The organism is Blastocatellia bacterium (assembly GCA_016713405.1).
In the GTDB taxonomy this organism is placed as follows: Bacteria; Acidobacteriota; Blastocatellia; order Chloracidobacteriales; family JADJPF01; genus JADJPF01.
In genome coordinates, this window is sequence record JADJPF010000029.1 from 1 (window position 1) to 57,671 (window position 57,671).

Here is a 57,671-nt window from a genome sequence, read left to right on the forward strand (position 1 = left end):
AGTCTAAAAGTACCAAAGGAGCAAAATCATCCCCTCCAACAGGTTCAAAGCTTTTTAGAGTAGAGAAATTTGTTCCACCATCAGTTGAATTACAGTAAAAAATTTTAGTTGAGAAATCCATATCAGAAAGTTGGCCTAAACTACCTTCAAACGCTACTAAAACATTACCTTCATCATCGGCAGCAAGACTGCCAGAAAGGACTGTTTTAACATTACCGCTAATAGCTTTAGGGGTTGTAAATTGTCCATCTTTATTGGAATTAGTATAAAAAAGTTGAAATTGCTCAGTTAAAAAGCTACCACGATTTAAGATAAAGTGGGTTTTATCTGTAGTAAAAAATAAAGTAGCAGAAATTAAATCATCAATCTTATCTGTAACCTTTGTTGGAGGATCATAACTTAGCCCTCCATTATTTGATTGAGTAATTAATAGTCCACCTTGTTGACGGCTAAAATCTATAAGAATTGACCTTACAGTTTTTCCATCGCCTTCTATAACTAAAATTGGATTAGAAACAGGTGCAGTGCTTTCAAAAATCTTACTAGGAGTAAAAGTTTTTCCTCCATCTGTTGAGCGTAAATCAATTGCAGCAAAAGTTGGGCTTGCTGGGTTTTCTGGATTAAGTGTAGATGCTGCTATATGAATAGTTCCATCTATATCTATTTGTGCAGTTTCTGAAGCAATAAAAATATCTGGCTCATTTAGAGAATTTATTAGCGTAAAAGATTTTCCTTGGTCAGTTGAGCGCAAAATTTGAGTCATAAAAATAAAATTAGGATTATCTATTAACTCTAAATGAACAATATAAATATCTTGTTTATTAGCTAAAACAATAGGTTGTCCAATAAAAGTTTCTCGACGTGGAATCATAACAGGAGTAGAAAAAGTTTTTCCATTGTCTGTTGAACGAGTAAAGAAAATAGCAAAAATTCCAGGTGAGTCGTCTAGCCAAGCTACATTGATATTTCCCTGCTCATCAATAAAAGACGCTGGCAAAATTGAACCGCTAGCATTATTAGTAATGTTTTGTTGTTCTTTAACAAGTGGATTATTTTCTAAAACTGTTAGCCTTACAGCCGTGCTACGCACTAAATCCCCACGTTGAGCATTGACAGTTATAAAATATGGCCCTGGTGCAATGCTTGCAGTGGCACGAACCTGCAATTCAAAGCCTTCTAAGGAATCATTACTAAAATCAAAACTTAAGTTTGGTGTGTTAGATGTAGCTGTAAAAGTAAAATTGCTATCACCTGAAAGTATTTTGTTATCAATAAAGAAACTTGTTAAGCCACCTGGTTTAGTTACTTTAGAGGAATCCTTTGCACTAATAATAAAACCTGCTTTTGTAGGGTCAGCTATTTCACTAGCTGATTTAATTGCTAAGTAAACATCTGTATCTGTTCCATTACGGTCATCACCCCAGTTAAATAAAAACTTATCGCCAATAGTTGAAAGTTGGCTATAATCGCCGTGATAACCTGCTCTTAGCTCAAGTGGTGTAGGAATTAGCGGCCAATTAGCATTGGTAATTCGTTGGTTAGCAGAAAAACTATTGCCGCCATCGGTAGAAACTGTAGCATAAACATCTAGTAAGGATAAATTAGTCAAATCATTTCGCCTATCATACCAGCTAGCCGCCACTGCTCCATCATCAGCAACAGCAATTGAAGGAAGAATTTGATCAGCTAATGAGTTGTCATCATTAAGTTTAGTGAGATTGCTCCAAGTTGCGCCACCATCTTTAGAGGTGACTAGAAGAACTTCTGCCCGGTCTTCTCTATTATCTAAGCGACCAGAAAAAACCACATAAATATTACCTTGGTTTGCTGAATTGCTTATATCAACGGCAATTGAAGGAAACGCATTTCCGCTAAAAACTCCATTTGAAGGAAATGCAGGATTAGTAAAACTAGCAATTGTTGTTGGCTCAGAAAAAGTTTTTCCGCCATCTGTAGACTTAGATAGTCTAATTAGTACTGTGCTAAATACACCTACTAAAGATCTATCACTCCAAACAACATAAACTTCGCCATTTGGCCCAGTAGCAATCATTGAGCCTTGAATAGCACTGTCATTGCTAATACTTTCGGCAATCACAATTGGCTTTTGGAATTTCTTTCCTCGTTTATTTGAAGCAGCAAACATAATCTTAGGAACACCGCTAAAAGGGAATTTTGTCCAACTCACATAAACATTATCCTTAAAACGTGATTTAGCTGAACGGTCTACAGCCAACCATTCTTTATCTTGAAAGTCATCAATTCCACCTGCTGTAGTTGAAGCATCAACAGGACGTAACCAAGTTTTCCCACCATTAGTTGAACGACTTACAGCTATTAAACTTCGATTATTAAAGTCTAGGCCAATCATTGCATAATAAAAATTGCCCTTAGTATCAACACCTAAAACACCATCTCCAAGGTTAAAGCCTCCAACACTAGGAAGAAAAGACTGTTTCCAGCTAGTTCCACCATCTTGAGAAACGGCTACACCTGCTACATTTCTTCTTTCAATACCAGCAGCATCATTAAAACTTACTGCAATTGTGTTACCAAAAGCTGCTACAGATGTTTCATTTTGTGTTTTAGTGTTGCCTAAGTCTTGACTAGGAATATTTACTAATATATTTTCATTATTAGCTTATTAGCTGCTTGTTGTTGATTAGTAAAAATATCTTGTATAGCTTTAGTTGTATTAGGCTTAGGCAATTTAGCCAAGCGTTTAGCTCTATATTTAAAGTATTGTTTAGCTGAATAAGAAAGCTGACTAAAGCGTTCAGGTTCAAGTAATCGGTTGTCGCGTCTGACTCTTTGGCTACCACTTTCTTTAATTTTTTTTCTTCTTACATTGATAAAATCTAGAAATTCCTTTGGATAGCCTAAAGCATTAGCCCTCATACTATTTTTAATTTTTGTAGGATTAAATGCTTCTTGAGGGTTCATTGATTTAACAGGTATCTTATAGGCTCGATTAGGCTTAAGTATCCTTTTAGTTGTAGTGTCAGCTTCTGTTATAGGAGAATAATTACAGATTGCTAGAAAAACTACAGCCCCAATAATAAGAAAAATATAAGTATAAAAATTAAATGATATTAAGGATTTTTTCATAATAAAAAAATTCTCCAAACTAATAAAAATGCGATGAATTTTTTTATTTAAGCACAGCCAAGCAAGATAAAACAGCGTTGATTAGTTGTTTTCCTGATTTTTCCCGTAATCTTTGCTTGTTTAGCAAAACTTATTGAGCTTAGATGCGTCTACCTAACCAAGCTTATAAAATGCAAATTTCTGGAGGAAAGCGACATGTCATATTTAACTAATGTTCTTATTTTATTAAGTATATTAACTTTTAATTTTCTACCTATTACTCAACAAAAGCCTATTTCTTATAAAACAAATATTCAAAAACAATCAGTTTTACTAAAAATAGATGTTCGAGGTGGAAGATGTCGAACAGGAGAATGTTTTACTAAAATTGTGATTGATAAAGAGGGCAATTATAAAGTTGATGCAAATTTTGGAAAAAAATCAGGTAAATTAGAGGTTACTGATTTAACTGAGCTAGAAAGTTTACTAACTCAAGCTGATTTTAAGGTAATTAAAGCTAAAAAATTTACTGGAGATTGTCCAACATCCTTTGATGGGCAAGAATTTATTTATAGCTTTCGACATTCAGGCAAAACAGAAGTAATTTCTAGCTGCAAAGTAGAAATTGATTATGAAACCCCTCTTTTTCGCCTAGTCCAAAAAATTTATAGCAACTGCATAGAAGGAATGTGATCTAAAAAATAAATTTTCCAAGTTAAATTGGAAATATTTCTCACAAAATATGAAAATTTTTCCTTACCAATTAATTAAGCTTTTTATGGATTAAGCTTCTCAAATAAGTAATTTATTATCAACAAATTATAAATAGCTAGTTCTAATTAACTCTTGGCAAACAATTTGCTTTAGTTATGAACTGAACTAGCTTTTTTATTTTTATTATTAGAGATTTTAAGAAAATAAAAATTTTAATTTCAAGGAGGAAAAATTATGAAAAGCATAGTTAGAAACAAAGGTTTACCAAGATTTATTTTTCTACAAAAACTAACTACCTTAAAATTAATTGATATACTCTCTAGAGTATTAACACTATTTTTAGTCTTAATGCTTTTTATTAATGGTTGCCAATTGATTTCAGCCAATGTTTTTCAAGCCTCTGGAACATTTCCCAATGAGCCTTTTAATGGACTTCAAATTACTTATAGCGTGTCCGGTGCAAGAATAAGTAGCCCGCCAGAAGATATTCATGACTTTACTACCGTGAGAAGATACAAAGGAGCGTTAGGAGATGGTCAATTAAGTATTTCTGGTTCTGTTAAAGCATTAAATGGTTATTTTGCTGATGTGACAATGGAAGTTTGGGCAGGAGATCAAAAGCAAACTAAAACCGTCCGTATTGAAAGATCTTCTACGGATTTTAACTTAAGCGTTAGAATACCAACTACAGCAGCTAGCGGAGGTTTTTCTATTAGTTGTGTTGGTCACTATAATGCTGGGACTAGAGGACTGCAAGTAGTAGGATATTTTTCTATGATGGCACCACCTCAAGACACTAGCAAACATGAAGAAGCTCCCTTAAGCGATGCCGTAATTTTCAAAAGAATTTTGGACAGCTATATGAGCAAAATTCCTAAAGGTATGGTGACAGGAGGTTTTACTAATAACGTCTTAAGTTTTCTTGATAGCAGATTTAAGGAATATACTTGCGGAGGTTATCAAGGAAAAGTTTTAGCCTTTTTAGATGCAATTAAATGGAGTAAAGACCCTAAAGAGCGGGCATTGCTTGATAAATTTGATTATGGGCCAATTCAAGCATATTACGGGGGGCATCAAGCCGTAGTAATTTATCCAAAAGGAACAAATTGGATTGAGACAGGCACAATTTTAGATCCTTGGCCTACGCAATCACCAAAGACTTATACAATTCAAGAATGGGCAGTTAGATTTGGTATGGGAAGCTATCATGGTATTGGGGCAAGTAGTCCTTATGAAAAATTTCCTGAGTATCCAACTGTAGGAGGAGTCTATCAAGACCCATCTAATAGAAGACTTGCTCCAAATGAAAGAGATTGGTATAAAAACCAACCAAGTAGTTTTCGAGATAGAATTGACCGTTATGCTACAAAAGATCCTAACCTTTGGCGGCATTTAATCCGCAATGCTTATAACAGCCGCAACCGTACAGGGCAAATATCAATACATTGTCCAGTAGATGTTAGGTTAAGAGATAGCTCAGGACGTGTAACAGGTTTTAATGCTAAAGATTTTCGTGCCGAAATACCTGATGTTTTAGCTGCTCGTATGCCTGATGGAAAGGGGGGTTGGATTACTTGGTTTGAATATCCAGAAAATATTGATTGTGAGTTAGTAATTAAAGCAAATGACAATGGAAAAGTAGAAGCATTTTTTGGTCATGGTGCTGGCCCGGTTAATACTACAACAGCTTTTCGCTACAACTTTAATGCTGTTAAAGGACAAAAATTTAATGCTAGCGCAAATAGACCAGGTGTAAGTTTACAAACAGAAACGGGAACTATTTCTCCTACTAGAGTAGAAAACTTAGCTCAATTAAATGCTGGCAATTCATCAAATACCCCAACAAATCCAGCAACACCACCCGCTATAGATAATCCACCAACAAGAAATAGGACAGAAAGTATTTTTGATAATGGGAATATTTATGGGGTAGAAAACGGCCCATTATCACCTACTAGATTTACTTTGACAAATGAATCCTTGATTACAGAAATTACTACCTATCATTGGAATAATGCACAAGGAATGCGTCCAGGTACTATTGCCCTAGTAGAAAAAGGAACAAAACGCACTTTTGGCCCTTGGCAAGCTATTGGAATGCCAGGTTATAAAAACGCTCCTAATGTTTATTGGGTTGTTAAACCTAATATTACTTTGCCAGCAGGTACTTACAGAGTAGTAGTATCTTCACCAGAAACTTGGTCACATAACCAACAATCAAATAATTCAGGGTTTGTTAAAGTCGTTGGACAAATAGTTAGATAACTTCAGTTAAATTAATTAAAGGGAACAACCTTTTGTTCCCTTTTAGCTTTTTTAACTTCCTGTTAATTCTAATTTTCCTTTTGGAGAATCTAACCAAGCAACAAAGCGATTTTCCTCGCCTTTTTCTAGATTTACAGGAATTTGTAGATTAGAAAAAATTTCCTCTAATGGTGTAGGGTTAATAGCTTCAATTGTAAAAGAAAGAAGTTTTAGCCCTGTTGGAGCATCCAAAGAAGGGTGTGGGCAGTTTTGCCAGTCAATTACTAAAGGCACAAAATTAGCACCTGAATGACCTGTTATTTTTAACAGTCTCCATTCAAGCTTTTCTCCACTAGGTCTAAGTCGGCTCATTTCCTCCACTTGGGCTTGATAGCCTGCTTTTTTAGCTCGCTCGGCCATTTCATTAATTTTACTAGTACGTACTACCCAAGTAACTAGATTAGGTTTAGTTAAGCCAGTACAAAACTTTGCTAATTCTCCTGCTGGCAAACTTAGATCACGTGCAAGCAGTTCAAAGTATTCACCTTCGCCTAAAGAAGTTAGTGCATTACAAGTGCCGTGTTTAGGATGTCGTCCGCCAAAAATTGCTTGAACACCTGTTTTTTCTTTTAGTTCTTCGATGGCTAAATTTAAGTCTGGTACGGCCCAAACTAAGTGGTCTAAAACTATATCATTACTCATAAGTTACTCTTTTATTAAAACTGTTGGTGCAAAAGTGCTATTTGTTTCTTCTTTTACTGTTCCTGGGATTGGAGGAATTTCCAAATCAGGATGTTTAACAGTGAGGTTTTCAAAGTCTTGCAAGAATTCCATTGCTTTTTGATAACGTAAGACAGGGTCACGAGATAAAACTTTTTGAAAAAGACGGTCAAAAGATTCTGGTAAAAAGCTAAATTTGCTGGATATAGGCGGTAATTCTTGTGTCACCTTAAAAATAGTTCCTGTTTTACCTTCAAATTCCATAGGGGTGACACCAACTAACATTCGGTAAGCAATTAGTCCTAGACTATAAATATCAGAAGTTTGTTTAATAGCAATACCTAATAATTGTTCCGGGGACATATACTTAGGAGTGCCAACTATTTCCCCTGTTTTTGTTAGCACAGTATTATGACTAGAAGTTTTATCAGAAGATAAAATTTTAGCAATCCCAAAATCTGTTAGCTTTGTTGTTAACTCACCTTGTTCATCTTTGTCTAACAAAATATTTTCTGGTTTTAAGTCTCTATGTAAAACTTTGTGGTTATGAGCCTCTTCTAATGCTCCACATAACTGAGTTAAAAACTTTAGGCATTTTTTTAAGCTTAATCGTCCCATTTCTTCTAAATGTTTTTGCAGAGTTTCTCCATTAATATATTCCATTACAATAAACAGCAACCCTTCTGAAGAGCGACTGCATTTGTAGGTTTTAACAATATTTGGATGTGATAGAAGTAGCCCTGTCCGTGCTTCTCTAAGAAAACGTTGAACTAAGGTAGCATCTTGCATTTTTTCTGGCAAAATAACTTTTATTGCTACAGTTCGAGCAATAGAGATTTGTTTTGCCCTAAAAACTGCTCCCATTCCACCTAAGCCTAATTTTTCTTCTATTTGGTAATCATCCCCAATTACTGTTCCTAGTAATTTGTCATGTTCACACAGATTTTTAGACATATTTTTTATAGATTGGACAAAAAGAAATAAGCTAACACTTCTTTGAAAATTATTTATAAAATAACACAACTATTTTTTGTTTATCTAGTGATTTACTTTTTTATAGAATCTTAATAAAACTAATTATCTTAAAAAGTTTTATAGGAATAAAAACTTTATTTTAAGTATCTGTAAGTTACTCAAAAAACATCGTCTATCACATCTAGGGATAATACTTATTGCAAAACTTGACTAAACTAAGGTATTAAATAAAAACTTAAACTCTTTAGCTACCATACCAACAAAAGTTACTTCAATAATTTAAGAACTTAAGGAGTAATGGCTTACCCTAACTTCTATCTGTAGTTAGGAAAGATAAGTCTTGCATTTTATGATAAAAGTAACAGAGCAATTAGCCGGGTCAATTGTTATGCTTAATGTTAATGGAAAATTATCTGGAGGGGAAAATTATAATTTATTATCTAGTAAAGTCGTAGATTTACTTAGTCAGGGCTACATACTTTTTATACTTAATTTAGCTGAAGTTACTAATGCTGACAGTACAGGGATAGGAGAATTAATTGTTTGCTTAAAACGAGTAAAAGAAAGAGGTGGAGAGATAAAGCTTGCTGCACCTACACAAAAAGTAAGTAGCCTAATACATATGACTAATTTAGATAGAATTTTTGAAATTCACCCTTCAGAACGTTCTGCATTAAATAGTTTTGGTCACTAGCTTGATCAAATGCTCAATTGTCCTGATCACTTTTGAGCATTTGATCAAGTTTATTTATTAATTTGATCAAAAAATAAAAAATATACATTATAACTTTGGTAAATTAAACAAAGGCTAATATTATGTTTAGTTTACCAACTTTTTAATTATCAAAGTTATGTTTTGACCCTTTGCTATTTAGAATAATTGATCTTGCTTGATCGCATTTGATCACATAAAAAAATTAAGCATAACTAGTCGAGTTTACTAGATCAATTATTGTCACTAATCCCATATATTGTAGAACTTGACTAGCCAAGCCACAAAATAAGGTTCTCTGATCTAAAGCAAATCTCTTGACACTACTAATGTTGATATGTCACTTTCTTTTGGGTTGTAGTGCTGTAGCCGTTCAAGAGAGTGAAGGGGTTTTATGGGTCAAAGGATCCCGCATGGAATATCAATCACTATTTGTAATCATAAAGGTGGTAGTGGAAAAACAACAACAGCTTGTAACTTGGCTGCTGGACTAGCCAGGCTAGACTTTAAGACTTTATTAATTGATGTCGATCCTCAAGCAAATGCCACCATTACTTTTTTAGACCGTAGCATTATAGATATTCACTTAGGACATGCATTTTTAGGTTTTCAATCGCAAAATGGTCAATTTATGCGTCATCCTTTTGAGAATGCTGTTTATGAAACAGCTATTCCAAACCTAGACCTTGCTGCTTCTAACCTATCGCTTTCTAAACTTAATCGCATCATCGATTCTAGCGACATTATTGAGCTATATTATGCTGTTAAAGACGCTCGCCTAGAGTATGATTTTATTATTATTGATACACCTCCAAATCTAGGCCCGCTACTAGATATGGCTCTGCTAGCTTCAAATCACTATATCATCCCTATAGAAGCAGCCTTTTATCCATTAGAAGGCGTAAGCGATTTAGATGAGACTATAGGCAAAATTCGTCGCATTCATAAGGAAAATATTCAACTTCTAGGGGCTTTAGTTACTCGGTTTGACCAGCGGACTAAGATTTGTGGACAAGCTTATTCTACTGTAACAGATACATTTAAGGATGCAGCTTTTGAAACCGTCATTCGTAATAACACTAAATTAGTTACAGCCCCTGCACTTAATCAATCTATCTATGATCATGCACCTACAAGTTATGGTGCAGAAGACTATACACAGTTTGTTAAAGAGACTTTAGGACGCTTAAAAATTTCTGTTGAAGGAAAAAGTTTAGTTGCTGTTCCTAGCAATTACTAGTTAAAAATCAATAGTTTATGAGTAAACAAAGTAGCCAAAAACTAAAAGATGAAAAGCGCGTTCCTGCACCTAAGCGGCGGCGTGACCCGCTTCCTATAGCTATTAGCGTTAAACATCATTTACCTGTTAGTGCTGAAGGAACGGCTACAGACTTGACTATTGCACAACTGGAAACTAATAGTAAAAAACAAGAAACCTCAAAACTTGACTATTCAACTAATCAAGCCAAAGCTACTAATCAAGTTAATTCTGTTAAACCAACTAATGTTATTAACCAACAGGTTAAACTGGGTTATTCAACTAAACCTGTAAACCCTGCTATTAGTGCAATTAACCCTAGTTTACCAACTAATGCTACAACTTACTCTCTAATTAACCCTACTACAACTTTTGTTAGTCCAATAGCTACCAGGTCTTATGAGCAAAAGTTGATATTTGGCGTGATCAAGATGATCCGCTTGATCACAATGATCGAGATGAAGATCGGTTTTAGATCAACTTGATCACTTCGATGATCAGTACCAAGAAAATGATCAAGTTGATCAGTTCGATCAGTTTGCAGATTTTGACGACGATCAAGAAGACTTTAAAGAAGAAAAACTTCCTCTATTTGATAGTTTTGTTAATAAAAAACAGAAACAAAAAAAGATAAAAGATAATTCATTAAGTACACTAGATTTAAGCGTACAATCTCGCTTTGTACGCGTGCCAAATGCCGTTGCAGACAAGTTAGCAAGGCAACTTTCACCTGCTGAAGAAAAAATCTTTGATCAAATCTGGCGGCTAACCATAGGGTTTAATCGTGAACTCTGGCGAGGAAAAATTGCAGATTTAATGATTAGAACTGGTTATAGTTCCCGCGCTACTGTGACTAAAGCTATTGCAGGACTATCTGCACTTGGACTGATTGCGGTTGAAGGCCGAGATACTAATCCAAGAGGTCGAAGCTATAGAATTATTGATCGTCAGCAACTTTTAGCTGAAGAAAAGCTATCTGCACTATCTAAAGATCAACGATCAAGTAAACGATCAAGCTTAGGATCAAATCAATCATTACGTGATCAAACCTATAACCAATCCAATGATCGTCCTAGAGTTGATCAGTCTAAACTAGTTAAGTCAACAACTAGTCAAGTAAAAGCTTCTGACTTGATTAAAAAATCTTCGACTACTCAACTTAATTCTAGTCAAGTAGCTAAGACTAAAGCTAAATTATTGGAGTCGGATCTAGTTGAAAATAAAGCTTCTAAAACTCTAACACAGTCAAGTAGCCAAGCTCTTAAAAACAACCTTAGAAAGAAAGATGACGATTTCATAACTTCATCGTCATCTTATGATAGAAAAGATGACGACGAAACTTTTTTTCAAGCAAGATTAATTTACCAAGACCTTACAGCTAATGGATGGACGGTAAAAGACCAAATTAATTACCAAGAAATAGCAAATATTCCTCTTGCTTATATAATTTTGGGAATCTGCTATTCCATCACAAAAGCTCTTGATCATAAGGTTGGAAGCTTAAAATATTGTATTCCTTCAATTCGGGAACATTATGAGCTAATGCGAACCTTCCCACAAAAAGATTTATTAGAAATTGCCTACCGACATCTGCTTTTGGTTAAAGAAGCCCAAAGATCTGGAAAATGGATTAAGTAAAATATTTTATTTCTAACCTGTTTAAGCAAAATTACTTATCCTAATAAATAAGCTTAACACATCAATAAGGTTGCTATTAGGCTTATAAGCGCGATAGAATAACCGTCTATTTCTATAAATTACCAAAATTACGAAAATATACTAAAAACACTTGCTTTTGTTAGCAAAATCTTCCTCATACAAGATCTGCTAAATAAAAAAGAAAGTTAGATTAGCTAAGGGAGAAAACTCTTGTCTGAAGAACTAAATTCTAAAAGAATATCTCTTTTTCCTGCCTTACCTGCGATTGTAAACCAAGTGTTGGAAAGCCTATCTAGTCGTAGTGTTAATGATTATGAAATTATTGGAATAATAGAAAGTGAGCCTGGGATGTCTACGGCTTTACTAGGTATGATTAACCATGCACTGTTTGGAAAGATTACACTTAATAGCTTAAGTGAATTAATTGATATGCTTGGACTTCCTAGACTGCGTTTTGCTGTTTTGGCTTATGGATTTAGTCGATTTTGTAATGAAAACTATGCCAATTTTGGACATACTAGCGGACTTTCAGCAAAAATCACTTGGGAACATGCAATTAGTGTTGCTTACTTTGGTGTTGAAATTGCTAAAATCGTCAAATATCCTCGTTTAGAAGAAGTTTTATTAGCTGGCTTAATTCATGATGTGGGCCGTCAAGTAATAATGATCAATCGACCAGAAGAATATAGTGAACTTTTAGGTAGTGTTTATGGGATAGTTGTAGATATTGTTGCTCAAGAACGTACTAAAATAGGGCTTTCTCATGACCAAGTAGGTGCAATGTTAGTAGGTCATTGGCAATTACCAGAATCTATTGCTTCAGTTATTGAGTACCATCATAACTGTGAAGCAGCAGAAGACCATCAAATTTTAGTTCATATAATTACGTTAGCAAATCAATTAGCTGTTTCTCAAGGAACTTCTTTTGAACTATGTGATAAGGTAGACAAAGATAGCAATGTTTCAGTTCATTTATTAGAACTTTCTGGGGATGATATAGATGAGCTAGTAAAAAACTTTCATCAAAATGCAATCGCTTTCCGAAAAGCTTTTAACTTTTAATTAAATTATGCGTGAAGGAAGTAGACCTCAAACTAAGGGTTGGTTAGGAACAATTATTGATAGAAAATACCGTCTAATTTCACCTTTAGGGCATGGTGGGATGGCTAGCGTATTTTTGGCAGAACGGCTTCATTTACGTGATAGTGTTGCAATTAAGGTTTTACAAACGCGTAGCGATGAAGATGCGCTTAAACGCTTTCAAGTAGAAGCAGCAGCAGCGGCAAAAGTAAAACATCCCAATGTAGTAACTATTTATGATTTTGGTCTTACAGAAGATGGAACAGTTTATATTGTAATGGAATTTTTAGAAGGGCCAGGACTTGATCAAGAAATGCACAAACTTGGCCGTATGTCTGTAGAAAGAGCCTTAGAAATTATTAAACCTGTATGCTCTGCTATAAATGCTGCTCATTCCGTAGGACTGCTTCATAGAGATATTAAACCACCTAATATTATTTTACACCGCAGTAAACATGAAGGAGAAATAGTTAAGGTTGTTGATTTTGGTATAGCTAAATTTTTTGAATCTACAGATCTAGTTGTAAAGACTTCTGAAGGCATAGTCTTAGGTACAGCCGAATATATGTCACCTGAACAGTGCCAGGGGCTAGATTTAGATGCACAAACAGACATTTATAGTCTGGCAGTTGTTTGTTATCAAATGCTAACAGGAAAATTACCTTATGATGCTGCTAGTACAGGAGAATATTTAATTAAACATGTTAGAGAAAATCCTTTACCTCTTCATAGACGATGGAGCGGAGTTGATCCTAAAGTTGAAGCAGTAATAATGCGGGCATTAGATAAAAATCCTCAAACTAGGCCTAAAGGAGCATTAGAATTTTGTTATCTTTTAGAACAAGCTGTATTAGAAAAGAAAAATAAAAAAACAACAGGTAGTAGCAAAACAGAAAAAATTGATAAAACGTCTGATAAACAAATAAACTCAACTAGTCGTGAAAAGGGTGTAATAGTTTTTAACTGTTTTGTAGGCCGTAATCAGGAACTTAACCAGCTAATGCAGTGTTGGCAACAAACTTGTCAAGGGCAAAATCGTCCGGTTATTGTACTAGGTAATGCTGGAGTTGGTAAAACAGAGCTTTTAGTTGAGTTTTCACGCCAAATAAAACAACAAGAAGCATTTCTTTTTCAAACACGCTGTTATCGTAGCCCAGGGATTAAGTCTTTTTATGCTTTTATTGGAGACTTAAAAAATTTGTTTACTCGTTTGCAGGTAAATACCGCTGCTTTAGGAGAAGCATTTGGTAACAAGGTTGCTCCAATAATGGATCTTTTAGGTAAAATTTGGCAAACAGGAAAACTTGTTGATCCAAATAATGTTAATTTAGAAACACAGCAATACTACTTTAGCTTACTTGCACAGGCTTTTGTTATGATGAGCAGGCAACGCCCAGTTTTAATTGTACTTGATGATTTAAATTGGGCAGATGAAACAGCTAGAGATCTTTTAGATTATCTTGGTCGCGCTTTAAGCCGAGAACGTGTTTTAATTGTTGCTGGTGCTAGATTTACAGGAGAAACAGAAGGCTTTTCACAATGGCTAAAAAATTGTCAGCGAGATTATGAAGTTTTAAGCTTAGCTCCATTTAAGAAACAACAAGTTTATGAAGTTTTAACAGCAATTTTTGGACAACCTGCATTTACTGAACAACAATTTAACCAACTTTTAGCCGATAGCGGCGGAAATGCTTATTTTCTTACAGAACACTTACGCTTGTTGGTCTCTAATAGCAAAATTAAATTTGATGGTGGACGTTGGAATTGCCAAGATTTTAAGGATCAAATTCCACAAACATTAATTGACTTAGTAGACTTAACGCTAGATAGATTACCTTCTGAAACACAACAGGCTTTAAGCATTGCTTCAGTAATTGGAGAAGATTTTGAGCTTAACACCTTACAATCTGTAGCAAATCTATCAGAAGAAACATTGCCTATAATTACCCAGCAAGCCATAGAAAATGGACTAATTACCGAATTAATAGAACTTGAAAGATACCAGTTTAGCAATGCTACTATTCGTCGAATCCTTTACGAAAAATTAAATAAACGTAATCGCCGCCGCATTCACCGTTTCATTGCTGAGTGGTTTACACTTAATGATGTTGATTTAGAGAAACGTTTGTTTAAGACAGCTTATCATTACTATGAAGCTGGTGAATGGTCACAAGCCTTTAACCAAGCTGTAAAATCTGCTCAAATTGCTGCTATAAGCTTAAATATTAATGAGCTACATAAATATCTAATCTGGGCAGAAAAAAGTCTAGTAGCAGATGAAAAACTAAATAAATTAGAAAATTTAGTTGCATCTGATAAAATTATTGATTTTGAATTACCTGAACAATTAGCAAATATTAAGCAATTAGCAACTTATTACTGGTTATGTGGGGTAAGCTTAATTTATCGAAACCGAGGTTTATCTGCTGAACAGTTACTACAAAAAGCCTTAAAATTTGTTCAAATTTGCCAAGACAAGTATTTGTTAGGGGAAACTTACTTTGCTTTAGCTACAATTAAGGCGAGTAATGGCGTAAAAGTGGAAGCAATAGATTTATATAAACGAGCTTTAACGGCTTATCATCAAGTAGATTATTTGCTTGGACAAGGGCAAATCCTTCGTCAAATGAGTACACTTTATGAACTACGCGGTGATTATAGTTTAGCTCTTGACTCAGCAAGAGCAGCAGTTGATATAGCGCGTTTGTCTGATAATCAAAAATTAGAAAGTTTTGCTCTTTCTAGTGAAGCCTGGATTTTATGTAAATTAAATAGGTTTGAAGAGTCAGCCATTGTTGCAAAACGTGCTTTAGCCCTAGCTAGACAGAGCGATGACCCTGCAACACGTTGTTCTTGTTATAACACAATTGCACAAATTTACTTACAGCAAGGACTTTATCAGGAAGCTATTGACCCTCAAAAAGAATCGCTACGCCTAGCACGTACTTTGGGAAATCGTCGTTTTGAAGCTATTGTTTGTGATAATTTAGGAGAACTTTATTTTCGATCTAATAAGTATGCTGAGTCGGAACATTATTTTCTTAAAGTCTTAAAACTAGTAGAAGCAAATGGAAATCAATATTTTGAACAAACTACACTACAAAACTTAGCCAAAGTTTATATCAAGCTAGGAAAGATTCAGCAAGCTAGAGCTTATTTAACTAGAGTAGAAACTTTAGTAGCAACCGTAGATTTACTAGAAGCACGTTGTGAATTTCGCTCAACTATGGCGGAACTTCTTTTAGCGGAAGGAAAACATAAAGAAGCTATTACAGAAGCAGATCAAGCAATTACTCAAGCAAGAATTATGGGAAGTTTAGAACATGAATGGCTTCCCTGGCTTATTAAAACCCAAGCCCTACTTGAGTTAGAAAGAATTCGTGCTGCTAGTGATGCAATAGGAAAAACTCTTTCCATAATTGAAAATGTATCAGAAAAAATTTCTGATACATTGGTAAAAGAAAAATATTTAGCTTATACAGAAAGACAGCTAGCTTTTAAGCTATATAAACAAATTCAATCACAAGAAAAATAGTAGAGGTAAATTTATGTCACAATGTGAATTATCTAAAAAACAATGTGTTCCTTGCCAAGGAGGTGTCCCTCCACTTACTGAAAAAGAAACAGCAGAGTTTTTACTGCAATTAGGAGATGATTGGCAAGTGGTAATGAATCATCATTTAATGAAAGAATTTAATTTCTCAGATTTTCGCGCTGCACTAGATTTTACTAATAAGGTGGGCCAACTTGCAGAAACAGAAGGACATCATCCAGATATTTACCTAGCCTGGGGACGGGTTCAAATTACTATTTGGACTCATAAAATAGACGGTTTAACAGAAAGTGACTTTGTTTTAGCTGCAAAAATTAGTGAATTGACTAGATAAGAAAAAACAATAATGCCCTCTAACTATAGGGCATTATTGTTTAACCATTTGTTTTCAAGCATTTAGCTTAAAAGGATATTCTTAAACCTAACTGAAATTGTCGAGAAGAAAAAGCACTGCGAAAACGATCTGGAGTAATTGTAAAACGCCCTCCATCCTTGGGCGGCAACTGAAAATTACCATTAGCATCAGGCGGAAATACTCGGTTTAAGTCATTTATGTTAGTGCGATTAAATAAATTAAATACTTCTATAAGTCCCTGAATCTGATAACGTTCATTAAATTTAACCTTACGAGAAACTCTTAAATCAACATTAGCAAAACCTGGGGTGATGCCAACATTACGACCTATGCTTACACCTCCTATTAGAGGTCTATCACCTGGAAGAATACCACCGTTACCATCTAAGTCCGTACCAGCTAATAAGTTATAAGGACGACCGCTATTAAGACTAATAATTGTAGAAAGTTGAAAACCGTTAGTAAGACGATTTTTATAACTTAAATCCCAAGTACCAGATAAAACCAATCGGTTACGAGCATCTTGTAGTGAGAGTCCTCGCTCATCACCAATTTTCAAAGGATTAACTACTTCTGCTGCAATGTCTGCACGAAAGTCTGAGCTAATATCTATTGCTTTGGAAAATGTGTAGTGAGCTAGAAAATTAAAGTTTTTAGCAAAACGGCGATTGAAAGCTAAGGTTAAAGCATGATAATAGCTATCAAAACTTGTTTCAAGTTGTAAAATGTCTCCTTGACTAGGATCAACTCGACCTGTTAACGCGCTTTCTATGGGGTTGGCTGTAGGTCTAATTATAGGGTTAATATTACGAGAACCAAAAAGCTTGATTCCACGAATAAAAACATAGTCTGCTGATATGGCAGTAGTTGAATTGAAAGAATAATTTAAACCAAAAGAAGTTTGTTGAGAGTAGCTGTTGCGAAAATTTGTATCATATATGGATGACTGATTAAATTGAGGTATTACAGTTACTCCAGGTGGTAACTCATTAGTTTGAGGAAATTTGCGTCCTGGTAAAGAAAAAGGCAAGACAGAAAAAGGAAAAAGCATAGTTGGAACTTTTAGAGCTTCTGAGTTAATTAATTGATTAAGAAGAGCTTGGCCTACTAAAGCACCTCCAAAGTAAAGCCCATAAGAGCCGTGAATATTTAAGTTTTGTAGTTTTGTTGGAGAGTAAGAAAAAGCTATTCTTGGAGAAAAGTTACCATTATTTTTAGGTACAAACTTTAACCTAATTAAATCATAGCGAAGACCCGCTTTAATAGTTAAATTAGGTCTTAGCTTAAAATCGTCTTGTAAATATAAGGAAAATTCATTACTGACAGTAATATTAGATAAACTAGGGTCGCCAAAAACCTTGAGTAAAAAAGAAGGAAGAGGTAAATCAGCTATTGGAACACTTGCAGGAAAACCAGGAAAAACTGTAGGAAGAAAGCCAGAAAGAAGTGAAAGAAAAGATCTTTGCTGTGGGGTGCGAAGTGTTGGGTCAAAAGCTTGTAGGCTTGTAAGAACAGGTAGCCCAGGCATATTTGCTATTTGAGCAAAATCTATAGAAGTAAAAAATGCTCTACCGCTAGAAAAGATGGGTAATTTGGTTTTATTACTAACTGTGCTAAAACGTTGGAGATCTACTCCAAATTTTATTTGGTGCTTACCCCTGATTAAAGAAGTGTTATTAATGATTTGAAAAATATTAAGAACACGTGGTTGAGGTAAAAATGAACTTTGTCCAAATGTAACTAGTCCTTCTGGGGCCACAATACGAACTTGTGGAACAACTTCTATTGGCACAAGGTTTTGATTGCGACGAGTAAAAATAAAACGTGTTTCATTTACTAAGTTTAATGAATTATTAATATGAGTATTGTTTATTGCTAAAGAATTATCTTGTAAACGTTGTATTCCACCAGTGTTTTCAGCTACAAGCCCTCCAAAAGGCTCTAAAGCTCCATTATAAGTACCACCAAAGTTATATCTTACCCAAATAGTGTTGCTAGGAGAAATACGGGTATCTACTCTAGCTAGAAATACGCTATTAGCAACTGAAAAAGGTACTGCACCATTACGTATGTTGAAACCTAAGCGATTAGTTGCTTGAACTGTAGAATCAGCAATAGTAATAATATTATTTTGATTAATAGAAAGGCGTTCAAAGGCAGTAAAGAAAAATGTATGGTCTTTTTTTATCGGCCCTTCTAATGCTCCACCAAATTGATATTGGGAATAAGGGGGTTTAATTGAAAGAAAAGGGTCACGTGTGGCTATATCATCATTACGATTAAATAAAAAAATATTGCCACGATAGTCATTTCCTCCACCCTTTGTAACAATGTTAACAATTCCACCTATTGCCCTTCCAAATTCGGCAGAATAACTATCAGAAATAATTTGAAATTCTTGTATAGCTTCTTGACTAAATGTCGAACGCACCGAACCTGTGCCTAAGTCATTATTAGCTAAGCCGTCGATTGTAATGTTGTTAAATCTAGCAGTTTGACCATTAAATGATAGTCCTGATGTAGCTGTTGCTCCTTGAGCAGGTAAACGATCTGTTAAAACTCTTGCTGCTGTTATGGAAAAATCTAAAAAATTTCTTTGATTGATTGGTAAAGAAGTTATGGTAGCCCGATTAATATTGGTGCTACTTTCAGTTTTTCCTTCTAAATAAGCTTCACTAGCAATTATTTCTATAGTGTCTATAGAATTGGAGGATGAGCCTATTTTCATTGTTAAGTTTAGTATTGTTGTAGTACCTAGTACTATTTGTAATGGACGTTCTTGAGTAGTAAATCCGGTGCCACTAGCAGTTAAAATGTAATTTCCTGGGGGTAATTGATTAATTATATAAGTACCATCTTCTTGGGTAGTAACTTCACGAGTAAAATTAGTTTGCGGATTTTTAGCAATAATTGTAATTCCACCAACTGCCAATGTTTGTTCATCTACAGCTTTTCCTGTTATAACAGCCGTTGTACTTCCAGCAGACTGAGCTTTAACAATGGAAAAATTGCTAAGTAGACAGCCAAGAATTATTGCTAATCTGAAAGTTATTTTTGCCTTATCACTAAACATTTTAATAATCCTGGTAGTGAGCAAAATATAATGCTGAGTGACAATTGATTTTTGCCGAAACTCATTTCTAAACCTGCGTTCTAGGCAATACTGAATTTCTATTCAGCATTACTTTTTTTAGCACTACCATAATACAGTGTAAATTAAATATTCTGATATTTTAATCTTAAGCCCCAGTGGGCGATAGATATGTAGCGTAGGGTTTCAACTCTACGTATTATGGCGAAAAATTTCCCAAAGCCCCAACGGGGCGTAAGAGGTTTTTAATAGCAAGAAAAGACTATGCACGCCTTTTCAGGTTTAAAGACACTTAAGTATGATTTTCTAGGACTAAAACCCTGGGTTACAGTTATTTCGCCCCTATGGGCTTTAAGAGATAAAACCTCAGAAAACTTAGTTTACAGTGTATATAATCCTTTTTTATAAGTTTTGTAATGGTCAAATATTTGGAGGGTGCTTTAACCATTAAGAAATACAAAGCTACCTTGGGTGATATATTTTATTAAAAAATCCAATATGCCAATAAAACTTAAAAAGAAATTCTTAAACCTAACTGAAATTGACGAGAAGAAAAAGCACTACGAAAACGATCTTGTGTAATTGTAAAACGTCCTCCATCCTTAGACGGTAACTGAAAATTACCATTTACATCAGGCGAAAATACTCGATTTAAGTCATTTATATTGGTGCGATTAAATAAATTAAATACTTCTACAAGTCCTTGAATCTGATAACGCTCATTAAATTTAACCTTACGAGAAATCCTTACGTCAACATTAGCAAAACCTGGTGTAATGCCAACATTACGACCAACACTTGCACCGTCTACAAATGGTCTATCACCTGGTAAAATATCACCGTTTCCGTTTAAGTCTGTGCCAGCTAATAAGTTATAGGGACGACCTGTATTAAGACTAATAATTGTAGAAAGTTGAAAACCATTAGTGAGACGATTTTTATAACTTAAATCCCAAGTACCAGATAAAACTAAACGACTACGGACATCTTGTAATGATAGACCTCGCTCATCACGAATCAGCAAAGGGTTAACTACTTCAGCAATATCTGGGCGAAAGTCTGAATTATTATCTATTGCTTTGGAAAATGTGTAGTGAGCTAGAAAGTTAAAGTTCCTTGCAAAACGACGGTTAAAAGATAAGGTTACAGCATGATAATAGCTATCAAAACTAGTTTCAAATTGTGCAACATCGCCTCGACTAGGGTCTACACGCCCTGTTAATGCTCCTTGTATGGGGTTAGCAGCGGGTCGAATAATTGGATTAATATTACGTGGGCCAAAAAGCTTAATGCCACGAATAAAAATATAATCTGCTGCAATGGCTGTGTTTGTATTAAGTAAGTAAGTTAATCCAAAAGAAGTTTGCTGAGTATAGCTATTACGTAAATTTGTAACAAATTGGGATGATTGGCTAAATTGAGGTGTTACAGTTACTCCAGGTGGTAGTTCAGTAGTTTGAGGGAATTTGCGACCTGGTAAAGAAAAAGGTAGAACTGAAAAAGGAAATGGCATGGTAGGAACTTGTACTGCTTTAGAATTAATTAATTGAATAGCAAAGGCTTGGCCCACTAAAGCACCTGCAAAGAAAAGCCCATAAGAACCATGAATATTTAGATTTTCTAATTTTGTTGGAGAGTAAGAAAAAGCTACTCTAGGTGAAAAATTACCATTATTGTTTGGCACAAACTTTAATCGAATCAAATCATAACGCAATCCTGCCTTAATAGTTAAATTAGGGCGTAGTTTAATGTCATCTTGTAGATAAAGAGAAAATTCCTTACCTATACTAGATAAACTAGGATCGCCAAAGCCTTGAGTGAAAAAGGCTGGTAATGCTAAATCTGCAATAGGAACGCCAGCCGGAAAACCAGGGAAAAATATTGGTAAAACACCAGAAAGAGCAGAAAGAAAAGCTTTTTGTTGTGGGGTACGTAGATTTGGGTCAAAAGCTTGTAGGCTTGTAAGCACTGGCAATCCAGGCATATTAGCAACTTGACCAAAATCTAGAGGTGTAAAGAATGCTCCACCACTAGAAAAAATTGGTAATTTGGTTTTATTGCTAACCGTGCTAAAACGCTGAAAATCTACTCCAAATTTTACTTGGTGTTTGCCTCGAATCAAAGAAGTGTTATTGATAATCTGAAAAGTATTAAAAACTCTAGGTTGAGGTAAAAATGTACTTTGTCCAAATGTTATTAACCCTTCTGGTGCAACAATACGGATTTGGGGAACAGGTTCTATGGGTAAAAGGTTTTGGTTACGACGGGTAAAAATAAAACGAGTCTCATTTACTAAATTTAGAGAGTTGTTTATATGAGTATTATTTATTGCTAAAGAATTATCTCGCAAACGCTGTATTCCGCCGTTGCTCTCACCTATTAGCCCTCCAAAAGGCTCTAATGCTCCGTTATAGCTACCTCCAAAGTTATATCGTACCCAAACAGTGTTATTATCAGAAATACGACTATCTACCCTAGCTAAAAATACGCTATTAGCTACAGAAAAAGGTACTGCACCGTTACGCAAATTAAAGCCTAAGCGGTTGGCTGCTTGAACTGTTGTATCTGCAATAGTAACAATACTGTTTTGTTGGATAGAAAGACGTTCAAATGAGGTAAAGAAAAATGTGTGATCTTTTTTGATTGGGCCCTCTATTGCCCCACCAAATTGATATTGTGAATAAGGGGGTTTAATTGATGCAAAAGGATCTCGTGTAGCTATATCATCATTACGATTAAGTAAAAAAAGGTTGCCACGATAATCATTTCCACCGCCCCTTGTAACAATGTTAACAATTCCGCCTAAAGCCCGGCCAAACTCGGCACTGTAGCTATCGGAAATAATTTGAAATTCCTGTATAGCTTCTTGACTAAATGTTGAACGTACTGAGCCTGAACCTAAGTCATTGTTGTCTAACCCATCAATAGTAATGTTATTAAATCTAGCAGTTTGACCATTAAATGATAGCCCTGATGTAGCTGTTGCTCCTTGGGCAGGTAAACGATCTGCTAAAACTCGTGCGGCTGTTATAGAAAAATCTAAAAAATTTCTTCGGTTTATTGGCAGTGAAGTAATGCTTGTTCGATTAATATTAGTGCTACTTTCAGTTTTGCCTTCTAAGTAAGCTTCACTAGCAATTACTTCTATAATATCGGTTGATGAACCAAGTTTCATTGTTAAATTTAATACTGTTGTAGTGCCTAAGACCAACTCTAAAGGCTTTTCTTGAGTAGTAAATCCAGAACCGCTTGCAGTTAAAATATAATTTCCTGGAGGTAATTGGTTAATTATATAACTACCGTCTTCTTGTGTAATAACTTCACGAGTAAAATTAGTTTGTGGATTTTTAGCAATAATTGTGACTCCACCAACTGCCGAGGTTTGTTCATCGATAGCTTTTCCTGTTATGGAAGATGTAGTGTTACCCGCAGATTGGGCATTAACAATGGAAAATCCACTAAGAAGACAACTAAGAATTATTGCTAGTCTAATGGTTAATTTTGTCTTATCGCCAAACATTTTAATAACCCTTTATATAATAAATTTTGTTTAATTTGACAGGAGCAAGAAATTTTTGTTGGGGAGATTATTTTCTTCTGTAGTGTTTTATAGCAGAAATTTTTAATTGTGCAATCTAGCTTAGTGCGAGATTTTCCCTAATTATATTTATAATGAGATCAAATTAAACAAAAAAACCATACTTAATTAAGTATGGTTTTCTTTGGTAAAAACTTTGTTTTTAATAGTATTTCTGAGTTACTCAGGCATACGTGGATCGCTACGATGTTTGTCTACGCTCACTAAGCCATTTTGGATACTATATTTTACTAAAGCTGGTAAGGTGTGAAGGTTCAATTTTAGCATTATGCGTGCGCGATGTGCCTCTATTGTTCTACGAGAAAGACCTAGGATTTGACCGGCCTCCTCATTTGAATAACCATCAGCTAGTAATGTTAATACCTCTTGTTCTCTTTGAGTTAAACTAACAGCAGCTTTTTTAGCTCTTGTTGCCATGAAGAAAATCTCCTTTCAAAATTAATAATAGGATAAATATCCCAGCAAAATTTGTATAATCTATATTAAGATACCACAACAAGTAGTAAAACAACAGTAAAATAACAGGGAAATCTTAATATTTTGCAATTTTTTTTTCTAATAAAAGCTTTATCTTAAAGAGTTTTCAGAATGTCCATCCTTAACAATCCTTAAATAACCTTAATAGGTATGTTTTTGCTATTAAAATTAACAAAATTGCACAGCCAAGCCAAACACACTTTTGCAAAACATAAGGTGTATTGTTTGTTAAGGTTAATTTAGTATTGTAAATGGAAATGGTAATGGATTTATGAAAAAATGATGCCGAGATATTACCAAGACTTATACACGTTTGGCAATTATATTTACCTTTTTATTTTAAGTTCATTTGCTAGTAAAATTATTTCATTGAAAATAAAGAAGATACAATGACTGGCAAGGAGTTTTTATAAAAGCAGACGCAGCAATCTAAGGAAAATCTGATCTCTACGTCTGCTTTTTGTTATAATGTGAATGTAAAACTATTAGAGCTAATACCATTAGATATAACTATTATTGTATTAGCACCTTTTTTAAGATTTAGTTTTTTTCTATTTCCTTTTAGTTGAATTGTTAAAGAAGTTTGGCCTTGAATAAATTGGCTTACATCTTGACCATTGATCGTAACTCTATTAACAGTGCTACTAAAATTAGTTCCATCTATTGTTAACCTTGGTTTTCTATATGTTGCATTGTTAATAGTGGCAATTTGATTTTGCCCTTTAGCAACACCTTTGATTGCTCGAATTGCTGTATTACCTGTATCAGCAATTAGTAAATTACCCATCAGATCAAAAGTAATGCTTTTAGGAGCATTTAAGCTAGAGTTTGTAGCCAAAGATCCATCACCTAAATAAGCTCTAATACCATTTCCAGCAATAGTGCTAATTATATTAGTAGAAGCATCAACACGTCGGATGCGATTATTGGTAGTGTCAGCAATAAATAAATTATCGTTCCCATCAACTGTTAGGCCAAAAGGACTATTTAGACTAGCGTTAATTGCTAAAGCACCATCACCTTGAAAGCCTGCTCGACCATTACCAACAATAGTTGTAATTGCATTAGTAGTTAGATCAAGTCGTTGGATACGATTATTACCTGTATCAGAAATAAGTACATTTCCAGACTGGGCTACTGCTAAACCGCTAGGAGCATTTAAGTTGCTTGGACTACCATCACCTGCAATAGTAGTAATAGTATTTGTACTTAAGTTAATTTTTCTAATACGATTATTTCCACTATCAGCAATAATCAAATTTCCTGACTTATCAAATAAAATAGCTGTAGGTTGATTTAAGCTTGCTTGACTAGCTAACATTCCATCACCAGAAAATGCAGCCATACCATTACCAGCAAAAGTAGTAATAATTTGACTATTAGCATCAACTCTTCGGATACGATTATTAGCAGTGTCAGCAATAAATAAATTCCCTTGAGAGTCTACTGCTACATTGCTTGGGTCGTTTAAGCTAGCATTTATAGCTGTAATATTATCGCCATTAAAGCCAGGTACACCAAAACCTGCTACAGTGTTAATAATATTTGAGTTTATATCAATACGTCGGATACGGTAATTATCTGGATCGGCAATAAAAATATTACTTTGTCTATCAATTGCAACTCCACTAGCATTGCTTAGATTAGCTTGAGTTGCTAGAAATCCATCACCACCGCTACTACGTGAGCCAATACCACCAATAGAAGTGATCATTTTTGTGACAGCATCAACTCGACGGACACGGTAATTAATTTCTGCATCAGCAATAAATAAATTGCCTGTTCCATCTACTGCAACACCTAAAGCTAACTGCAAGCCAGCATCAGTAGCTAAAACATTATCAACAGCAAGTCCAGGGTTTCCAGTACCAGCTACAGTAGTAATAACTTTAGTTTTACTATCAACTTTGCGAATCCTAAAGTTAAAAGTATCAACAATATAAAGATTTCCAATAGCATCTATAGCTATAGTGTTAGGGAAATTCAAGCTAGCATTTGTGGCAGCAATACCATCCAAATTAAACTGAGACTGTCCATTACCAGCAATTGTAGAAATTAAGTTTGTACTTAAATCAACTTGACGAATACGAAAATTAAATGTGTCAGTAATAAGCAAGTTACCATTTTGGTCAATTGTTAAACCTTTAGGACTACTTAATCTAGCTTGTGTTGCTTGCCCACCGTCGCCAAGAAAACCTGATACTCCACTACCAGCAACAGTTGTAATAACTCCTGTTTGAGCATCGACTTTTCTAATTCGATGGTTTTCTGTATCAGCAATAAAAACATTGCCTTTGCTATCAACAGCTACCCCACTAGGTTGATTTAAGCTTGCTACATTTGCCAAACCTCCATCACCACTAAAACTATAACTACCATTGCCAGCAACAGTTGTAATAAGTCCTGTAATTGCGTCAACTCGACGAACACGGCTATTTAAGCTATCAGCAATAAATAAATTACCTGCCCCGTCAAGTGTTATTGCTTCAGGAGTGTTTAAGCTAGCACTAATGGCTGGACTACCATCACCGCTAAAGCCTGCTGTCCCATTACCAGCAACAGTTGTAATTACTCCAGTTGTATCAATTTTTCTAATTCGATGATTAGTAGAATCAACTACAAAAACATTTCCACTACTATCAATTGCAACGCCTATTGGGTGCATTGCTGCACTAGTAGCTTTGCCGCTGTCGCCTAAAAATGGGACTCCTCCAGCAATAGTTGTAATTTCGCCGTCTTTAAGGTCAGAAAAGTTTTTAGCTGGAAAATTAAATGATTGTTGAACTACTCCGCCGCGAGTTTGAATAGAGAGCGTTCTATTACCTGGGGCAGTTTGTGCTGGAGTGCGAAAACGAACTTCAGTAGCACTAATAACTTGAAAGTCTGTAACAACTTTTTCACCTAAAACCACTAAACTTTCTGGAGCAAAGTTTTTTCCTTTAACAATAATTTCTGCACCACCTTCTAAACGGTCGCTTGTTTGGCTTAAACTTGCTATTTGTGGTGCGCCAATTGTCACCATTGTTAAGGCATCATCGTCATTTGCTACACCATTATCTAAAACAAAAACATCATTACCTTGAACTACAACACCGCTAGCTTGATTAAAAGTGTTTGCTTGAGCAAGAGAAACCATTTGACGGCCTGTTGGGTTTTGAGTAACTACTTTTACCCCAGATTTATCTAAAACATAGATATTTCCCAAATTATCAACACTAACTGATTGAGGATTATCAAAAGTAAATTCATCTTCTACAGCATTTGGAAAAATATTAGCTGCTTGTCTTGAGGGGGCTGTCCTAGGGATTCTACCAATAGTTTTAACTTCTCCAGTTAAACTAATAGAGCGAATTACACCATTACCAGCATCAGCGACAAAAATAACTTCATTTGTGCTGCTAGCAAAAAATGAACTTTGCCCAGGATTAACAGAAATACTTACAGGACGATTAAAGAGAGCAGCGCGACCTTGACCATCAGCTTTTCCAGCATTACCAGGACTTCCAGCAATAAGACGAACTTGTTGTTTAGTAAAATCTGCTGCATAAATTGCATTGTTACCAGTATCAGCAATATAAAGAACTCCATTAGATGCAACAGCTACGCCCTGTGGATTTCTAAAAACAGCTTGTGAAAATGGGACAGTATCAGCAGTAATTGTTCCGCTATTACCATTTCCTAAAGCAGTAACAACGTTGTTATTAAAATCTATTCTGCGAACATTATTATTAAGACTGTCAGCTATAAAAATGCCACCTTCTGCCCTGTTATCAATTGCAAGTCCAAGAGGCCCGGCAAAAAGTGCTGATGTTTGACGATCTCCATCATTTCTGCCACGCATTCCCATTCGACCAGCAAAAACGCTTGGGTCAATTCTAGCTGAAGGATTTCCCTTTAAGATTACATGGTTAAGTGGGTCAGTAATATAAACATCTCCATTTGTTGAAGTGTTAACCTGACCAGGAACTTTACGCCCCTTGGCCTTACCAACTTGAGCAACTAGAACAAAATTAGAAATTGTTCCTTGTGGAGTTTGTGCTGTAATGGTTGCATAGCCTGGAGCTATTCCGCTAACCATCCCATTATTGTCTACTGTGGCAATATCTGGACTATCAGATCTATAAGTGATTGCACCTGTAATTGGTTGATTATTGGTATCTACTACAGTTAATTTTATTTGATTATTTCTATTTACTACTGGATTTGGATCATTACCAGGCCCAAGTAATTTAATATTATTTGATTGAATAAGAGGTTTAATAGGCTCAACAGCTTTAGTATTTAAGTAAACAGACTGAGGAAGTAAAGATTGAGTAAATAAAACAGCAAAAATAACTGCTGTTATAACTAAACTAAATTTAATGCGCATATTAATTATGCTCCTTAAACTTTTATTTATGATGGAAATTCCTTTAGTTAAAGTTTCATCATAGTTTCTAATAATCTAGTGATTTGTTGCTAAACAAATTTAGATTATCCTAATTATTAAAGACTAAAAAATTTTAGCTAATATAACAAGCTAGCTAAATTAAAGATTAAATTAGCGTATTTGGCTAGCAAATAGTTGCAACAAATTTAGCTAGGAAATTTAGAAATTTTTTTATTACTTTAAGGCAATTTATAGTTGCTCAAGACCTTGTTTAAAGCTAATCTCATCTGTTTATCATAAAGTTAAATTTTCTTAATAAAATTTTAAAGTTTTGAAAGGAACGCTTTTTTAGGTATGAAGAAAATTATTTTTTGTTTGCTATTAATGACTGTCTTTATAGGTTGTGCTAATAATGCTCAACAAAATACTGCAAAAACAGAAGCTCCTAAAACAGAAGCTGTTAAACCAACAGAAGAAAAACCAACTCAAGTTGCAGAAAACACAGAAGTAATTAAACGCGGCACACCTCTAAATAATGCTACAACAGTGACCGTTTCACAAATATTAGAAAATCCTAAAAACTATGAAAATAAACCTGTTACGGTTGAAGGGCAAATTGCCCGCGTTTGCCAAGCAAAAGGCTGTTGGATGGAATTAACAGAAAAAGAAGGCGATCCAGGACTAAGAATTTCCTTTAAGGATTATGGTTTCTTTGTTCCAACAGATTCCCAAGGTAAAAAAGTTAAAGCCGAAGGTGCATTAGAATTAAAAGTAGTTAAAAAAGATGAAGCAGAACATTACATTGCTGAAGGTTCTAAAATGAAGCAAAACCCAGATGGATCAGCAAATATTGTTAATTTAGTTGCTAGCGGCGTGGAAATATATCCATCTAAATAGGTTATCAAATTTTTGGGGAACAAATTTGCTCCCCAAAAACCAACAAAGCTTTAGTTTAACTACAGAAATCTAGTAATTTTTTAAGCTCTGGTTCATAGATTTCTTTTCCTCTTAAATTATCTGTCCAACGTTTTGGAATTGCTGATAATCCGTCTCGTAAGCCTGCTATACCACCAGCAATGCAAGCTGTTGTGTCTGTATCTCGTCCTAATGCTATAGCTGATTTAACTACTTGTTCATAAAACCCTGCTGTCATCACCATTCGAGCAGACCTTAAAGAATCAACTACATAACCGCTACCTTGTCCAATAGGCTCATCATCTGGACGAATAAAATATTCTAATTCTTCTATCTCATCAGAATTTTTTCCATAGATTTGACGCAAAGCCAAAACCGCTTCTTGCCAAGGATCTTTAGCTTCTTCCATAATTCTTCTAGCCCATAAACAGTAAAGAGCGCAACAAATTTGGCTGCGAATATGTCCATGTGTAACTAAAGATTGTCTATGTGCATCTTCTACTAGTTCAGCATCTGAGCCACGATGCCACAATGTTAAAGGCAAGACTCGCATAAGTGACCCATTACCATTAGCTTGATCGTCTCGTCTAGCAGCCTTTTCAGGTCGATAACCTGATCTTAATTTATTAATTGCTTGCCCTGTTTGAATCCCAACATCAAAAACCTTGCCATCAGGAGCCATATAACCTGTTTCATACCATTCAACTAAACCTTTAGCAAAATCTTTTAAGTCTAATTTTCCACAATCTAACAGTGAAGCCAACAATACAAGTGCTTGCGCTCCATCATCCGACCAAGTGCCAGGCGGCACTCCTAAATGTGCGCGAGAGAAATCTTTTGGGGGTATAAATTCTATGTCTGATAACGGAGGAATTTCATTTGCTGGATGAAATTCATAAGGTACACCTAAAGCATCACCCACTAATAAACCTACTAAACCGCCAGCAATTCTTTCTTTTCTACTTGGCATTAAAAATAACTCCTTGATTTTTTGCTGTATTAGACGCTAACTTAATGATAATGATATAATTAAATAAAATAAAAGCAATGACTTAGGGGGCATAAATATGTATCCTTTAATTAGTTATAATCACACATTGATTGATGCTCAAGAAGTCAACATCAGCCCAGTTAATGGGGGTTTGCTGCATGGCTATGGAGTATTTACAACTTTACGTATTTACAACGGCGTTCCTTTTCAATTTAACCAACACTGGATAAGGCTAGAAAGACACGCTCATGCTATAAAACTAGATATTGATGATGATCTAGAAACACAAGTTCATGCAGATCTAATTTCACTTATTGATGCTAATCAAGTGGTAGAAGGTAAAGCTAGAATAACTTTGCTACAACGAAAAAGTCCTTTTTGGCAACTAGCCGACAGTAAACCAGGAATTGAGATATTAATTTTTACTTCTCCTTTGCAAAGTCGTTCTCAAGAAGTAAATTTAACAATTTCACCTTATCGAATTTTGTCAAATTCTTTAAATAGTATTAAAACAACAGCTTATTTACCTCAAATGCTAGTTTTAGAAGAAGCTCAAAAGCGAGGGTTTGATGATGCTGTTGTGCTTAATGAGCGTGGAGAGGTTTGCGAAACAGCAATAGCAAATATTTTTTGGGTACGCCATCGAGTTCTTTACACTCCTACGCCTTCAACAGGCTGTTTAGCGGGTACAACTGCCGGACTAGTAAGAAAACTAGCTAAAGAATTAAGGATTGAATCTACAGCAGGAGCTTTTCCAGCAGAGCATTTATTAGTAGCAGATGAATGTTTTCTTACTTCTTCAACCCGTGAAATGGTTTTAGTTAGGAGTGTTAATCATAAAAGATTTGATGGAATGCCAAATTCTATTTTTGAAAGATTAATGTTTGCCTTTAAAAAACACGTTCATATAGAAACTTTTTCTAAGAAAAAGCAACAGAGCTAGTTAAATCTAATTATTTAAGAAGTTTAAGCACTACGACGATGAGAATTAGCTAGCATTACAAGTTCCTCATAAAAGGAAACTACTGTAGGGAAACGACGGCGATAATCCAACGCAGAATGGTTATTATTAAGAAAATTACTTCGAGCAATATCTATTTCTACTACAATTCTGTCAATTGCTCTTGATGGCAAAGTAATTTGAGATGATCCAAGCAAACGTAGTAATAATGGACGGCCTAAATCTGTTGGTAGTTCCAACATTGGCACTTCTACTCTTAGCCGTTCCTGTTCCATTTCATCAAAAGTAATAGTCCAGGTTCGATCTATGTGCATATTTCTCTTAGCTCCCATTTATTATTATTTGTTGGTGTTGCAGGTAAATTAAGGATAACTAGCAGGAATGTTACCACAAAATGTAGTGTTAGCAAGTGGCTGTATCACAACTAGCAGGCTTTTTCTTAAACTATAAGCTTTATCCACAATGGATTGAACTACATAAAAAACTGATAAAAATTTTTATATAGTTTTTAAGTAAACCTAAAACAAGATCAAAATTTATCTATCTTACTTAAAATAAATAACTTGGAACTTTATTATTAGACATTATATTAAGACCAACAAATTATCAGTTAAAAATTAAATTGCTATTCTAAACCCTGATAAGATATTTTTTTAAGGATTAGTTTATGTCCAACATTACTAGTTATTATCAATTAAGCAAAAAAGGATATTTTAGTCCTTTATAAAGTTAAAATGAAGGTTTTTTATTAGAAAAAATTTTTATTTCTGAAACAATGATTGCACAAATTATTAATATACCACCAAAAACCACTCGCCAAGTCAGTCGCTCGCCTGCAAAAAGATAGGCCATTAGCGAAGCAAATGCAGGCTCTAAGCTAAAAATTATTGCTGCTCTAACAGCAGTAACATATTTTTGTGCATAGGTTTGAGCAAAAATAGTAAAAATTGTTGCTATTGTTCCTAAATAAAGTAGCTGTAAGGATGACTTAAAGCTAATGGGCCAGGAATTATCTGCTAGGGTTGGTAAAATACCTAGGGCTGGTAAAATAAACTTTGAGGCTGTAAAAAGAGTTGCTGCTGTAAGAATTTGAACTAGCATTAATGAACGAGAAGGAGCGCGTTCAACCCAAACACCTGTAAAAACTATATGAAATGCCCAAAATATTGTACCAACTAGTGTTGAAACATCTCCAATATTAATTGATTCGTTTTTTTCTGGCAGTGTAATTAGTGCAAAACCAAGACTAGCTATAAATACTGCTAATAGATGTTCGCCAATAATACGACTACGAGTAATAAAATAGCTAAAAAACGGAACAATAATTACTGTTACTCCTGTAACAAAGCCTGATTTAGAAGCAGTAGTATAAACTAGCCCTAAAGCTTGAAATAAAAAACCACCATAAAGCATTGCTCCAAGTAGCATCCCACCTTTAATAGCAGTGCGGTCAATTTTTTGACGGTAAGAAATTAAAACTAATAGCAAACTAGCAATTAAAAACCGGGTGCTTAAGTAGTTTATAGGGGGAGTTGAAGTAACAATTTCTTTAGCAATAAAAAAAGTGCTGCCCCAAATAAATGTGACCCAAACTAGTACAAGATCATACTTAAAGTGATTGAAAAGAGATGTTTTAGTTGTTGGTATGCTCGACATTATTTATTAGCTTGCCTCGGTTGGCTATCTCCATTGCTTGATGGTAAAAGTCTTTAAATTTTTCATCAGAAAGTTTATGTCTATGACCTGAAAGAAAGCCGCTAAAGGCTAGCAGAACGTCAAATAAGCCTAAATGAACCCATTCCCAAAGGCCAGAAGTAAAATTATAGGCTGTCATTGCTTGCTCAACAAAATCCCGTAGCTTTTTACATTCCTGACGAGAAATATTATTTTCTTCTAAAATTTGCAAGGTTTTTTCTTGTTGTTCTTCAGTAAATTCAGTGTCTAAAAAAGGTTCTAAAATATATGACCAAACATCTACCCTTAAAACTAGAGAAATATTATTTTCTAAAGCTACTTTTTTAAGTTCTTCATCTTTAATACCAGTAATAAATAAAATTTCTTCTCTTTTAGTTCTAATTTCTGGAGGAAAACTACAAATCACAATTTCCTTGATATGGCTATAGCTAACTAATTGAGAAGGATAAATGGATGCAGGCTTAAAAGGATAGTCAGTAAAGAAAAAACCTTCAGGTCTAATAGAAACCTTATGATTATTAATAGTTTTAACTCCTATTGGATAGGTCAATCGGTCGTAAAGATAAAACAAAACCTGACAAATGTCTTTACAGATTTGCTTAATATCTATCATAAATATAACCACTTAGTGATTAGCTGGTAATTATAAACCCCATCTTTCTAAAGCTTTATTAATTGGCAAAGCATAGGCGACGTAGTTAATAAGTTATGCTATTATAGCCAAAATTTCTTTAACTAAAACTAATTAAAATTAAGTAACTTTTAGGAGTAAAATATAATGAAATTACCCTTTGATCCACGCCAAATGCAAAATGTAATGAAAGAAGCACAACGTCAACAAGACGATATGCAAAAAAAATTAAAATCAATTAAAGTGGATGCCTCTGCTGGTGGCGGTATTGTAACGGTAGAAATGTCAGGATTAAAAGAACTTCTAGCAATTAAAATTGAGCCAGATGCAATTAAAGATGGTGATGTAGAAATGTTACAAGACTTAATTGTTGCTGCTGTTAATGAAGCTAGCCGTAAAGCTGATGAAAAAGGCCAATCTGTTATGCGTGACCAAATGGGCGGCTTGCTAGGTGGTTTAGGACTAGGCTTCTAACTTTTAAGTAATTCCAAAAAAACTCTTTGACTAAGGTGGTGCTAATGCTGGAATATGCCGAACCAGTAGCCCGTTTAATTGATGAACTAAAACGTTTACCAGGAATTGGGCATAAATCTGCACAACGAATTGCTTTCTATATTTTACAAACTGATGCAGATAAAGTGGAAAACTTAGTTAATGCAATTAAAGAAGTTAAAGAGAAAATAATCTTTTGCTCTCTCTGTAATAATACTACTGATATAGATCCTTGCCGCTATTGTACTAGTCCTACTAGGGATCGTCGGATAATTTGCGTTGTAGAGGAGCCTCATAACCTGGTTACAGTAGAAAAAACTCGTGAATATCATGGCCTCTACCATGTTTTGCATGGGTCGCTTTCACCTATTCGGGGCATTGGGCCAGATGAATTAAAAATTAAAAACCTCCTAGAACGTATGCGCTCAGCAGAAGTTGAAGAAATTATCCTGGCTACCAACCCTACTACAGAAGGTGAAGCTACGGCAAATTACCTGAGCCGGCTATTAAAACCTCTAGGTGTTAAAGTGACTCGGATTGCTATGGGACTTCCTGTAGGGAGTGACTTGGATTATGCAGACGAAGTGACAATGCACAAGGCTATGACTAATCGTCACGAAATGTAAAATCAACCAATTAATTTTCTTAACCATAAAATAAATTTAATTTTTATGGTTAATTGTGTATTGATATTTCGCCTTGGTTTCGCTATACTGACTAACAAGGAGTTATTGCATGAAGAAAAAACAGCCTGAAACAACAGGGTTAATGACAAAAAATGTTTTAGTTGAAGAAGATAATTTTGAAAAATCCCTTCGTCCTCAACGATTAAAAGAATATATTGGACAAGATAAAGTAACAGGTAACTTAGATATTTTTATAAAAGCTGCTTGTCGGCGTGGTGAATCACTTGACCATGTTTTACTACACGGCCCACCCGGACTAGGTAAAACGACATTAGCAACAATTATTGCTAATGAAATGAATGTCCAAGTTAAATCAACTTCCGGGCCTGTAATTGAAAAGGCCGGAGATTTAGCAGCAATTCTTACCAACTTACAAGAGGGAGATGTTTTATTTATTGATGAAATTCACCGAATGAGTCCAGCAATAGAAGAAATTCTTTATCCAGCAATGGAGGATTTCCAGTTAGATATAATTATTGGACAAGGGCCCTCGGCACGCTCAATAAAAATAGACCTACCTAAATTTACTTTAATTGGTGCTACTACGCGTGCAGGACTTGTTACAGCACCGCTAAGAGGACGTTTTGGAATAAATTTACACTTAGATTTTTATACTGAAGAAGATCTTTGTACCATTATTGAAAGATCTTCAGGAATTATTAATGCACAAATTGAAACAGCAGGAGCAAGAGAAGTTGCCCGACGCGCTCGTGGAACACCTCGTATTGCTAATAGGTTACTGCGTCGTGTTAGAGATGTTGCAGAAGTGCTTTATGATGGAACAATTAACTTAGATGTTGCAAAAGATGCACTAAACAGAATGGAAGTAGATCAATTTGGATTAGATGAGGTAGACCGTAAATATTTAACTGTTGTAATTGATAAATTTAATGGTGGGCCTGTAGGTATTAGCACTTTAGCCGCGGCAATTAATGAAGAAAAAGACGCTATAGAAGAAATTATTGAACCCTATTTAATGCAAATAGGCTTTATTAATCGTACCCCGCGAGGTAGAACTGCTACACCTGCTGCTTATGTGCATATAGGCTTTGAACCAAATGAAGAAATTTTACAGGCACGATTACCTTATTAAGTAATATCAACTGAAAATTATTTTTTAGAATTAGATGAAAAATCTTTTAGTGACATAATAAAACTATGTGGTTGGAGTAAGTCAGCTATTTTATAGACTTCTTCAGCACTAATATGATCAGCAACAATTACAGTCCCTGAACCTTGTTGACGAACTTGCATAGACTTTTCTGTCAAATGCTGTGTGAGTATTGATATAGCCTCTTTACTACGTGGGCTATTTTGCTGACCCAAAATAATATTGATACTATAAAGTTCTGATTCTACTGGCTCATACTTAGTAGGTGAGCCAAGATGAGCTAAAAGCTTAAGAATTTCTTGGTCAAAAAGAAAGGTTCGATAATTTGTAGAAGAATTAGCAATTCTAAGTACTGCTCTTTCTAACAAATCCTTTTCTGCTGGATCATAACTTTGCTTACCTTCAAAATAATTAAACATTATCGCCTTAGCCCAATGTGTTAGTTCTATTGCATTACATTTGCGCTCAAGACGTTGTTTTAATTTTTGAATAATGTGATCTTTAGTAACCATACCTTTAGTAATTGAACGTATATAGTTTTCTGGATAAGTGATTTAATAGTTGACAGGGTAAAGCATTCTTATTAATGATTGCAACTGTAATTTTAAGAAAAATTTTTAATTTAGACTTATTTGACTAATTTTAATAAAAGATTTGGCTAGTTTAGCAAACAAATTTTTTTTGTAAAACTATTTAATTTAATAAATTAGTAGAGGAAATAATTAGTTTGGCAAAAAATATATCTGTAATTATTCCAACATATAATCGGCTTGTTGCCTTAGCTGAATTAATAGAGTGTCTCTATCAGCAATCCTATCAGAATTTTGAAGTAATTATTGTTAATGATGCAGGGCAAAGTATCGAAATTATTAAAAATTTATATCCAGAATTACACATTACTATAATTAACTTAGCAAAAAATTCCCAGCATGTCATAGCGCGTAATATTGCTTTAGATATAGCCAAGACAGAATTTATTTTACTTTGCGATGATGACGATTTGTTGCATCCATTGCACATTGAAAACTTAATAAATGCTATAGATAGTTATGATTTGCTTTATACAGACGCAGAAATTTTTAACTATAAAATTAGTGAAAATACTCGTATTCCTATAGATATACGGTTATTTGCGTATAAATATGATCCACAAGCTATAAAGACTTTTTCAACCTTTATTCCTTCAGGATGTCTTTACCGTAGTAGCATTCATAGGAAAATAGGTTTATTTGATAGCGAGTTACACAATTATTGGGACTGGGATTTTATTTTACGAGTTCAAGCAGAGTTTCGAGTAAATAAATTGTCTATTGCTAGTGTTTATTACGCTTTTAGCAATGAAAACAATATGTCAGCTAACCATCAAGATATGACAGATTATTTAACTAAGTTATGTCAAAAACATAATCTAGGCAATTTACAAACAAAAAATTTTTTTCTTTTACTTGAAGAGCCAGAAATAAAGCAACTTGCCAGCAAAAGCAAAAGATTATGGAATCAACAACCAATTATTTCTCGTTTAGCAAAAGAGAATTTATAAGTTATGCTTACCACCTAGCAACAAAAAGTAGGGTTGATTTATCAAAAATGCAGTAGTAGCATACTACCTAAGGTTAATTAGGTGGCATTAAATTAGTTGCAGATAACAAAAGGTATTGCAGATGTTGATTACGAGTAACGATCTTTTTTTGACTGATCCATTAGCGGCTATTAGCTTGCTTGAACAAAATCCACCTTTTTCTACTGAAGATTTAGCAGCTAGAAAACAGGCTATAAAACTACTTCGTCCTTTAATAGAACCATGGAAAAGAAAACTACAAATTTCACAATATACTAAAACTCTTGCTGATATTGCCCAAGCAATTAACCAACCTAAAATTAGCTCAGAACAAGCTTGGCAACTTGGCTATATTTGCTTGAAAGAAGCATCAAAAACTGCACCTATGCCAGGGCAATGGTTATTGGTTGATGATCTAAACACAATCATTAAAAAAGTTTTTGAATGGCAAAATACAAAAGATGAAAAGCTAAAAGTTCTTGATGAAAAACGTGTTAGCAAAATTGATGAGCTTTTGAAAAATTATTCAGATGTTGTTGGACTAGACAGAGAAAAAATCTATGAGCATCTATCAGATGTAGCATTAAAAAATATTTCTTTAGAGTTAGAGACAGTTATTTTTGACCAACTTGCTTTGATTGCTGTTGCTCAAGAAAAAAATATTGTTTTTGAAAGTAAAATGGCTTCTTATCAACTTACTTTAGATAATCAAGAAATTTCTCCTAACACAAAAGCTAAAGTAAGTTTTACACTAGCAATTACCCCAGAAATACGCCAAAATATTTTAGCTAAAAATTTTGACTTAGTACAAACTTGGCTAAAAACTCAAACTCAAAATAAAATTGCCCAAACTCAAAACCAACTAGTTGAATTACAAAAAGAAGTAATACAACTAGCTAACCTATTGAATATAAATGATAAGCACTTACTAGAAATAAAAGTAGACAATCAATTAAAAGGTCTTTTAGGAGACTTAAAACATAAATGGAAAATGCTGGTTCATGGAGAACTGTTTTCAGAAGGGATATTGCTTGAATTTAGTAAAAATAGCTCGGCAATTGTTGGAATTAAAATTTCTCAAAAAATAACTTTGGCAGATCATACATTTTCCTTAAAAATTCCTTTTGAACTTGCAAAACAAGTTAGGTTTAGCCAACCACTTTATCAAGAAACTCCCAAAGAATATGCAGCAAAAGTAATTACTTATGTTAAAGAACATTGTTTAGCTTCAGTAAATAAAGAGCTTAACTTACTTGCTAATTTAGTTATAGAAACACCTGATTCAGAAGAATTAAAACCATATTTTAAGCGTAATAATTTAATTTCTAATCTAGGAAATCTATTTCATAAAGTTAATAGTAGTAAAAAAGCTTATTCAATAAAAAAGCTTCTTGAGCAGATAGAAGAATTAAAGACAAAACATTACCAACAGGCTCGCGTAGCATTACATGCAAAAGAGGCTGAAAGAATAACTCAAATAGGTAGTTATCCAGAACATTTTCAATTAGCTAGAAGTATGTCGCGTCGTTGGACATTATTAGTTGGCCCAACTAACAGCGGAAAAACCTTCCACGCTTTAAATATTTTAGCCGAAGCTAGCACAGGCTATTATTTAGCTCCGTTAAGACTTTTAGCTTTAGAAGGTCAAGAAGAACTGCTAAAACGAGGCCGTTTAACTAGCTTTTTAACAGGCGAGGAAAGAGACCTTCGGCCAAATTCCAGTCATTTAGCTTCAACAATAGAAATGCTAGATGTTTCCCAAAAAGTTGATGTAGCAGTAATTGACGAAGCACAAATGCTTTTTGACCGGGATCGTGGTTGGGCTTGGACTACAGCACTTTTTGGAGTTGCTGCAAAACATTTAGTGTTAACCGGCGCACCTAGCTGTATAAAAATGGTGCAAAAAATTGCTGAACACTTAAACGAGCCGTTAGAAATTATTCATTGTCAACGCTTTACAGAAATGGAGGTCTTAAAACGCCCATCTAAGTTAACCGAACTTGAACCAGCAACAGCCGTGATAGCCTTTTCTCGTCGGGATGTTCTTGGACTTAAATCACAACTAGAAGCTATAGGAAAAAATGTTGCAGTAATTTATGGAAATCTTTCTCCAGAAGTTCGACGTGAAGAGTCGCGCCGCTTTCGTACACAAGAAGCAGATATTGTTATTGCTACTGATGCAATTGGAATGGGGTTAAATCTTCCAATTAAAACTTTACTTTTTTGGACAACAGAAAAATGGGATGGACAAGAGCATAGAGAGCTAAATAGCGAAGAAATTCGCCAAATAGCGGGCCGAGCCGGTCGCTATGGAATGTATGAAAAAGCTTTTATTGGTGCTTTTAACCAACGTAGCTTAAAAATTATTGGCGAAAGTCTAAAAATGCCTATTCCTGAACAAATTAGCCAATGCCAGGTAATGCCTGGAATTGCTCTTGTTGAACAAATAGCTAATATTTTAGAAACTAATTCTTTATCAAAAACGCTTAAGTTTTTCCGTAATAAAATGCTAGTTAAATCCCCGCTTCTTTGTCCTGCTAGGATGGAAGCCGTAATAAGTCTGGCAGAAAAAGCAGATATTCATCCAAATATGTCTTTATCTGATCGTCTGGTTTTTTCTTGTACTCCGGTTGATATTCGGGATGCAACAATTGTTAGGTATTGGCAAAGTTGGATTAATAACTATAATCGTGATCAAGTAATTAAAGTAATTTCACTGCCTAGACAATATATTAGTGTAAACAGTGCTGCACAAAACCATAATGAATTAGAAGAAGCAGAAAGATTAACAAAAGTTTTAACTTGTTATTCTTGGCTTAGTTATCGTTTTCCAGAAAATTTTCCTGATCTAGTAGAATGTGATGAACAAAGACAGCTATTAAATAGCTTTATTGAAAATAGCTTACGTAAGCGAGGTTTAAGACGACTTTGTCAGCATTGTGGTAAAGCTTTGGGGCCGCTTTATCAATACAGCATGTGTGAAAATTGTTATTATAGCCGCCATATTAATTATGATTTAGAAGAATTTTAAGGGGTTTTTAAGTGTGCAGACTATAAAATATAAAAAGATCCATATTTTTGGTGCTTCTGGATCTGGAACTACAACTTTAGGTAAATTTTTGTCTAAAGAATTAGGCTACAAACATTTTGATACGGATGATTATTACTGGATAGAAACAAACCCCCCTTATCAAATTAAAAGACCTGTTGAAGAAAGACAAAAATTATTGCTAAAGGATTTAACAGAAACTAATCAATGGGTTTGGTCTGGAGCTATGACTAGTTGGGCAGAGCCATTTATCCCACTATTTGATTTAGTAGTGTATTTATGGTTGCCAAAAGAAATGCGTTTAGAACGTCTTGCAAAAAGAGAAGCAGAAGATTTTGGAGATAAAATTTTGCCAGGTGGCGGGATGTATGAAACTTATTTGGATTTTATGGACTGGGCCGGAAACTACGATAATGACAACGTAGATTTTACCCGTTGTCGCAAAAATCATGACTTGTGGATAAAAACGCTACCTTGTAAAGTTGTTCGTATTGAAGGAGATTTTTCTTTAGAGGAAAAACTAAAAATTATTCAAACAAGCTAAATATGTCAGACTTGCTAATAAAAAGAGAACACCTTCCAGAAAGATGTGAAGTTTGTCATCAATCAGATGCTTTTGACCCTATTAGCGGGAAATGCAGTCGTTGTGAAAGCTTATTTGCTCAAAAAGAAGAGGAGAAAAAATTTAAACCAGAAATTGAGCTAATAAAAGCAGATGCTCCTTCAGCTTTTCAATCAATGATAAAAAGGCCTGTTGTTGCTAGTCGAGCTAATCAAGCCTTTCCAACCTCAAATAAATTTTTATTAAAGATTTCAGAATGGTTCCAAGCTGAAAAAATTGATGCTACTCAACCAGAAAATTTAATTCCTTTAATAAAAGCAGAATATTTCTATAACTTAAAAATTGCTTTCGCTTTTGGATTAGTAGTATTCACTGTTTTATCTATTGCTAGTTTGTTTATGAGAGTAGCGGTTTTAGGGTTAATTTTTTTCTTAGTTGTTTATTTAATAGAATTTATACTTAACTTAATTAAGTGGAAGCGAATAGTTAGGAAGCTTTTTAAGATAGAGCCTTTACAAAGAGTTGTAATTTTAAGGAAAGAATATGATTCAGAAAATACAACAGAATTTTATGCAGAAATTTATCGCATAAATGAAACAAAGAAATCATATGTAAATGAAACATATGAGGATAAAGTAAAAGTAATTAAGCCTAGTTGGTATGAGGAAGCAAAACTTAATAAATCTATTGATTCTAGAGTCTTTAAGGTAAAGAAAAAACAAACAATTATTCACACTGTAGAAGGTGTTTTGGTTAGTGTATAAAACTAGCTAGCAAAAAATTATTGCTAGCTAGTCTTTTGTAGATTAGCTACTTAAATTCTGAAATAAGTTTTAATAAATTATCATGGTTGGGCATACCATTTTGGGCATAGCGAATTTTGCCTTCTTTATCAATTATGATAGTTCGGCGTGAAAAGAAGCTACCCTCCTCTTTGAAAGCTCCAAAGGATACAGCCATTTTTCCTTCTGTATCGCTGAGTAGTGGATAAGTGGCACCGCAATGTTTAGCAAAATCTTTGTGGGAATCTAAGGTATCTTTACTGATGGCCAGAACCTGGACATTTGCTTCCTCATAACGCTTAAGTGCTGCTTGGAAGCTTTTTAGCTCAAACTCTCAGCCACCTGTAAAATTTTTTGGATAAAAGGCTAGCACTACTACTTTTTGCCTAGGTACTGCTCTAAGTTAATGTCTCCGCCAAGGTGAGAGGGGAGCTTAAAACCAGGAGCTTTTTGTCCAACAGCTTCTTCGCCTTGTAGAGAAGTAGCTTGTAAACAAATAGTATTACTCATCAAAAAACCGCATAGTGCTATTGCCAAGAATATTTTGGACAATAGTTTCTTCATATAAAATTAACCTCTTTGATTAATAAAATTGCAGTATAAGCTAACAGAAAGTTAGTTGCTTGAGAAGTGCTTTTCTACTGCTTTGGCAAGAACTATTGACGCGATTGGGTAAACTGCGATAAGACGTTACATTTACGGCCAATGGGCTATCCTAAGTTAATATGAGGGAATATTTATATGCAATTACCACCATTTGTTAATGAAACTTACTTAGATTTTACTGATGAACGTACTATAGAAAAATTTCAAAAAGCATTAGATTATGTAAAGTCAGAATTAGGAAAAACTTATCCTTGTGTAGTAGATGGAAAAAAAGTAGAAACAGGGGATCTTTTAACCTCTGTTAATCCTAGCGAGAAAATTGAGATTATTGGAAAAGTTCATAAAGCTGACCAAGCTTTAGCTAATCGTGCTATTGAAGCAGCTAATAAGGCTTTTGATAGCTGGAAACGTGTTCCAGCCGAAGACCGCGCCCGCTATGTGTTTAAGGCTGCGGCAGAAATGAGACGACGAAAAGATGAATTTTCTGCTTGGATGGTTTATGAAGTTGGCAAGTCTTGGGCTGAAGCCGATGCAGACACAGCCGAAGCTATTGATTTTATGGACTTTTATGCTCGTGAAGCTATTCGCTATTCTCAACCTCAGCAATTAACACCTTCTCCACTTCCTAGTGAATTTAACGAAATGTTTTACATTCCTTTAGGTGTTGGTGTAGTTATTCCACCTTGGAATTTTCCTTTAGCAATTATGGTTGGTATGACAATGGCTGCTGTAGTTGCAGGCAACACAGTAGTCTTAAAACCCTCTAGCGATACGCCAATCATTGGTGCAAAATTTATGGAATTATTAGAGTCTGTTTCCTTACCTGCTGGAGTCGTCAACTTTTTACCTGGCAGCGGTGGCAAAATCGGAGACTTGCTAGTTAGCCATCCAAAAACTCGCTTTATTTCTTTTACAGGTTCACGTGAAGTTGGCCTTCATATCAATGAACTAGCATCTAAAACCTCACCTGGACAAATTTGGATTAAGCGCGTTGTAGCGGAAATGGGCGGCAAAGACACAATAGTTGTAGATTCTTCAGCCGACCTTGAAGATGCTGCTAGCGGTATTGTTGCAGCAGCCTTTGGTTTTTCTGGTCAAAAATGTTCTGCTTGCTCACGCGCTGTAATAGTAGAAGATGTTTATGATCAAGTGTTGGAAAAAGTAGCAGCTAAGACTAAAGCCTTAAAAGTTGGGCCTACAGTAGATCTAAATAATTTTATGGGGCCTGTGGCTAGCCAATCTGCTTTTGATTCAATTATGGAATATATCGAAATTGGCAAAACCGAAGGAACCGTTGTTGCAGGTGGCGAAGCAATGCCAGAAGCAGGAGATGGTTATTTTATTAAACCAACTGTTATTGCTGGAGTTGACCCTCAAGCACGTATTTCACAAGAAGAAATCTTTGGCCCTGTTCTAGCTTTAATGAAAGCTGATAATTTTGACCATGCTTTAGATATTGCAAATAATACTGAATATGGGCTTACAGGTGCAGTTTATTCAAGCAATCGACAACATCTTGAACGCGCTCGACGAGATTTTCATGTTGGTAATTTATATATTAACCGTAAATGTACAGGTGCTTTAGTAGATGTTCATCCATTTGGCGGATTTAATATGTCTGGAACAGATTCTAAAGCAGGTGGACGCGATTACTTAATGCTATTTTTGCAAGCTAAAACTGTTGCAGAAAAATTCTAATATTTTTTGTGGGACTGACTTGTTTAGCTTGTCAGTTCCACAAATGTAAATCCTAAAAATCAGAAAAATATGTCTAACACTCACGAAAATTTATCAAACATGCAAGAAACACAATTTACACAAGAACAACTTCACAAATTAGCAGAAATGATTTTTCCTCATCATCAAGAATTACCATCATTGCAAGAATTAGATGAAAAATACCCTCCAAGAAATTTACCTGAAGGTGCAATAGTTAATCGTGTAGGCCCTAGTCCTACAGGAATGATGCACATTGGCGGACTTTATGTAGCACTAGTCAACCAACGGTTAGCTAAACAAACTAATGGGATATTTTTCTTACGTATAGAAGATACTGACACCAAAAGAAGTATTAAAGAAGCTTACCCAACAATTATAAATTCATTAATGGATTATGGAGTAACTCCCGATGAAGGCCCGGTAAGGGCTGATGATGGCAGTTATATAGAGCGTGGTGGCTACGGCCCTTATGTTCAAACAGCCAGAAAAGCTATTTATCATGCCTGTGCTTTTGACATGCTATGTCGTGGTGTAATGTATCCTTGTTTTATGTCAGAAACGGACTTAGAACAAATTAGAGAAGAACAGAAAGCGGCAGACATTCGCACAGGAATTTATGGCGAGTGGGCAAAAAGTCGCCAACTTTCTTTTGATGAGATAGAGGAAAAATTAAAATCAAACACACCCTATGTTTTACGCCTACGCGCTCCTAAAATGGATACAGAAACCATCAGTTGGGAAGATAAAATTAGAGGTATTTTAAGCCTACCACATAATATTATTGATACAGTGCTTATTAAGTCAGATGGGATTCCTACATATCATTTTGCACATTTAGTTGACGATCATTTTATGCGTACAACTCATATTATTCGTGCAGATGAATGGATTTCCTCCGTCCCACTACATTTACAACTGTTTTCATTAATGAATTGGCCGCCCCCACAATATACGCATGTTTCTGCAATTCAAAAACTTAGTGAAACAGGAGGAAAAAGAAAACTTTCTAAGCGTCATGACCCTGAAGCTGATGTGCAATATTACTGGGAAAGGGGTTTTCCTCGACAAGCTGTAATAGAATATTTACTTAATTTAGCAAATTCTGATTTTGAAGATTGGCGTAGAGCTAATCCTACAGCAGATTATAAAGAATTTACTGTAGCATTAGAAAAAATGGGACAAGCCGGAGCCTTAGCCGACTTAGTAAAACTAGAAAGTATTAGCCGAGAGATTTTAGCTAAAATGGATGTTAATGAGCTTTATAAACTAGCTTTTTATTGGGCAAGTGCTTATGACGCAGAGCTAGCAGAAGAAATGGCTAAAGATCCAGAATATACTTGTTTAGCATTAAATGTTGAACGAGGTGGAGAAAAAGGAGCTAATCGCTTAGCTACTTTCCTAGACCTACGCGCCCAACTTGCACCATTTTATGATCGATTTTTACCAGAAGTTAGCCAACTTCCATTTGCTACAAATGTTTCTTTAGAAGATCGTAAACAAATTTTAAGTTTAATTAAGGAAACTTACAAAATTGATTTTTCTTCTGAACAATCTTTTGAGAATATTAAGAAAATTGCTACTGATTTAGGCTTTGCAGCAGCAGTAAAAGACTATAAGAAAAATCCTACTGCTTATAAAGGTCATGTTGGTGATGTTGCAGGAGTTATTAGAGTAGCAATGTTTGGGAGTAGTCGTTCACCGGAATTAGGTTGGTTAATGAGAGTTTTGGGTAAAGAAACGCTAGCGGCTCGTTGTGATCGTGTTATTAATAGTTAGAAAATTTTTTAGCAATAAGCAAAAAAGCAAGCCCAAAAAGGCTTGCTTTTTTATTTATAAAACGGAGGAGGAGGGATTCGAACCCTCGGTACAGGTTTACCCCGTACAACGGTTTAGCAAACCGTCGCCTTAAGCCGCTCGGCCACCCCTCCGAAAGCTATTTAGATTGTTTTTCTGCAAAGCAAAAGTATGCTTCAAAGCCAACTAATGTGTCAAGGCGTTTATTACAAAAATCTAGCTAAGTTTTTGCTGAATTTTTTATAATCTTGAAAAAATATAAGTCTATTACCTAAAATTTATTTCAACTTTACCTAGAGATACTTTATAGATATAATTCGGTAACTCACAAGCAAAAATAATTTGACCCCAGAAAGGTTTCTTTCATGAAGAAGTGTTCAAAGTGTCCCGAGGTTTATTCCGACATGATGCACTTCTGCCCAAATGATGGAAATCCTTTAACTCCTATAGCTTCACAAGACCCTTTTATTAATAGTGTTTTAGATGGGAAATACCTAATAGAAGAATCTATTGGTAAAGGTGGAATGGGACTAGTTTACCGAGCTAAACACGTCAATTTTAATCGTCTATTTGCTATTAAAATACTTAAAAATGAGCTTGTATCTGATCCGCAAGCAATAAAACGCTTTCGTAATGAAGCTAATGCTGCTGGTATGATTCGACATCCTAATGCTATTACTATTTCAGATTTTAATATTACTAATGATGGTACAGCTTATTTAGTAATGGATTATGTCGAAGGAAAATCACTTAGAGATATTCTTAAAAAAGAAGGAAGACAATCTTAGCGACGAACTGTCAATTTAATTGCACAAGTAGCTGATGCAGCAGCAGCAGCACATCGTAAAGGTATCATTCACCGAGACTTAAAACCAGATAATATAATGGTAGAAGATTTAGAAGACCAAAGCGAAATGGTAAGAGTTCTAGATTTTGGGATTGCTAAACTTAGTCAAAATCCTGCTTATAGTGAAAATATTACTGTTGGAGGTGCCATTTTAGGTTCTCCTTATTATATGTCTCCAGAACAATGCGATGGACGACATTTAGATAATCGGTCAGATATTTATTCTATAGGAATAATTCTTTATGAATTGCTAGTTGGTAAAGTGCCTTTTCGCGCTCAGACACCTTGGGGGCTTGTTAAAATGCACTGTTCAACGCCTCCAACACCAATACGCAATCATAGAGCAGATATTCCTCCAGCTTTAGAAGCCGCAATATTAAAAGCTTTAGCTAAAGATCCAAAAGATCGTCAACAATCAGCTTTGGAGTTAAAAAAGGAGCTAGAAGCAGCTTTAAATGCCACAATGGTAAACACTCCTAATGTTCAACCTGTAATGGCAAGTCCTGTGATGGCAAAGCCTGTAAACAATACTGGTCAAAACCAACAATCTATGGAAGTAGATCCTTTAGGAACTAAACCCTTAAATAACTTAGCTAACATTGCACAACAAGAACCATCCAATGTTTTAGAGCAGCAAAAGCTAGAAGCTCTAGCCAAAGAATTAGAGGCAGAAATTAGCCAAATTCGGGCTAGAAAAGATAGTTCAGGAGGGCTTAAAAGTGCGCCATTAAGAGATACATCTAAAAGTATTCTTAATGATATAGCTTCGGAATTAGCCGAGGATTTAAGCACATATGATCCTAAAAAAGCAGCTTTGGCTAATCAATATAATGCTAGCAAGTCACCTAATGCTATATCACCTAATCCAGCTATTAAGCCTTCATTAATAAGCTCTTATACTACCAATCCTCATAGTAAAATTGAACCGTATTCAGTTCCTACAACAACGCCACATTCAGCCATTAGTGCTACTTTAGTGGAAAAATCGCCTTCTCCATCACAAATGTTAGCAACTACTTCTGAACCGCTTGATATTGCAGAAGAGTTTTCTTTAGCCTTACCAGAAATGGTAGAAGATGTTTTAATGAGTGTTTCAGAAACTATATTGACAAAAACAGAGGTTTTATCTCAACGTGTAGCACAAGAAGCCGCTATTGCTGCACAAACATTAATGGCAGAAGCTAAAATGAGAATGCAAAATCCTGTTGATCCAGCTAACTTAGCTACTAACCCAGCCTATCAAAATTCTAATATAAATAGCTCATCTCCTAGAAATTTAAGTAATAATTCAAATCTTAACCCATCAGATCGAACTGTAAGTAGACCTATACCAGGACTTGTAGAAAAAGAAGTTAAAAGTGATAGTGAGTTTAAGAAACAACTAATGTATATAGCTGGAGGGACTTTATTACTTATCACTGTTATTTGGTTAATTAGTAGTTTTTTTAGAGACTAGCATTTTTAGAACCTTTCCTTATTTTAAGTAACATAAATTAATTTTGGAGAAGCTATGTTTACGATTGAAGCAACAATAGAGAAAACCTATCACCTATCAGCAGAGAAACAAAAGGTATTTGAATTTTTTTCTGAGCCAACCAATTTTGCTACCTATATGCCAGAAATTATTCATTCTGTAGCGGTAAAAAATAACGACCATTCTCTTTGGACAATAAAAAGTTGAGCTTACATCTTCTTCATCAATAACAGTTAAATTAGACATGGTTAAAAAGATTGTAGGGACAGGTTTAGTTAAATATACTCCAGCCAAAGAAACACAAGATTATTTGGGGATTAATGTAAAACTAACTGAAAAGCAAAACACTACAGACGTTGACTTTAGCTTAGATATTAAGCTAGAACGAAGTAGCGGTTTTGAAATACACTCTTTAGCACCTTTTTTAGGCGAAAGAGCTATCAATAAGTTAGTTGTAAGCCAAGGTCAAGACCATGTTGACGGCTTTATTAAAAAGGCAGAAAAGCAAACACATAAGAAATAATTTATTTTTAATTTAATTTTTATAATTATTAAGAAATTTATCGCGGTAATTTCTACCTAAGCTTAACTCAGTTTTATCTTGCAAAATTAATAGATAATCCCCATGTGACCAAGGGACTAGCTCTTTAATAAAGTCTATTCTAACGATGTAAGATCTATGGATACGAGCAAAGATCTCTGAGTTAAGTTGTTGTTCTAGTGCGTTCATTGTTTCACGGTAGAGATATTTATCTTTACCAACATGAATTTGTACATATTTTTCTTCTGCTTCTATCCAATTTATTTCATCAGTTTTAATAAAAACAATTTTACCAGCAGTTTTTATTAGTAGTCTTTGTAAGTAATTAGGCTGTTTTTTTAGTTGTAATAAAAGATTTGTTAGCTGTTGGTATTGATTATTTTGGCTATTTTGTTTATTTACACGCTCAAGTGCTTTTTGAAAACGCTCTTCGTCAAATGGTTTTAGCAAGTAATCTAGCGCATTTACTTCAAAAGCCTTTACAGCATATTCATCATAAGCTGTTGTAAAAATAACTGCTGGCATAATGGTTTTGTCTAAAGCTTGTAAAACTTCAAAACCTGTTAGCCCAGGCATTTGAATATCAAGAAAAATTAAATCAGGTTGAAGCTGTTCAATAAGATTTACCGCTTCTAGCCCATTGCTAGCTTCACCAATAATTTCTACCTCGTCAGCTAGAAAAGTACGGATCTTTTTTCTAGCTGGTAGTTCATCATCTATAATTATTACTCTCATAAATTATTTAACTATACTTAATTCTTTGACTGTTTCTTTAATATTTTCTAGTGGCAATTCAATTAAAACTTCTAGCCCAATATTAGCTTTATTTTCTATATTTAATTTATGTTGATTTCCATAAAGCTGTTTTAGCCTAGTTTGTATATTAGATAAGCCAACGCCTTGTTGAAAAATATCTTTTTCTCTATCCTTAATTCCTACACCATTATCTAAAACAGATAGAATTAGTTTTTCTTGTTCTCTATGAGCTTTAATAGTTATTTTATATTTATCTTTATCAGATAAGTCATTATGTTTGATAGAATTTTCTACTAATGGTTGTAGTAGCATACTTGGAACAAGTGCAGTTTGAAGATTAGCTGCAATATCAACCACTATATCTAGTTTATCAGGAAACCTAGCTTTCATAATGTCTAAATAACTGGTTACAAACTCTAATTCCTGGTGTAACGATATTTTTTGACTATTTCCTTTTTCTAGCGTCATACGCAGAAAATTACTTAATTTTACTAGCATTTTATCTGCTGCCCTAACATCTTCATACATCAAAGATGAAATCATATTTAGAGTATTAAATAAAAAATGTGGGTTGATTTGCGCTTTTAAGGCTTGTAGTTGAACTTGTGTTAACTGATTATCAAGTTGCGAGGCTTTTAACTCTAGTTCTGCTGTTTTTAGTTCTCGCTCTTTATTAGTTTGATAATAAACAATTGAATGATATGTAACTAAAACTAAAGTATACCAAATAAATTGTTTATGATATTCCATCAAAAATCTATAACGCATATCTCCATAATCATAAAATCCTAGACTAAATAAACTATAAATAAATATTCTGGAAAACTTCATTAGAATAGTATGAAAAAATCCATAAACTATTGAGCCTGCTAAGTGAATAAATAAATGTTTAGCTAGGTTTTGTTGGCAAATAGGAAAACGGTTTATTAGCCATAAAATGCCCGGTAGCAATAAAAAGCCTGAGTAAGCCCCTGTCATTTCCCAGATAAGCGGATAATAAAAGGGGTTTTCGTCGCCAGAAGCTAAGTTTTCCGTATTAACTATACTAAAGTTAAGTAGTCCAATAATAGTAGCAAAAATAAAAATTAATGCCCATTGTTTAATACTTATTGGCCTATTAGCATGTATAAAATTCTTACTTAAACGCTATTTTTTGATAGCTGATATTGATTTGTTTCTTGAGTTTTTGTTAAGTTTTTTAAGCCAAAAACTAATCTTAAAAAGCCAATTCGTTTAATTAAAACTTCATAAGCTATAAAACAAGCTAAGAAAGTTAATAAAAGCACAACACTATATTTTACAAGTATATGCGCTTGCCATTGAATAACATAGTAGCCAATAGCAATAATTATTGTTTGGTGCAATATATAAAAGGGATAAGCCACTTCATTAGCATATTTTAGCCATTTACTATTAAAATTTAAGTACATTTGCCCGTAGCCAATAAAAGTAACTACCCAAAACCAGGCTACAATAACTTTAATAACTTCCCAAGGTAAATCAAAATTAATTGGTAATTTGTAAGGAATAAAATAGATTAAATAAAATATTACTAAAGTCACAAGAGATATCGCTAGATTTAACTTTCTTTGTGTCTTAAAAAGTTCCCAAAGGCTTGTATAAGAGAAAGAAATATAACCAAATAGGAAGAATAAAAAATAAAAAGTGAAATATGCCCAATCATTTATTAAATCATGTGTTTCACGTGGAAAGAAAGGTCTAAGCAAAAATTGAGTAAGAATTATTGGTATAACCCAAAGTAATAAGCCACCATTTCTATTAGATAACTTAAAACATAATTCTAAAAATTTAGTGGAAGAAGGTTTTCTTAACCATAAAAAAATAGGTAATGCTATTAAAGAATAAACAAATAAATAAAGGATAAACCAAAGATGATGCCAGCTAAAACTACCTTTAGGATAAGGCATAAATTGAAAAACAGTAGAATAAAAATCTAAATAAGATGAGTATAGAGCGATTTTTTCATAATAAATCTGTGGTGGAACTATGATAAACATCCCAAAAATTAGTGGAATTAATAAACGGTTACTTCGTTCTTTAGCGTAACTTGAAGCACTTCTACGGCCAAGTGCAAGATGTGTCCCTACTCCAGAAATAAATAATAGTAGCGGCATTCTCCATTGATGTAGCCAAACCATAATGGTTTCAAGGGTTTTAGAAGTTTCTTTGTTGGAAATATGCCAATCCCAACTAACAAACATCATTCCTGTGTGATAGAAAAACAAAATAACAATAGCTATTACTCTAAGCCAATCTAGTTCATAGCGTCGATCTAAATTATTTTTAGCCTCTAACATAGCAACTCCTAAAGCATAATTTTCTTAGGCTAAAGATAAATTGCTAAATGAAAAGAGGCTATTTTTTTGTCATAAACTGCTAACATGTCGTCATCAACCGCTAAATTTTTGCCTTAAAAAGTCTAGACACAGTTTTAGTGATTACTAATTTTGCAAAGCTAAAATTAATTCTGGAAGCCCTGCAAAAATCCATTCTGGGCGATAATCAACCAAATCTAGGTCAGATTCTTTGCTAATTCCTGTTAGCACCATAATGCTTGAAATACCTGCGCGTTTTGCTCCTAAAATATCGGTTTCTAAGCGATCTCCTAACGCGATAGTATTTTCTTTATTTGTTCCTAAACGAAGCATTGCTTGTTGGTACATTATTGGCTCAGGTTTACCAATAATTATTGGTTCAACTTCGCTAGCGGTTTTTAATGCTGCTAAAACTGCTCCATTGCCATGTACAACACCTCTTTCAGTTGGAAAAGTTGTATCAGGATTTGTCCCAATAAACTTGGCTCCAGCACGAATATTAAGCGTTGCTTGGGCAAGTTTTTCCCAACTCAGTCCCCGATCCATACCACAAACAACATAGTCTGCTTGTCCCGTAGAAATTTCAAAACCTGCTTCCTTTAAAGGTTGTTTTAAGCCTTCTTCGCCAATTACAAAAACTTTTGAGCCTTCTGGAGCAAGTTCTTTTAAGTAAAGTGCTGTAGCTTGAGAAGAAGTTAAAACCTCTTCTTTACGCACACTAACACCCATTGAGGCAAGTTTTTCCTGAAATTGCTCAGCCGTTTTACTAGCATTATTTGTTGCTAAAACAAAAAGAATATTGCGTTTGCGTAACAAGTCAAAAAACTCTATTAGTCCTGGTAATGGCTCAGTATCGTGCCAAAGCACACCATCCATATCAATAATTAATGCGGCTAAATCATTTAATTTACTGGTCATTGTCGCTCCCGAACCGTGCATTCACCATTTGAATGACCCATAATTAAAGTATGAGCTAAGTTGATAAATAGACCGACTTCTACAACACCAGGTATCATTTTAAGAGTTTTTTCTAGTTCAGGTGCATTTTCAATTGGGTAAAAATCGCAGTCTAAAATATAGTTTCCATTATCGGTTACATAATTTTGACCATCGCGTTGACGAACCGTATATTTACCACCCATTGAAGTAACTCGATTTGCTACAACTTCCCAACCAAATTTTACTACCTCAACAGGTAGTGGAAATTTACCTAATTTTTCTACTACTTTATTAGGGTCAACAATACAAATTTGACGCTTGGTAATTGATGCAACTACTTTTTCTCGTAAAAGTGCGCCGCCGCCACCTTTTAACATATTAAAATCAGCATCAATTTCATCTGCTCCATCAATTGTAATATCTAGTTGATTTACTTCATTAAAGCCAACCAACTTGATTCCTAACTCTTTAGCTAATGTTGCAGATGCTTCAGATGTCGGGATTGCAACAATGTTTAAGCCTTCTTTAACACGTTCTCCTAGACGTAAAATAGCAAACCTAGCTGTAGAACCTGTGCCTAAGCCTACAGCCATTCCATCAGCCACTAAATTAGCAGCATAAGTTCCTGATACCGCTTTAGGATCTTGTTCAGTTGACATAAATTTCCACTCCTTAAAATTTTTATTTTTAGTGTAAATATATAGAAGGAAGTTATTTAGATTGCCCTAAATTGCCTAAAAAGTTGTGCAAGTATAGAGCAAAATGCTTATTATCTCTAGTTGCGCTTGCTAGGGTGCAATAATAAATAAAAGGAAATTAATATGATAAAAATTAAAGTTGTAGAGTGTAAGAACAGATAAAGAAATGATTTAGAAAGAGAGTATAATTTTAGTATTTAAAACTAAAAAAGCTACCTTTTGTAAGTAGCTAGTAGCTCAATCAAGCATTAATTTTAAGAGGTGGCTCGGGCCGGACTCGAACCGGCACGCCAGTCACCCAGCAGCGGATTTTAAGTCCGCTATGTCTGCCAAATTCCATCACCGAGCCATTACTTGTTGATTGAAGGCGACATTGTACATGCATATATCGCGCTTGGCTAGTCTTTTTAGCAGATTTTTTGCAAAATCCCGCTTTAACCTTATTTGCAAAATCAATTTTTAAGAAAATTATTTCTCAACTTCTTTTAATTCAGTTAAATAAGTTGTTCCTACTGTGTTTAATTCTACTAGAGTAGACATTTCTTTAGTGATAGCTTCACGATCAGCAAAAAGTTCCCAAACTGTAGTATTGCTTGGTTCAACTATTTTGCTATTTATACGGCTAATATATCTAAACCTATCTATTGGGCTAGGATGGGTATCATCTTCTGAAGTTTTTTCAGCTATTATTTTATTAACTTGTTCGTTTAAGTCTTGCTCTGAGTCTAATGTAGCTTTTAAGTCATAAAGATTAGATAAACTTCTTTTAGTTGCTAAAGCATTATCAATTTCTTGGTTTGCTAAATGAGAAAATTCCACTTCACAACGAATTACATGACGAAGCCCTGTTTCAAAGGCTTGAGGGCTATAATTAAGTGCTGCAATACGGTCAGCTAAAACTTCTTGCAATCTAGTTGCTCCAAAACTAATACGACGGAAGATAAAATCATAGACTTGTAAAAATAGGTAAGCAATATTCCACCAAACTGCTTGACCATTTAGCGCGATGGCTACAACAAATTTAGTCATATCTTGCCTAACTCTTAACGCAATATCTCCGCCAGCCGTATCTCGATTAGAAAAATGTCCATATTCATGAGCTAGCACAGCACGAAAAGCATTTAAGTCAAAACCGTTTAATATACCTATTCCTAAAATTAGAACTCTTTTAGCTTTATCCTGTGATTTTTCTCTAAAGCTTCCTTTTTCATAAACAGCTATGTCAGTTCCTGGAGTAACACGAATTTCATCAATAGGTCTAGTCCCAAGCGTTTTAGCTACTTCGCGGGTAAGTTCCCAAAGTTTAGGGGCTTCGTCTTGCTTAAGTTCTCTACCTGGATCATTAGAATCTATTTTTATAAAAAAAGAACGTACCATAGCAATAACTGTCATTAACCCAGCTAATGCAATAAATAAAAATAATTTAATTGGAATAGTTCCAATCCATAAGAAGAAATATAAAATTGAACCAACAATTGTTATTACCAAAAACATTACTACAGGCATAGAAAGATAATAATAAATACTGCTAATATTTATTAGCATTCGGTAATATTTTCTTAAGGAAAGTTCTTTTGGGCTAGCTGCAAGATTTGGGTCGGCTGTTTCAATAAATTGTAAGTTTAATCTAGAAAATACTTTACCTAATATAAACAGCAAAACTAGTCCTGCTATCCAGGCTATCACTAAATAAATTGCATAATAAAAATAAGAAGAAAATCCAAGGTTATTTGTATTACCAACAGATACGCTAGTGGCTTCATTAATTAGAGCTAATATTCTTTCTACTTCTTTTGCTTCTAAACCTAGCTCCTGAGCCTTTCTTATCTCTTTTTTTGCATTTACCCAATCAGCTTTTGTGAAAGAACAAATAGCCATAAAGTAATGGCTAGGCATTAAATCAGAATGTTTATCAATTAATTTGCGGCTTGACTCGCATAAAAAATAATTATTTTCTAAATTAAATGCTAGTTGTGCGACTAATAAAGTGTAACTTGGATCATTACCAGTGTATTTTCTTTCTGCTTGCTGAGCTAAAGAAAAGGCACGTGATAAATCCTTATTTGGAGTTTGTTGGTTTTCGCCAGAAAAAGCTAGTGCTTGAGCTAGGGAAATAAGATTTTCAGGAGAAGATTTTTCCTTTACAGCTTGTTCTAGCAGTTCTAAAGCCTCTTTACGCTTCCCTAAACTTAAATAACTTGAACCTAACCGCCTCATTGCAGCATCAAATTTAGGAGATTTAACTAAAACTTTTTCATATAACTGTGCAGCCGTCTGATAATCATCTTTATCTAGTGCTTCTGTTGCTTTTTTCCAAATATTGATTAGGTCAGGAGTTTTTAATTCTTGCCAAATAATTTCTTCTTTAGCCATATCACGCGAAGGTTTATCTAATTTTTCAGTATTTTCATTTGTTTGTGAATAGATAATAAAGGGGAAAACCAAGAAAATTATTATTAAGAAAAACCGTTTTTTCATGCCTATTCTCCTAAGTAATTTAAGTAGTTAAGGATTTTTCTAATTAGGAATAAACAGCTTAGGGCAAACGCTAGTTATAGTAATAAAGTATTGGGATAAAAGCTATAGATTTTATATAAATTATTTTTTAATTAGTAAATTATAGTTAATTCATTAAATAAGGTAGAAATAAAATAAAAAAAAATTTTTTATTATCCAGCAATCTTTCTAAAATCTCTTTAAGTGCCTTGGCAGCCTTGAAATAACATGTCATCATCTATTGATAAATAAAAAATAAAGTCGCTCCGCTTTAGTAAAAAATTTTTTATATTTTGGAGATATTAAAGGCATGAGAAAAATTTTACTTTCAGCTTTTAGCCTAATATTAGTTTTGGCTATATTTTTTCAATCTTTTGCACAGGGGATAAAGTTGCAATATCCAAAAACTGCTAAAATTGATCATACAGACACTTACTTTGGAAATGCTGTAAAAGATCCTTATAGGTGGTTGGAAGATGATAATTCACCAGAAACTGCTAAATGGGTGACAGAACAAAATAAAGTAACTTTTGATTATTTAGAAAAAATTCCTTATCGACAAAAAGTTAAGGAAAGATTAGAAAAAGTTTTTAATTATCCTAAATACTCTTCACCCTTTCGCAGAGGGGATAATTACTTTTTCTTTAAGAATGATGGGTTGCAAAATCAAAGTGTAGCCTATATACAAAAAGGTTTAGATGGTAAGGCAGAAATGTTACTTGACCCTAATACTTTTTCTTCTGATGGCACTTCTCGCTTGGGTGCTTTTGGTGTCTCTAAAGATGGTAAATATTTAGCTTATGGTATTTCTGAAGGTGGCTCAGATTGGCAAACCTATTATGTAATGGATGTTGCTACTAAGAAATTGCTTGTAGATAAAATTGAGTGGGTGAAAGTGTCAGGACTTTCTTGGCAAGGTCATGGATTTTATTATAGTCGTTATGACGCGCCGCCAGATGGTAAAAAACTATCTTCCAAGAATGAATATCATAAAGTTTATTATCATAAAGTTGGAACACCTCAATCAGAAGATGAACTAATTTATTCTGATAAAGATAATCCTCAAAGATTTCATTTTGCTGGAACTACAGAAGATGAGAATTTTTTAGTTTTAAGTATTAGTGATCGTGGAAAAGGTAAAAGAGGAGATGCTCTGTTTTTCCGTGATGTAACCAAAGGTGAGAAAAACTTTACTCCAATAATTGGAGAAGTTGGAGATGATTCTTTTGATTTTATTGATAATGTTGGAGATAAGTTTTTAATTCTTACAAATAAGAATGCTCCTAATAATCGACTAATTCTTTTTGATCCAAAAAATCCTGATGAAAAAAATTGGAAAGACATTTTACCTAATCGAGAAGAACCTTTAAGTTCTGTTACAACATCGGGTGGAAAAATCTTTGCTACTTACCTTAAAGATGTCACCTCTAGGGTTTATGTTTATGACTTAAATGGGAAACTAGAAAATGAAGTAGAACTTCCTGCGCTTGGTACAGTTGGCGGTTTTGGTGGTGAGCGAGAAGATAAATTTGTATTTTATACTTTTACTTCTTTTACTTTTGCTCCAACTATTTACCGCTATGACATAGAAAGCAAAAAATCTACACTTTTCCGCGCACCAGAAATTGACTTTAAGGCTACAGATTATGAAACTAAGCAAGTTTTTTATCCTAGCAAAGATGGTACAAAAGTACCTATGTTTATTATTCATAAAAAAGGGTTAAAATTTGATGGTAGTAACCAAGTGCTTTTATATGGATATGGTGGATTTAGCGTAAATTTATTGCCAAGCTTTAACCCGCTTCTAATACCTATTTTTGAACAAGGTGGAGTTTATGCAATAGCTAATCTACGTGGCGGAAATGAATATGGGGAAAAATGGCATGAAGCAGGGCGCAAGCTAAATAAGCAAAACGTTTTTGATGATTTTATTTCTGCTGGTGAGTATTTAATTAAAGAAAAATATACTTCGCCAGAAAAATTAGCTATCCAAGGTGGTTCAAATGGCGGGTTACTTGTTGGTGCTGTGATTAATCAAAGACCAGAATTATTTAAGGTTGCTATTCCTCAAGTTGGTGTGATGGATATGCTACGTTTTCAAAAATTTACTATTGGCTGGAATTGGATTCCTGAATATGGA

At 34.4% G+C, this 57,671-nt stretch carries 44 protein-coding genes, 2 tRNA genes and 1 pseudogene (1 of these 47 running past the window's edge); 25 read left to right on the top strand and 22 right to left on the bottom strand.

The window, feature by feature from the left end; all coding sequences use genetic code 11:
* Together IPK14_27985 and IPK14_27990 are read right to left on the bottom strand one after the other, a co-directional pair.
* Positions 1-2,371: exo-alpha-sialidase (locus IPK14_27985; protein ID MBK7997073.1), on the bottom strand; the 2,371-nt coding region annotated here is incomplete at its 3' end.
* Positions 2,372-2,619: 248 nt separating this feature from the next.
* Complete coding sequence (locus tag IPK14_27990) at positions 2,620-3,108, bottom strand: hypothetical protein (GenBank protein ID MBK7997074.1); 489 nt, start codon at positions 3,106-3,108, stop codon at positions 2,620-2,622.
* Positions 3,109-3,303: 195 nt separating this feature from the next.
* On the opposite strand from IPK14_27990, the gene IPK14_27995 reads away from it, so the two are divergent.
* On the top strand, positions 3,304-3,780 hold the full coding sequence (locus IPK14_27995) for a hypothetical protein (GenBank protein MBK7997075.1): 477 nt from the start codon (positions 3,304-3,306) through the stop codon (positions 3,778-3,780).
* A 255-nt stretch (positions 3,781-4,035) separates the two neighbouring features.
* Entirely contained in the window at positions 4,036-6,066 is a 2,031-nt protein-coding gene (locus IPK14_28000) for a hypothetical protein (GenBank protein ID MBK7997076.1), read from the top strand.
* Between the two features lie 51 nt (positions 6,067-6,117).
* Here IPK14_28000 and IPK14_28005 read toward each other — a convergent pair whose 3' ends face one another.
* Positions 6,118-6,747 carry a VOC family protein gene (locus tag IPK14_28005; protein ID MBK7997077.1) on the bottom strand — a complete coding sequence of 210 codons (630 nt, stop codon included), beginning with the start codon at positions 6,745-6,747 and terminating at the stop codon, positions 6,118-6,120.
* Between the two features lie 3 nt (positions 6,748-6,750).
* A complete protein-coding gene (locus tag IPK14_28010) occupies positions 6,751-7,719 on the bottom strand; it encodes a serine/threonine protein kinase (GenBank protein ID MBK7997078.1) in 969 nt (322 codons plus the stop codon).
* A 370-nt stretch (positions 7,720-8,089) separates the two neighbouring features.
* Between IPK14_28010 and IPK14_28015 the strand changes: the two genes are divergently transcribed.
* The 7 genes from IPK14_28015 (at position 8,090) to IPK14_28045 (ending at position 16,336) form a co-directional block, all read left to right on the top strand.
* Positions 8,090-8,434 (top strand): STAS domain-containing protein, encoded by a 345-nt coding sequence (locus IPK14_28015; GenBank protein ID MBK7997079.1) that lies wholly within the window; start codon positions 8,090-8,092, stop codon positions 8,432-8,434.
* 412 nt (positions 8,435-8,846) lie between these two features.
* Positions 8,847-9,692 (top strand): ParA family protein, encoded by an 846-nt coding sequence (locus tag IPK14_28020; GenBank protein ID MBK7997080.1) that lies wholly within the window; start codon positions 8,847-8,849, stop codon positions 9,690-9,692.
* Between the two features lie 17 nt (positions 9,693-9,709).
* On the top strand, positions 9,710-10,195 hold the full coding sequence (locus IPK14_28025) for a hypothetical protein (protein MBK7997081.1): 486 nt from the start codon (positions 9,710-9,712) through the stop codon (positions 10,193-10,195).
* Positions 10,196-10,397: 202 nt separating this feature from the next.
* On the top strand, positions 10,398-11,348 hold the full coding sequence (locus IPK14_28030) for a hypothetical protein (protein MBK7997082.1): 951 nt from the start codon (positions 10,398-10,400) through the stop codon (positions 11,346-11,348).
* Positions 11,349-11,579: 231 nt separating this feature from the next.
* Positions 11,580-12,431: an HDOD domain-containing protein gene (locus IPK14_28035; protein ID MBK7997083.1), complete on the top strand. Its 852-nt coding sequence runs from the start codon at positions 11,580-11,582 to the stop codon at positions 12,429-12,431.
* A gap of 7 nt (positions 12,432-12,438) precedes the next feature.
* The gene (locus IPK14_28040; protein ID MBK7997084.1) at positions 12,439-15,984 is read left to right on the top strand and encodes a protein kinase; all 3,546 of its coding nucleotides are present in this window, start codon (positions 12,439-12,441) and stop codon (positions 15,982-15,984) included.
* Between the two features lie 13 nt (positions 15,985-15,997).
* Positions 15,998-16,336 carry a 4a-hydroxytetrahydrobiopterin dehydratase gene (locus tag IPK14_28045; GenBank protein MBK7997085.1) on the top strand — a complete coding sequence of 113 codons (339 nt, stop codon included), beginning with the start codon at positions 15,998-16,000 and terminating at the stop codon, positions 16,334-16,336.
* 67 nt (positions 16,337-16,403) lie between these two features.
* On the opposite strand, the gene IPK14_28050 is transcribed toward IPK14_28045, so the two are convergent.
* From IPK14_28050 to IPK14_28065, 4 genes are all read right to left on the bottom strand, one after another.
* On the bottom strand, positions 16,404-19,430 hold the full coding sequence (locus tag IPK14_28050) for a TonB-dependent receptor (protein MBK7997086.1): 3,027 nt from the start codon (positions 19,428-19,430) through the stop codon (positions 16,404-16,406).
* A gap of 529 nt (positions 19,431-19,959) precedes the next feature.
* A complete protein-coding gene (locus tag IPK14_28055; GenBank protein MBK7997087.1) occupies positions 19,960-22,968 on the bottom strand; it encodes a TonB-dependent receptor in 3,009 nt (1,002 codons plus the stop codon).
* A gap of 237 nt (positions 22,969-23,205) precedes the next feature.
* Positions 23,206-23,463 carry a response regulator transcription factor gene (locus IPK14_28060; protein MBK7997088.1) on the bottom strand — a complete coding sequence of 86 codons (258 nt, stop codon included), beginning with the start codon at positions 23,461-23,463 and terminating at the stop codon, positions 23,206-23,208.
* A 523-nt stretch (positions 23,464-23,986) separates the two neighbouring features.
* Positions 23,987-27,892 (bottom strand): IPT/TIG domain-containing protein, encoded by a 3,906-nt coding sequence (locus IPK14_28065; GenBank protein MBK7997089.1) that lies wholly within the window; start codon positions 27,890-27,892, stop codon positions 23,987-23,989.
* A 354-nt stretch (positions 27,893-28,246) separates the two neighbouring features.
* Between IPK14_28065 and IPK14_28070 the strand changes: the two genes are divergently transcribed.
* The gene (locus tag IPK14_28070) at positions 28,247-28,789 is read left to right on the top strand and encodes a DUF4920 domain-containing protein (GenBank protein ID MBK7997090.1); all 543 of its coding nucleotides are present in this window, start codon (positions 28,247-28,249) and stop codon (positions 28,787-28,789) included.
* 55 nt (positions 28,790-28,844) lie between these two features.
* Here IPK14_28070 and IPK14_28075 read toward each other — a convergent pair whose 3' ends face one another.
* Entirely contained in the window at positions 28,845-29,777 is a 933-nt protein-coding gene (locus tag IPK14_28075; GenBank protein ID MBK7997091.1) for an ADP-ribosylglycohydrolase family protein, read from the bottom strand.
* A 97-nt stretch (positions 29,778-29,874) separates the two neighbouring features.
* On the opposite strand from IPK14_28075, the gene IPK14_28080 reads away from it, so the two are divergent.
* Positions 29,875-30,741, top strand: coding sequence for an aminotransferase class IV (locus IPK14_28080; protein ID MBK7997092.1), 867 nt, complete (start codon positions 29,875-29,877; stop codon positions 30,739-30,741).
* Positions 30,742-30,764: 23 nt separating this feature from the next.
* On the opposite strand, the gene IPK14_28085 is transcribed toward IPK14_28080, so the two are convergent.
* The 3 genes from IPK14_28085 to IPK14_28095 form a co-directional block, all read right to left on the bottom strand.
* Positions 30,765-31,073 (bottom strand): hypothetical protein, encoded by a 309-nt coding sequence (locus tag IPK14_28085; protein ID MBK7997093.1) that lies wholly within the window; start codon positions 31,071-31,073, stop codon positions 30,765-30,767.
* Between the two features lie 415 nt (positions 31,074-31,488).
* Positions 31,489-32,415, bottom strand: coding sequence for an EamA family transporter (locus IPK14_28090; protein ID MBK7997094.1), 927 nt, complete (start codon positions 32,413-32,415; stop codon positions 31,489-31,491).
* The gene (locus IPK14_28095; GenBank protein MBK7997095.1) at positions 32,393-33,067 is read right to left on the bottom strand and encodes a hypothetical protein; all 675 of its coding nucleotides are present in this window, start codon (positions 33,065-33,067) and stop codon (positions 32,393-32,395) included. Before IPK14_28095 ends, IPK14_28090 begins: the two co-directional genes overlap by 23 nt.
* A 165-nt stretch (positions 33,068-33,232) precedes the next feature.
* Between IPK14_28095 and IPK14_28100 the strand changes: the two genes are divergently transcribed.
* The 3 genes from IPK14_28100 (at position 33,233) to ruvB (ending at position 35,356) form a co-directional block, all read left to right on the top strand.
* Complete coding sequence (locus tag IPK14_28100) at positions 33,233-33,559, top strand: YbaB/EbfC family nucleoid-associated protein (GenBank protein ID MBK7997096.1); 327 nt, start codon at positions 33,233-33,235, stop codon at positions 33,557-33,559.
* A 44-nt stretch (positions 33,560-33,603) separates the two neighbouring features.
* Positions 33,604-34,203 (top strand): recombination protein RecR, encoded by a 600-nt coding sequence (gene recR / locus IPK14_28105; GenBank protein MBK7997097.1) that lies wholly within the window; start codon positions 33,604-33,606, stop codon positions 34,201-34,203.
* A gap of 109 nt (positions 34,204-34,312) precedes the next feature.
* A complete protein-coding gene (ruvB, locus tag IPK14_28110; protein ID MBK7997098.1) occupies positions 34,313-35,356 on the top strand; it encodes a Holliday junction branch migration DNA helicase RuvB in 1,044 nt (347 codons plus the stop codon).
* A 17-nt stretch (positions 35,357-35,373) separates the two neighbouring features.
* Here ruvB and IPK14_28115 read toward each other — a convergent pair whose 3' ends face one another.
* Complete coding sequence (locus tag IPK14_28115; GenBank protein ID MBK7997099.1) at positions 35,374-35,886, bottom strand: hypothetical protein; 513 nt, start codon at positions 35,884-35,886, stop codon at positions 35,374-35,376.
* A gap of 215 nt (positions 35,887-36,101) precedes the next feature.
* Here IPK14_28115 and IPK14_28120 point away from each other — a divergent pair, with 215 nt between their 5' ends.
* The 4 genes from IPK14_28120 to IPK14_28135 all read left to right on the top strand — a co-directional run bounded on the left by IPK14_28120 (position 36,102) and on the right by IPK14_28135 (position 41,307).
* Positions 36,102-36,914: a glycosyltransferase family 2 protein gene (locus IPK14_28120; protein MBK7997100.1), complete on the top strand. Its 813-nt coding sequence runs from the start codon at positions 36,102-36,104 to the stop codon at positions 36,912-36,914.
* A gap of 148 nt (positions 36,915-37,062) precedes the next feature.
* Positions 37,063-39,963 (top strand): hypothetical protein, encoded by a 2,901-nt coding sequence (locus tag IPK14_28125; GenBank protein ID MBK7997101.1) that lies wholly within the window; start codon positions 37,063-37,065, stop codon positions 39,961-39,963.
* 13 nt (positions 39,964-39,976) lie between these two features.
* Positions 39,977-40,525, top strand: a complete 549-nt coding sequence (locus IPK14_28130; GenBank protein ID MBK7997102.1) for an AAA family ATPase — start codon at positions 39,977-39,979, stop codon at positions 40,523-40,525.
* A gap of 2 nt (positions 40,526-40,527) precedes the next feature.
* Positions 40,528-41,307, top strand: a complete 780-nt coding sequence (locus IPK14_28135; protein MBK7997103.1) for a hypothetical protein — start codon at positions 40,528-40,530, stop codon at positions 41,305-41,307.
* A 46-nt stretch (positions 41,308-41,353) separates the two neighbouring features.
* Here the strand turns inward: IPK14_28135 and IPK14_28140 are convergent.
* A pseudogene (locus IPK14_28140) lies at positions 41,354-41,653 on the bottom strand (peroxiredoxin family protein).
* A 413-nt stretch (positions 41,654-42,066) separates the two neighbouring features.
* On the opposite strand from IPK14_28140, the gene pruA reads away from it, so the two are divergent.
* Both pruA and IPK14_28150 read left to right on the top strand, forming a co-directional pair.
* Positions 42,067-43,629 (top strand): L-glutamate gamma-semialdehyde dehydrogenase, encoded by a 1,563-nt coding sequence (pruA, locus tag IPK14_28145; GenBank protein MBK7997104.1) that lies wholly within the window; start codon positions 42,067-42,069, stop codon positions 43,627-43,629.
* Positions 43,630-43,698: 69 nt separating this feature from the next.
* On the top strand, positions 43,699-45,426 hold the full coding sequence (locus IPK14_28150) for a glutamate--tRNA ligase (GenBank protein ID MBK7997105.1): 1,728 nt from the start codon (positions 43,699-43,701) through the stop codon (positions 45,424-45,426).
* A gap of 62 nt (positions 45,427-45,488) precedes the next feature.
* On the opposite strand, the gene IPK14_28155 is transcribed toward IPK14_28150, so the two are convergent.
* Positions 45,489-45,578: transfer RNA gene (locus IPK14_28155), tRNA-Ser, on the bottom strand.
* Positions 45,579-45,809: 231 nt separating this feature from the next.
* Here IPK14_28155 and IPK14_28160 point away from each other — a divergent pair.
* The 4 genes from IPK14_28160 to IPK14_28175 are packed head-to-tail and all read left to right on the top strand — an operon-like array spanning position 45,810 to position 48,288.
* Positions 45,810-46,232 carry a protein kinase gene (locus tag IPK14_28160; GenBank protein MBK7997106.1) on the top strand — a complete coding sequence of 141 codons (423 nt, stop codon included), beginning with the start codon at positions 45,810-45,812 and terminating at the stop codon, positions 46,230-46,232.
* 18 nt (positions 46,233-46,250) lie between these two features.
* Positions 46,251-47,747: a serine/threonine protein kinase gene (locus tag IPK14_28165; GenBank protein MBK7997107.1), complete on the top strand. Its 1,497-nt coding sequence runs from the start codon at positions 46,251-46,253 to the stop codon at positions 47,745-47,747.
* A 54-nt stretch (positions 47,748-47,801) separates the two neighbouring features.
* Complete coding sequence (locus IPK14_28170; protein ID MBK7997108.1) at positions 47,802-47,972, top strand: hypothetical protein; 171 nt, start codon at positions 47,802-47,804, stop codon at positions 47,970-47,972.
* A gap of 37 nt (positions 47,973-48,009) precedes the next feature.
* On the top strand, positions 48,010-48,288 hold the full coding sequence (locus tag IPK14_28175; protein MBK7997109.1) for a hypothetical protein: 279 nt from the start codon (positions 48,010-48,012) through the stop codon (positions 48,286-48,288).
* A 12-nt stretch (positions 48,289-48,300) separates the two neighbouring features.
* On the opposite strand, the gene IPK14_28180 is transcribed toward IPK14_28175, so the two are convergent.
* From IPK14_28180 to IPK14_28210, 7 genes are all read right to left on the bottom strand, one after another.
* Positions 48,301-49,041 carry a response regulator transcription factor gene (locus IPK14_28180; GenBank protein MBK7997110.1) on the bottom strand — a complete coding sequence of 247 codons (741 nt, stop codon included), beginning with the start codon at positions 49,039-49,041 and terminating at the stop codon, positions 48,301-48,303.
* A 3-nt stretch (positions 49,042-49,044) separates the two neighbouring features.
* Complete coding sequence (locus IPK14_28185; GenBank protein MBK7997111.1) at positions 49,045-50,040, bottom strand: histidine kinase; 996 nt, start codon at positions 50,038-50,040, stop codon at positions 49,045-49,047.
* A 161-nt stretch (positions 50,041-50,201) separates the two neighbouring features.
* Positions 50,202-51,380: an acyltransferase family protein gene (locus tag IPK14_28190; protein MBK7997112.1), complete on the bottom strand. Its 1,179-nt coding sequence runs from the start codon at positions 51,378-51,380 to the stop codon at positions 50,202-50,204.
* 144 nt (positions 51,381-51,524) lie between these two features.
* The gene (locus IPK14_28195; protein MBK7997113.1) at positions 51,525-52,316 is read right to left on the bottom strand and encodes an HAD family hydrolase; all 792 of its coding nucleotides are present in this window, start codon (positions 52,314-52,316) and stop codon (positions 51,525-51,527) included.
* Positions 52,313-52,996, bottom strand: coding sequence for a ribose-5-phosphate isomerase RpiA (rpiA, locus tag IPK14_28200; protein ID MBK7997114.1), 684 nt, complete (start codon positions 52,994-52,996; stop codon positions 52,313-52,315). The genes IPK14_28195 and rpiA overlap by 4 nt, the downstream gene beginning before the upstream one ends.
* A 301-nt stretch (positions 52,997-53,297) precedes the next feature.
* Positions 53,298-53,384: transfer RNA gene (locus tag IPK14_28205), tRNA-Leu, on the bottom strand.
* A 119-nt stretch (positions 53,385-53,503) separates the two neighbouring features.
* Positions 53,504-55,513, bottom strand: coding sequence for a M48 family metalloprotease (locus IPK14_28210; protein ID MBK7997115.1), 2,010 nt, complete (start codon positions 55,511-55,513; stop codon positions 53,504-53,506).
* Positions 55,514-55,841: 328 nt separating this feature from the next.
* Between IPK14_28210 and IPK14_28215 the strand changes: the two genes are divergently transcribed.
* Positions 55,842-57,671 carry the 5' portion of a S9 family peptidase gene (locus tag IPK14_28215; GenBank protein ID MBK7997116.1) on the top strand. Its footprint extends 306 nt past the window's final position, so only the first 1,830 of its 2,136 coding nucleotides appear in the window; its start codon is at positions 55,842-55,844; its stop codon lies beyond the right edge, outside the window.

What these genes read in the sequence shown, in the direction of transcription:
- IPK14_27990 (MBK7997074.1), bottom strand. Translation starts at nt 3,108, where the DNA reads ATGAAAAAATCCTTAATATCATTTAATTTTTATACTTATATTTTTCTT.
- IPK14_27995 (MBK7997075.1), top strand. Translation starts at nt 3,304, where the DNA reads ATGTCATATTTAACTAATGTTCTTATTTTATTAAGTATATTAACTTTT.
- IPK14_28000 (MBK7997076.1), top strand. Translation starts at nt 4,036, where the DNA reads ATGAAAAGCATAGTTAGAAACAAAGGTTTACCAAGATTTATTTTTCTA.
- IPK14_28005 (MBK7997077.1), bottom strand. Translation starts at nt 6,747, where the DNA reads ATGAGTAATGATATAGTTTTAGACCACTTAGTTTGGGCCGTACCAGAC.
- IPK14_28010 (MBK7997078.1), bottom strand. Translation starts at nt 7,719, where the DNA reads ATGTCTAAAAATCTGTGTGAACATGACAAATTACTAGGAACAGTAATT.
- IPK14_28015 (MBK7997079.1), top strand. Translation starts at nt 8,090, where the DNA reads ATGATAAAAGTAACAGAGCAATTAGCCGGGTCAATTGTTATGCTTAAT.
- IPK14_28020 (MBK7997080.1), top strand. Translation starts at nt 8,847, where the DNA reads ATGGGTCAAAGGATCCCGCATGGAATATCAATCACTATTTGTAATCAT.
- IPK14_28025 (MBK7997081.1), top strand. Translation starts at nt 9,710, where the DNA reads ATGAGTAAACAAAGTAGCCAAAAACTAAAAGATGAAAAGCGCGTTCCT.
- IPK14_28040 (MBK7997084.1), top strand. Translation starts at nt 12,439, where the DNA reads ATGCGTGAAGGAAGTAGACCTCAAACTAAGGGTTGGTTAGGAACAATT.
- IPK14_28045 (MBK7997085.1), top strand. Translation starts at nt 15,998, where the DNA reads ATGTCACAATGTGAATTATCTAAAAAACAATGTGTTCCTTGCCAAGGA.
- IPK14_28050 (MBK7997086.1), bottom strand. Translation starts at nt 19,430, where the DNA reads ATGTTTAGTGATAAGGCAAAAATAACTTTCAGATTAGCAATAATTCTT.
- IPK14_28055 (MBK7997087.1), bottom strand. Translation starts at nt 22,968, where the DNA reads ATGTTTGGCGATAAGACAAAATTAACCATTAGACTAGCAATAATTCTT.
- IPK14_28060 (MBK7997088.1), bottom strand. Translation starts at nt 23,463, where the DNA reads ATGGCAACAAGAGCTAAAAAAGCTGCTGTTAGTTTAACTCAAAGAGAA.
- IPK14_28065 (MBK7997089.1), bottom strand. Translation starts at nt 27,892, where the DNA reads ATGCGCATTAAATTTAGTTTAGTTATAACAGCAGTTATTTTTGCTGTT.
- IPK14_28070 (MBK7997090.1), top strand. Translation starts at nt 28,247, where the DNA reads ATGAAGAAAATTATTTTTTGTTTGCTATTAATGACTGTCTTTATAGGT.
- IPK14_28075 (MBK7997091.1), bottom strand. Translation starts at nt 29,777, where the DNA reads ATGCCAAGTAGAAAAGAAAGAATTGCTGGCGGTTTAGTAGGTTTATTA.
- IPK14_28080 (MBK7997092.1), top strand. Translation starts at nt 29,875, where the DNA reads ATGTATCCTTTAATTAGTTATAATCACACATTGATTGATGCTCAAGAA.
- IPK14_28085 (MBK7997093.1), bottom strand. Translation starts at nt 31,073, where the DNA reads ATGCACATAGATCGAACCTGGACTATTACTTTTGATGAAATGGAACAG.
- IPK14_28090 (MBK7997094.1), bottom strand. Translation starts at nt 32,415, where the DNA reads ATGTCGAGCATACCAACAACTAAAACATCTCTTTTCAATCACTTTAAG.
- IPK14_28095 (MBK7997095.1), bottom strand. Translation starts at nt 33,067, where the DNA reads ATGATAGATATTAAGCAAATCTGTAAAGACATTTGTCAGGTTTTGTTT.
- IPK14_28100 (MBK7997096.1), top strand. Translation starts at nt 33,233, where the DNA reads ATGAAATTACCCTTTGATCCACGCCAAATGCAAAATGTAATGAAAGAA.
- recR (MBK7997097.1), top strand. Translation starts at nt 33,604, where the DNA reads ATGCTGGAATATGCCGAACCAGTAGCCCGTTTAATTGATGAACTAAAA.
- ruvB (MBK7997098.1), top strand. Translation starts at nt 34,313, where the DNA reads ATGAAGAAAAAACAGCCTGAAACAACAGGGTTAATGACAAAAAATGTT.
- IPK14_28115 (MBK7997099.1), bottom strand. Translation starts at nt 35,886, where the DNA reads ATGGTTACTAAAGATCACATTATTCAAAAATTAAAACAACGTCTTGAG.
- IPK14_28135 (MBK7997103.1), top strand. Translation starts at nt 40,528, where the DNA reads ATGTCAGACTTGCTAATAAAAAGAGAACACCTTCCAGAAAGATGTGAA.
- pruA (MBK7997104.1), top strand. Translation starts at nt 42,067, where the DNA reads ATGCAATTACCACCATTTGTTAATGAAACTTACTTAGATTTTACTGAT.
- IPK14_28150 (MBK7997105.1), top strand. Translation starts at nt 43,699, where the DNA reads ATGTCTAACACTCACGAAAATTTATCAAACATGCAAGAAACACAATTT.
- IPK14_28160 (MBK7997106.1), top strand. Translation starts at nt 45,810, where the DNA reads ATGAAGAAGTGTTCAAAGTGTCCCGAGGTTTATTCCGACATGATGCAC.
- IPK14_28170 (MBK7997108.1), top strand. Translation starts at nt 47,802, where the DNA reads ATGTTTACGATTGAAGCAACAATAGAGAAAACCTATCACCTATCAGCA.
- IPK14_28175 (MBK7997109.1), top strand. Translation starts at nt 48,010, where the DNA reads ATGGTTAAAAAGATTGTAGGGACAGGTTTAGTTAAATATACTCCAGCC.
- IPK14_28180 (MBK7997110.1), bottom strand. Translation starts at nt 49,041, where the DNA reads ATGAGAGTAATAATTATAGATGATGAACTACCAGCTAGAAAAAAGATC.
- IPK14_28185 (MBK7997111.1), bottom strand. Translation starts at nt 50,040, where the DNA reads ATGACAGGGGCTTACTCAGGCTTTTTATTGCTACCGGGCATTTTATGG.
- IPK14_28190 (MBK7997112.1), bottom strand. Translation starts at nt 51,380, where the DNA reads ATGTTAGAGGCTAAAAATAATTTAGATCGACGCTATGAACTAGATTGG.
- IPK14_28195 (MBK7997113.1), bottom strand. Translation starts at nt 52,316, where the DNA reads ATGACCAGTAAATTAAATGATTTAGCCGCATTAATTATTGATATGGAT.
- rpiA (MBK7997114.1), bottom strand. Translation starts at nt 52,996, where the DNA reads ATGTCAACTGAACAAGATCCTAAAGCGGTATCAGGAACTTATGCTGCT.
- IPK14_28210 (MBK7997115.1), bottom strand. Translation starts at nt 55,513, where the DNA reads ATGAAAAAACGGTTTTTCTTAATAATAATTTTCTTGGTTTTCCCCTTT.